45 protein-coding genes and 2 tRNA genes (1 of these 47 only partly in view) are annotated in these 57,671 nt (G+C 72.7%); 38 read left to right on the top strand and 9 right to left on the bottom strand.

The features are described 5' to 3' along the window. The 12 genes from mrdA to obgE form a co-directional block, all read left to right on the top strand. Positions 1–557, top strand: partial view of a penicillin-binding protein 2 gene (gene mrdA, locus AB0I49_RS28520; protein ID WP_363229979.1) — the 3' end only. Its footprint begins 1,549 nt before the window's first position; the window shows 557 of its 2,106 coding nt (coding positions 1,550–2,106); the start codon falls outside the window, past its left edge; its stop codon occupies positions 555–557. Further along, positions 554–1,753 carry a rod shape-determining protein RodA gene (gene rodA, locus AB0I49_RS28515; protein WP_363229978.1) on the top strand — a complete coding sequence of 400 codons (1,200 nt, stop codon included), beginning with the start codon at positions 554–556 and terminating at the stop codon, positions 1,751–1,753. Before mrdA ends, rodA begins: the two co-directional genes overlap by 4 nt. A gap of 60 nt (positions 1,754–1,813) precedes the next feature. After that, the gene (locus AB0I49_RS28510; protein WP_363229977.1) at positions 1,814–3,493 is read left to right on the top strand and encodes a CYTH and CHAD domain-containing protein; all 1,680 of its coding nucleotides are present in this window, start codon (positions 1,814–1,816) and stop codon (positions 3,491–3,493) included. A gap of 105 nt (positions 3,494–3,598) precedes the next feature. Beyond that, positions 3,599–5,527, top strand: coding sequence for a TIGR03960 family B12-binding radical SAM protein (locus tag AB0I49_RS28505; RefSeq protein ID WP_363229976.1), 1,929 nt, complete (start codon positions 3,599–3,601; stop codon positions 5,525–5,527). A 254-nt stretch (positions 5,528–5,781) separates the two neighbouring features. Beyond that, entirely contained in the window at positions 5,782–6,030 is a 249-nt protein-coding gene (locus AB0I49_RS28500; protein ID WP_363229975.1) for a type II toxin-antitoxin system VapB family antitoxin, read from the top strand. A 41-nt stretch (positions 6,031–6,071) separates the two neighbouring features. After that, positions 6,072–6,431 (top strand): PIN domain nuclease, encoded by a 360-nt coding sequence (locus AB0I49_RS28495; RefSeq protein WP_363229974.1) that lies wholly within the window; start codon positions 6,072–6,074, stop codon positions 6,429–6,431. 41 nt (positions 6,432–6,472) lie between these two features. Continuing rightward, complete coding sequence (locus tag AB0I49_RS28490) at positions 6,473–7,006, top strand: GNAT family N-acetyltransferase (RefSeq protein WP_363229973.1); 534 nt, start codon at positions 6,473–6,475, stop codon at positions 7,004–7,006. A 282-nt stretch (positions 7,007–7,288) separates the two neighbouring features. Beyond that, positions 7,289–8,092: a TIGR03936 family radical SAM-associated protein gene (locus AB0I49_RS28485; protein ID WP_363229972.1), complete on the top strand. Its 804-nt coding sequence runs from the start codon at positions 7,289–7,291 to the stop codon at positions 8,090–8,092. A gap of 219 nt (positions 8,093–8,311) precedes the next feature. Beyond that, positions 8,312–12,211, top strand: coding sequence for an Rne/Rng family ribonuclease (locus AB0I49_RS28480; RefSeq protein WP_363229971.1), 3,900 nt, complete (start codon positions 8,312–8,314; stop codon positions 12,209–12,211). A gap of 387 nt (positions 12,212–12,598) precedes the next feature. Continuing rightward, a complete protein-coding gene (gene rplU, locus AB0I49_RS28475) occupies positions 12,599–12,919 on the top strand; it encodes a 50S ribosomal protein L21 (RefSeq protein ID WP_030876900.1) in 321 nt (106 codons plus the stop codon). Between the two features lie 14 nt (positions 12,920–12,933). After that, positions 12,934–13,191 (top strand): 50S ribosomal protein L27, encoded by a 258-nt coding sequence (gene rpmA / locus AB0I49_RS28470; RefSeq protein ID WP_030876897.1) that lies wholly within the window; start codon positions 12,934–12,936, stop codon positions 13,189–13,191. 126 nt (positions 13,192–13,317) lie between these two features. Then, positions 13,318–14,754 (top strand): GTPase ObgE, encoded by a 1,437-nt coding sequence (obgE, locus tag AB0I49_RS28465; RefSeq protein ID WP_363229970.1) that lies wholly within the window; start codon positions 13,318–13,320, stop codon positions 14,752–14,754. Positions 14,755–14,879: 125 nt separating this feature from the next. On the opposite strand, the gene AB0I49_RS28460 is transcribed toward obgE, so the two are convergent. Beyond that, complete coding sequence (locus tag AB0I49_RS28460; RefSeq protein WP_363229969.1) at positions 14,880–16,964, bottom strand: hypothetical protein; 2,085 nt, start codon at positions 16,962–16,964, stop codon at positions 14,880–14,882. Between the two features lie 374 nt (positions 16,965–17,338). On the opposite strand from AB0I49_RS28460, the gene proB reads away from it, so the two are divergent. The 5 genes from proB to AB0I49_RS28435 all read left to right on the top strand — a co-directional run bounded on the left by proB (position 17,339) and on the right by AB0I49_RS28435 (position 22,672). After that, on the top strand, positions 17,339–18,445 hold the full coding sequence (gene proB, locus AB0I49_RS28455) for a glutamate 5-kinase (protein ID WP_363229995.1): 1,107 nt from the start codon (positions 17,339–17,341) through the stop codon (positions 18,443–18,445). Positions 18,446–18,713: 268 nt separating this feature from the next. Continuing rightward, positions 18,714–19,199 (top strand): hypothetical protein, encoded by a 486-nt coding sequence (locus AB0I49_RS28450; protein WP_363229968.1) that lies wholly within the window; start codon positions 18,714–18,716, stop codon positions 19,197–19,199. Positions 19,200–19,394: 195 nt separating this feature from the next. Further along, positions 19,395–20,693 carry a glutamate-5-semialdehyde dehydrogenase gene (locus AB0I49_RS28445; protein ID WP_363229967.1) on the top strand — a complete coding sequence of 433 codons (1,299 nt, stop codon included), beginning with the start codon at positions 19,395–19,397 and terminating at the stop codon, positions 20,691–20,693. 137 nt (positions 20,694–20,830) lie between these two features. Continuing rightward, positions 20,831–21,433: a hypothetical protein gene (locus AB0I49_RS28440; RefSeq protein ID WP_363229966.1), complete on the top strand. Its 603-nt coding sequence runs from the start codon at positions 20,831–20,833 to the stop codon at positions 21,431–21,433. A gap of 141 nt (positions 21,434–21,574) precedes the next feature. Then, entirely contained in the window at positions 21,575–22,672 is a 1,098-nt protein-coding gene (locus AB0I49_RS28435) for a hypothetical protein (protein ID WP_363229965.1), read from the top strand. A 99-nt stretch (positions 22,673–22,771) separates the two neighbouring features. Here AB0I49_RS28435 and AB0I49_RS28430 read toward each other — a convergent pair whose 3' ends face one another. Beyond that, positions 22,772–23,905, bottom strand: a complete 1,134-nt coding sequence (locus tag AB0I49_RS28430) for a M48 family metallopeptidase (protein WP_363229964.1) — start codon at positions 23,903–23,905, stop codon at positions 22,772–22,774. Positions 23,906–24,005: 100 nt separating this feature from the next. Here AB0I49_RS28430 and AB0I49_RS28425 point away from each other — a divergent pair, with 100 nt between their 5' ends. The 11 genes from AB0I49_RS28425 (at position 24,006) to AB0I49_RS28375 (ending at position 32,275) form a co-directional block, all read left to right on the top strand. Then, the gene (locus AB0I49_RS28425; RefSeq protein ID WP_363229998.1) at positions 24,006–24,173 is read left to right on the top strand and encodes a hypothetical protein; all 168 of its coding nucleotides are present in this window, start codon (positions 24,006–24,008) and stop codon (positions 24,171–24,173) included. Positions 24,174–24,374: 201 nt separating this feature from the next. After that, positions 24,375–24,539, top strand: coding sequence for a hypothetical protein (locus tag AB0I49_RS28420; RefSeq protein WP_363131773.1), 165 nt, complete (start codon positions 24,375–24,377; stop codon positions 24,537–24,539). 44 nt (positions 24,540–24,583) lie between these two features. Then, positions 24,584–25,195 carry a nicotinate-nucleotide adenylyltransferase gene (gene nadD / locus AB0I49_RS28415; protein ID WP_363229963.1) on the top strand — a complete coding sequence of 204 codons (612 nt, stop codon included), beginning with the start codon at positions 24,584–24,586 and terminating at the stop codon, positions 25,193–25,195. Between the two features lie 40 nt (positions 25,196–25,235). Next, positions 25,236–27,101 (top strand): LCP family protein, encoded by a 1,866-nt coding sequence (locus AB0I49_RS28410; protein WP_363229961.1) that lies wholly within the window; start codon positions 25,236–25,238, stop codon positions 27,099–27,101. 145 nt (positions 27,102–27,246) lie between these two features. Beyond that, complete coding sequence (gene rsfS / locus AB0I49_RS28405; RefSeq protein ID WP_363229960.1) at positions 27,247–27,687, top strand: ribosome silencing factor; 441 nt, start codon at positions 27,247–27,249, stop codon at positions 27,685–27,687. Continuing rightward, positions 27,684–28,337: a histidine phosphatase family protein gene (locus tag AB0I49_RS28400; protein WP_363229994.1), complete on the top strand. Its 654-nt coding sequence runs from the start codon at positions 27,684–27,686 to the stop codon at positions 28,335–28,337. The genes rsfS and AB0I49_RS28400 overlap by 4 nt, the downstream gene beginning before the upstream one ends. A 98-nt stretch (positions 28,338–28,435) precedes the next feature. Continuing rightward, positions 28,436–28,508, top strand: a tRNA-Ala gene (locus tag AB0I49_RS28395). Positions 28,509–28,791: 283 nt separating this feature from the next. After that, a complete protein-coding gene (locus tag AB0I49_RS28390; protein WP_363229959.1) occupies positions 28,792–29,514 on the top strand; it encodes an MFS transporter in 723 nt (240 codons plus the stop codon). A 252-nt stretch (positions 29,515–29,766) separates the two neighbouring features. Next, complete coding sequence (locus tag AB0I49_RS28385; protein WP_030876850.1) at positions 29,767–30,000, top strand: hypothetical protein; 234 nt, start codon at positions 29,767–29,769, stop codon at positions 29,998–30,000. Between the two features lie 222 nt (positions 30,001–30,222). Further along, on the top strand, positions 30,223–32,064 hold the full coding sequence (phsA, locus tag AB0I49_RS28380; protein WP_363229958.1) for an O-aminophenol oxidase PhsA: 1,842 nt from the start codon (positions 30,223–30,225) through the stop codon (positions 32,062–32,064). 138 nt (positions 32,065–32,202) lie between these two features. Next, positions 32,203–32,275: transfer RNA gene (locus AB0I49_RS28375), tRNA-Ala, on the top strand. A 139-nt stretch (positions 32,276–32,414) separates the two neighbouring features. Here AB0I49_RS28375 and AB0I49_RS28370 read toward each other — a convergent pair. From AB0I49_RS28370 to AB0I49_RS28360, 3 genes are all read right to left on the bottom strand, one after another. After that, positions 32,415–34,478 carry an NB-ARC domain-containing protein gene (locus tag AB0I49_RS28370; protein WP_363229957.1) on the bottom strand — a complete coding sequence of 688 codons (2,064 nt, stop codon included), beginning with the start codon at positions 34,476–34,478 and terminating at the stop codon, positions 32,415–32,417. Between the two features lie 150 nt (positions 34,479–34,628). Next, complete coding sequence (locus AB0I49_RS28365; protein ID WP_363229956.1) at positions 34,629–36,170, bottom strand: NADH-ubiquinone oxidoreductase-F iron-sulfur binding region domain-containing protein; 1,542 nt, start codon at positions 36,168–36,170, stop codon at positions 34,629–34,631. Continuing rightward, positions 36,167–37,027 carry a hypothetical protein gene (locus AB0I49_RS28360; RefSeq protein ID WP_363229955.1) on the bottom strand — a complete coding sequence of 287 codons (861 nt, stop codon included), beginning with the start codon at positions 37,025–37,027 and terminating at the stop codon, positions 36,167–36,169. The genes AB0I49_RS28365 and AB0I49_RS28360 overlap by 4 nt, the downstream gene beginning before the upstream one ends. A 407-nt stretch (positions 37,028–37,434) precedes the next feature. On the opposite strand from AB0I49_RS28360, the gene AB0I49_RS28355 reads away from it, so the two are divergent. From AB0I49_RS28355 to AB0I49_RS28330, 6 genes are all read left to right on the top strand, one after another. After that, a complete protein-coding gene (locus tag AB0I49_RS28355) occupies positions 37,435–39,399 on the top strand; it encodes a S53 family peptidase (RefSeq protein WP_363229954.1) in 1,965 nt (654 codons plus the stop codon). Positions 39,400–39,747: 348 nt separating this feature from the next. Beyond that, on the top strand, positions 39,748–42,615 hold the full coding sequence (leuS, locus tag AB0I49_RS28350) for a leucine--tRNA ligase (RefSeq protein WP_363229953.1): 2,868 nt from the start codon (positions 39,748–39,750) through the stop codon (positions 42,613–42,615). Positions 42,616–42,910: 295 nt separating this feature from the next. Beyond that, on the top strand, positions 42,911–43,741 hold the full coding sequence (locus tag AB0I49_RS28345; RefSeq protein ID WP_363229952.1) for a hypothetical protein: 831 nt from the start codon (positions 42,911–42,913) through the stop codon (positions 43,739–43,741). 87 nt (positions 43,742–43,828) lie between these two features. Further along, the gene (locus AB0I49_RS28340) at positions 43,829–44,674 is read left to right on the top strand and encodes a DegV family protein (protein WP_363229951.1); all 846 of its coding nucleotides are present in this window, start codon (positions 43,829–43,831) and stop codon (positions 44,672–44,674) included. A gap of 577 nt (positions 44,675–45,251) precedes the next feature. Further along, entirely contained in the window at positions 45,252–46,118 is an 867-nt protein-coding gene (locus tag AB0I49_RS28335) for a ComEA family DNA-binding protein (protein ID WP_363229993.1), read from the top strand. Continuing rightward, a complete protein-coding gene (locus AB0I49_RS28330; protein ID WP_363229950.1) occupies positions 46,115–48,841 on the top strand; it encodes a ComEC/Rec2 family competence protein in 2,727 nt (908 codons plus the stop codon). The genes AB0I49_RS28335 and AB0I49_RS28330 overlap by 4 nt, the downstream gene beginning before the upstream one ends. On the opposite strand, the gene AB0I49_RS28325 is transcribed toward AB0I49_RS28330, so the two are convergent. Both AB0I49_RS28325 and AB0I49_RS28320 read right to left on the bottom strand, forming a co-directional pair. After that, positions 48,744–50,234, bottom strand: a complete 1,491-nt coding sequence (locus AB0I49_RS28325) for a substrate-binding domain-containing protein (protein ID WP_363229949.1) — start codon at positions 50,232–50,234, stop codon at positions 48,744–48,746. The two genes, AB0I49_RS28330 and AB0I49_RS28325, sit on opposite strands and share 98 nt — an antisense overlap. Before the next feature lie 249 nt (positions 50,235–50,483). Next, on the bottom strand, positions 50,484–51,212 hold the full coding sequence (locus AB0I49_RS28320) for an FCD domain-containing protein (protein ID WP_363229948.1): 729 nt from the start codon (positions 51,210–51,212) through the stop codon (positions 50,484–50,486). 187 nt (positions 51,213–51,399) lie between these two features. Between AB0I49_RS28320 and AB0I49_RS28315 the strand changes: the two genes are divergently transcribed. Then, positions 51,400–52,329: a VOC family protein gene (locus AB0I49_RS28315; RefSeq protein WP_363229947.1), complete on the top strand. Its 930-nt coding sequence runs from the start codon at positions 51,400–51,402 to the stop codon at positions 52,327–52,329. Between the two features lie 90 nt (positions 52,330–52,419). Here the strand turns inward: AB0I49_RS28315 and AB0I49_RS28310 are convergent, their stop codons facing one another. After that, a complete protein-coding gene (locus tag AB0I49_RS28310) occupies positions 52,420–52,668 on the bottom strand; it encodes a hypothetical protein (RefSeq protein ID WP_363229946.1) in 249 nt (82 codons plus the stop codon). 57 nt (positions 52,669–52,725) lie between these two features. On the opposite strand from AB0I49_RS28310, the gene holA reads away from it, so the two are divergent. Continuing rightward, complete coding sequence (gene holA / locus AB0I49_RS28305; protein ID WP_363229945.1) at positions 52,726–53,715, top strand: DNA polymerase III subunit delta; 990 nt, start codon at positions 52,726–52,728, stop codon at positions 53,713–53,715. A gap of 495 nt (positions 53,716–54,210) precedes the next feature. Here holA and rpsT read toward each other — a convergent pair whose 3' ends face one another. After that, positions 54,211–54,477, bottom strand: coding sequence for a 30S ribosomal protein S20 (rpsT, locus tag AB0I49_RS28300; protein ID WP_363229944.1), 267 nt, complete (start codon positions 54,475–54,477; stop codon positions 54,211–54,213). Between the two features lie 206 nt (positions 54,478–54,683). Between rpsT and lepA the strand changes: the two genes are divergently transcribed. Next, positions 54,684–56,555 (top strand): translation elongation factor 4, encoded by a 1,872-nt coding sequence (lepA, locus tag AB0I49_RS28295; RefSeq protein ID WP_363229943.1) that lies wholly within the window; start codon positions 54,684–54,686, stop codon positions 56,553–56,555. A gap of 194 nt (positions 56,556–56,749) precedes the next feature. Further along, positions 56,750–57,040 carry a hypothetical protein gene (locus AB0I49_RS28290; RefSeq protein WP_363229942.1) on the top strand — a complete coding sequence of 97 codons (291 nt, stop codon included), beginning with the start codon at positions 56,750–56,752 and terminating at the stop codon, positions 57,038–57,040. Positions 57,041–57,671: the final 631 nt, after the last annotated feature.

Raw genomic sequence — 57,671 nt, 5'->3', positions numbered from 1 at the left:
TCGGCCAGGGCGACACCCTCGTCACCCCCATCCAGATGGCCACCATCTACTCGGCCATCAGCAACGGCGGCACCCTCTACAACCCCACCGTCGGCAAGGCCGTCGTCAGCCCCGACGGCAAGCACGTCGAGGAGATCGCGCCCAAGTCCCACGGCAAGCTGCCCTTCAAGGGCAAGACCCGCGACCAGCTCGACTCCGCGCTCGCGGGCGTCGCGACCCGCGGCAGCGCCGCCTGGCGGTTCCAGGGCTGGCCGCAGAAGCAGATCCCGATGCACGCCAAGACCGGTACCGCGGAGGTCTACGGCAAGCAGACCACCTCCTGGTTCACGACGTACACCAAGGACTACACGGTCGTCATGACCATCTCCCAGGGCGGCACCGGCTCCGGCGCCTCCGGGCCCGCCGTGCGCAAGATCTACGACGCCCTCTACGGAGTCGACGACAAGGGCCACGTCGACGAGAAGAAGGCGCTCCTGCCGCGCCCCGAGGCCAAGCTCCCCACGATCGAGAGCGACGGCTCCATCGAGGCCCAGCCCATCGGGAGGCGGAAGCAGTGACCACCACTCACGGCTTCTCCATCAGCCGCTACGCGCCCGAGCGCTCCGCCTGGCGCAAGCTCCTCGCCCGCGACTCCATCGTGCGCCGCCTCGACTGGCTCATGCTGCTGGCCGCCCTCGCGCTGTCCGCGCTGAGCACCCTGCTCGTCTACTCCGCCACCCGCGGCCGCACCGAGCTCAACCACGGCGACCCGTACTACTTCCTGCTCCGCAACGCCCTCAACATCGGCATAGGGATCGCCCTCGCCGTCGGCACCATCTGGCTCGGCCACCGCACCCTGCGCGGCGCCGTCCCCATCCTGTACGGCGTCTCGGTGATCCTCACCGCCGCCGTCCTCACCCCGCTGGGCGCCACCATCAACGGCGCGCGCTCCTGGATCCAGCTCCCCGCGGGCTTCTCCATCCAGCCCTCCGAGTTCATCAAGATCACGATCACCCTCGGCATGGCCATGCTGCTGGCCGCCAAGGTCGACGCGGGCGACCGCCCCTACCCCGACCACCGCACGGTCCTCCAGGCCCTCGGCCTCGCCGCGCTGCCGATCCTGATCATCCTGCTGATGCCGGACCTCGGCTCGGTCATGGTCCTCGTCGTGATCGTCCTCGCCGTGCTGCTCGCCTCCGGCGCCTCCAACCGCTGGATCGCCGGGCTGATCGGCGCGGGCGTCGCGGGCTGCGTCCTGATCTGGCAGCTCGGCGTCCTCGACGAGTACCAGATCAACCGCTTCGCGGCCTTCGCCAACCCCGCCCTCGACCCGGCCGGCGTCGGCTATAACACCAACCAGGCCCGTATCGCCATCGGCTCCGGCCGCCTCACCGGCTCCGGCCTCTTCCACGGCTCCCAGACCACCGGCCAGTTCGTCCCCGAGCAGCAGACCGACTTCATCTACTCCGTCGCGGGTGAGGAACTCGGCTTCATAGGAGCGGGCCTGATCATCGTGCTGCTCGGCGTCGTCCTGTGGCGCGCCTGCCGCATCGCCCGCGACACCACCGAGCTGTACGGCACCGTCGTCGCCGCCGGGATCATCGCCTGGTTCGCCTTCCAGGCGTTCGAGAACATCGGCATGACGCTCGGCATCATGCCCGTCACCGGCCTGCCGCTGCCCTTCGTCTCCTACGGCGGATCGTCGATGTTCGCCGCCTGGATCGCCATAGGGCTACTCCAATCGATCAAGGTGCAGCGGCCGCTCTCGGCCTGAGTCCGCCGCGCCCCGCGCGGGGGCTGCCCAGGGGCCCGGCCCGCGACTAGATTCCGGGCCATGGCGGACACCGTGCGCGAGTACGAGCGGAAGTACGAAGCGGCCGGTACGGCCCGGCTGCCCTCGCTGACCGGCGTGAGCCGGGTCAAGACCGTGGCGGACGACGGCGTCGTCGAACTCGACGCCGTCTACTACGACACCGCCGACCGCCGCCTGGCCGCCGCCGGCATCACCCTGCGGCGGCGCACCGGCGGCGGCGACGCGGGCTGGCACCTCAAGCTGCCGGTCTCCCCGGGCGTGCGCGACGAGGTCCGCGCCCCGCTCGCCGACGCCGTGCCGGGCGCGCTCGCCGCGCTCGTACGGTCGCGGGTACGGACCGCGGCGCTCGTACCGCTGCTGCGGTTGCGCACCCGCCGCGGCGTGCACCGGCTGCTGGACGGCGACGGCCGGCAGCTCGCGGAGGTCGCCGTCGACTCCGTCCTGGCGCGGCGGCTGGACGCCGGGAGCGGGGAGCGGACCGCGCGGTGGTCCGAGGTCGAGGTGGAGCTGGCCGAACGGGGCGGCGAGGCGCTCCTCGACGCCGTGGAGAAGAAGCTCACCAAGGCGGGGCTGCGGCCCGCGGCGGACGATTCGAAGCTGGCGCGGGGGCTGCGGGAGACGGAACCGGAGGGTGCGAAGGGCGGGAAGGCGGGCCTTATGCCCTCCTCGTCCCTCCCGGAGAAGCAGCCGGACCCGCCGCTGGACCCGTCCCCGCCCCCGGCCGCGCGCGCCGCCGTCGACCACGTGCTGGCGTACGTACGGCGGCAGGTGGACGCCGTCGTCCGGCTCGACCCGGCCGTACGCCGCGACCAGCCCGACTCCGTGCACCAGATGCGGGTGGCGACCCGGCGGGCCCGCAGCGCGCTGCGCTCGTACGGGAAGGTCCTCGACCGCGCGGCCACCGACCCCATCGGCGTCGAACTGCGCTGGCTGGCGGGCGAACTGGGCATCGACCGGGACCGTGAGGTGCTCACCGAACGGCTGACGGCCGCCCTCGGCAGGCTGCCGGGCGAACTGCGCACGGGCCCGGTCAGCGCCCGGCTGCGCACCTGGTCCCGCGCCCGCCGCCACGGTTCGCGGCGCCGGCTGCTCGCCGTGCTCGACGGCGAGCGCTATCTGACGCTCCTGGACACCCTCGCCGCGCTCGTCTCGGACCCGCCGCTGCGCCCGAAGCGCCCCGAGAACGCGCTGGCGGCGGCCGTGCTGCGGGACTACGAGCGGCTGGGCGGACAGATCTCCGAGGCCCTGGAGGCGCCGCCGGGCCCCCGGCGCGACACCGCCATGCACGAGGCCCGCAAGTCGGCGAAGCGCGCGCGGTACGCGGCGGAGGCGGCCGCGCCCGCGCTCGGCGAACCGGCCGAGCGCGTCGCCGCGCACGCCAAGGCGCTCCAGAGCCTGCTGGGCGAGCACCAGGACAGCGTCATGGCGCGCGAGGCCCTGCGGGAACTGGCGGCGCACGCGCAGGACGCGGGGGAGAGCGCGTTCACGTACGGGGTGCTGTACGGGCGGGAGGAGCGGGCGGCGGCGGACTGCGAGGAGGGGCTGATGCGCAACGGGACGCGGCTGATGCCGGACCGGATCGCGGCCCTCAAGGGCGAGCCGCCGCCGCCCGCGCCGCGCGTGCGCCGGTGGCTGACGAAGGAGGAGGCGGAGGCCATGGCGTCGGGTGCGAACGAGCCGAGGGCGGACTTCGCGCGGTGAACGGACGTACGCGCCCGTCCCGCCCTGGCCGAACGCCGTGCGACGGGGCGCTCCGGGGGCGTTACGCTAGAGAGTCGCCCCCCAGTCAGCTCAGGAAAGTTCTCGATGTCTGTCGATTCGGTCTTCCCACAGCTCGAAGCTCTGCTCCCGCATGTGCAGAAGCCCATTCAGTACGTCGGCGGTGAGCTGAACTCCACCGTCAAGGACTGGGACGCCTGCGCTGTCCGCTGGGCGCTCATGTACCCCGACGCGTACGAGGTCGGGCTGCCCAACCAGGGCGTCATGATCCTCTACGAGGTGCTCAACGAGCGCCCGGACGTCCTGGCCGAGCGCACGTACAGCGTCTGGCCGGACCTTGAGGAGCTGATGCGCGAGCACAAGGTCCCGCAGTTCACGGTGGACGCGCACCGCCCTGTCGGCGCCTTCGACGTGTTCGGGCTGTCGTTCTCCACGGAACTCGGCTACACCAACATGCTCACGGCCCTGGACCTCGCGGGCATCCCGATGGAGTCCAAGGACCGTACGGTCGACCACCCCATCGTGCTGGCCGGCGGCCACGCCGCGTTCAATCCCGAGCCGATCGCGGACTTCATCGACTGCGCGGTCGTCGGCGACGGCGAGCAGGCGGTCCTGGAGATCACGGACATCATCCGGGACTGGAAGGCCGAGGGCCGCCCCGGCGGACGGGACGAGGTGCTGCTGCGCCTCGCGCGGACCGGCAGCGTGTACGTACCGCGCTTCTACGACGTCGAGTACCTGGCCGACGGTCGGATCGCGCGCGTCGTGCCGAACCGTTCGGGCGTGCCGTGGCGGGTGTCCAAGCACACCGTCATGGACCTCGACGAGTGGCCGTACCCGAAGCAGCCGCTGGTGCCGCTCGCGGAGACCGTGCACGAGCGCATGTCCGTGGAGATCTTCCGCGGCTGCACCCGGGGCTGCCGTTTCTGCCAGGCGGGCATGATCACGCGCCCGGTGCGGGAGCGGTCGATCACCGGCATCGGCGACATGGTGGACAAGGGGCTCAAGGCGACGGGCTTCGAGGAGGTCGGCCTGCTGTCGCTGTCCTCCGCGGACCACTCGGAGATCGGCGACATCGCCAAGGGGCTCGCGGACCGGTACACGGACGACAAGGTCGGCCTGTCGCTGCCGTCCACCCGCGTCGACGCCTTCAACATCGACCTCGCCAACGAGCTGACGCGCAACGGCCGCCGCTCCGGGCTGACGTTCGCGCCCGAGGGCGGCTCCGAGCGCATCCGCAAGGTCATCAACAAGATGGTCTCGGAAGAGGACCTGATTCGGACCGTCTCGACGGCGTACGGCAACGGCTGGCGCCAGGTGAAGCTGTACTTCATGTGCGGCCTGCCCACGGAGACGGACGACGACGTCCTCCAGATCGGCGACATGGCCGTCAACGTGATCGCCGAGGGCCGAAAGGTCTCGGGGCAGAACGACATCCGCTGCACGGTCTCCATCGGCGGCTTCGTGCCCAAGCCGCACACGCCGTTCCAGTGGGCCCCGCAGCTCTCCGCCGAGGAGACGGACGCCCGCCTCCAGAAGCTCCGCGACAAGATCCGCGGCGACAAGAAGTACGGCCGCTCCATCGGCTTCCGCTACCACGACGGCAAGCCCGGCATCGTCGAGGGCCTCCTCTCCCGCGGCGACCGCCGCATCGGCTCCGTCATCCGCGCGGTCTACGAGAGCGGCGGCCGGTTCGACGGCTGGCGCGAGCACTTCAGCTACGACCGCTGGATGATCGCCGCCGAGAAGACGCTCCCCGAATTCGGCGTGGACGTCGCCTGGTACACCACCCGCGAGCGCACCTACGAGGAGGTCCTCCCCTGGGACCACCTCGACTCGGGCCTCGACAAGGACTGGCTCTGGGAGGACTGGCAGGACGCCCTCGACGAGACGGAGGTCGAGGACTGCCGGTGGACTCCGTGCTTCGACTGCGGCGTGTGCCCCCAGATGGACACCGAGATCCAGATCGGCCCGACGGGCAAGAAGCTGCTGCCGCTGACGGTCGTCAACAAGTAGCGCGGACAGGCAGCCCGGACAAACAGCTCAGGCGAGACGGTGCTCCCAGCGGAGCGCCGGGCTGCCGTCGATCCAGTAGGTGTGGGACCGGGCGGTGACGCGGAGCCGCACGGCGGAGACGCCGGGGCTTCCCGCTCGCACAGCAATTCGTATTGCTGGCTGGGTGGGGGAAATGTTTCTGCATTGATGCCGGCTCGGTATCCTGAATGCGTATTCGCGGCCAATTGCGGCATCTCTTTGAGAGGGCGGCTCTTATGTCCAAGACCATGATCGATATTGACGACGAGGCTCTGGCGTTGGCGGCCGAGGTGCTGGGGACGAAGACGAAGAAGGACACCGTCAACGCGGCGCTCGCGGAAATAGGGGCACGGCTTCGGCGACAGCGGGCGTGGGCCGATCTGGTCGCCCTGGACGAAGAAGGCGCTTTCGACAAGGCGCGCGAACCTGGGTTCAAGGAGGAGGTCAGGGGGGCGTGGGGGACTGCGGAGCGGATTGCTTCCTGATCGACACCTCGGCCGCCGGGCGTATCCACAGGGCGGGCCCTATGGAGAAGTGGGCGCCCGTCCTGCGTCAGGGGCGCATCGGCATGTGTGCGCCGACGGAAGCGGAACTGCTCTTTTCGGCTCGATCCACCGATCAGTACGAGCGGATGCACGAGGGTTTCGGGGCTCTCTACGCGTGGCGGGGAGTTCCGGACGATGCTTGGGCCCGGGTGCACGAGTTGCAGAGCGGATTGGCTCGTGCGGGATGTCATCGCTCCGCCGGAATCGTCGACCTCCTCGTCGCCGTGACGGCCCTGCACCACCGCCTCACGCTGCTGCACTACGACCGTGACTTCGAGACCGTCGCCAAGCACACGGGGCTCAGGACCCAGTGGCTCGCGGAGCCCGGGACCGTCGGCTGATCTTTACGGGCGGCTTGCGGAGGCCCGTGCAGAATGGCCCGATGCCGCAGCTCATCGCTCCTACCGCCCGCGTCCACGCCTCCTTCCTCGCCGCCATGGACGAGTTCCGTGCCGAGGGGCACGGGAGTGCGGCGCGGAAGTCGACCATGGCTCGGGAGATTCGGGAGTACCACGGGCGGTGGGACGATCCCGCGGTGTTCGCCGGGTATATACGGATGTTGGCGGACGGTATGGCGGGCGAGTCCCAGGGGCGGGGGGCCGTGACCACGCTCTGGTATGTGGACGGGGACGAATACCTCGGGCGACTCTCCGTACGGCATCGGCTCACGCCCGCGCTGCTCGAACTCGGCGGGCACATCGGTTATGGCGTACGGCCCTCCGCGCGGCGCCGCGGGCACGCCACCGGGATGCTGCGGGCCTCGCTGCCCGTCGTCCATTCGCTCGGCATCGATCCGGTGCTCGTCACCTGTGACGTCGGCAACACCGCCTCCCGCCGGGTGATCGAGGCGTGCGGCGGCGAGCTGGAGGACGAGCGCGGGGGCAAGCTGCGGTACTGGATCGCCACGGCCGGGTGACCCGGCGCGGGCCCGGAGCGGGCTCGGAGCAGGCCGGGGCTGTATCACCTGGCAGGGGCCGCCGGGGAGCGGCGCGGCGTGGGGCACGTACCCTGGGAACAACGTCCGGGCGCGACTGTTGTCCCCGCCCACGCGGGGGCGATCCGGACAGGACGGCGCTCGAACGTGCGCCATCCGGGACGGTCCCCGCCGACGCTGGGACGGCGTCCAGTAGCGCCCCCGCACCAAGGAGAAGTAACACTGGGCAAGCGACAGCCCGAAGGCCCGCCGCCCGCACCCGCGGTGCAGCGCATCCGCCTGCGCTACACCAAGCGCGGCCGCCTCCGGTTCACCAGCCACCGTGACTTCCAGCGCGCCTTCGAGCGGGCGCTGCGCCGCGCCGAGGTGCCCATGGCGTACTCGGCGGGATTCACCCCGCACCCCAAGGTGTCGTACGCGAACGCCGCTCCCACCGGTACGGGCAGCGAGGCCGAGTACCTGGAGATCCAGCTCACCGCCGCGCGCGACCCCGAGAAGCTGCGCGCACTGCTGGACGAGTCGATGCCCGCCGGGCTCGACATCACCGACGCGGTGGAGGCGCACACCTCGTCGTTCGCCGACCGGTTGCAGGCGTCCGTATGGGAGCTGCGGCTCGACGGCGTACGGGCCGAGGACGCCGAACGGGCCGTCGCGGCCTTTCTGGCGGCGGAGACCGTGGAGGTCGAGCGCCGTACGAAAAACGGGTTGCGGACCTTCGACGCGCGTGCCGCCGTCGTCCGCCTCGAAGCACTCGCGGCCCCGGTCGATAGGCCCGACCTCACTGCCTGTGCGATACTGCGGCTGGTTGTTCGGCATTTGACACCTGCCGTTCGACCCGACGACGTCCTGTCCGGTCTCCGCGCCACGGCCGACCTGGCGCCGCCGGTCCCCGCTGCGGTGACCAGGCTGGCGCAGGGGCTGCTCGATGAGGAGTCCGGCACGGTGACCGACCCGCTCGCGCCCGACCGCGACGCTGCCACGGCCGCCCCACCCACGGCCGCCGGGCTGAGTGCCGCGAAGGCGACGGCCGGGGACTCCCCGCCGAAGGCCGGGGAAGGTTCCGCGTAGGACGGCCGTCGACGCGCCGCCGATCCACCAGGGAGCCACCCCGGTCCGGCAGGCGCACTGACCAGGAGACTTTCGCCGGTGCCGACAACTCGGACCCGGCGAGCGAGACGACAGCTCCCGTGCGGCGCCCGCGCCCCGGAGGCGGAACCGCGGACATCACGCGGGCCGCAGACCGGACACAGACGCGGCGCCCGGGAGCGTGACGGGAGAACCGCCCGCATGTTCGAGCCGATCGAACCCAATGAAGCGGCGCGCTACAGCGCCGCCGGGGACAACACAGACGACACCCCCAGCGACACCCTGCCGCCGCGCCGCCGGCGCCGCGCGGCATCCCGGCCGGCGGGTCCGCCGGTCGCAGCCACCGGCGACGCCGTCGCGGCGGCCGTCACCACCACCACTTCCACCACTCTCGATGCCGCCGAGGACGCCCCGGCCGCCGAGCCGGTCGCCGAGGCGCCGGCCGACACCGCCCCCGCGCGTCCGCGCCGCCGCGCCACCCGCAAGGCGACCGCCCCGGCGGGAGCGCCCCGTACGGGTACGGATGACGAGGCGGCGGCCGTCGCCGACGCCGTCGTGCCCAGCGCCCCGGTCGCGGAGACGCCGGCCGAGGTGAGTGGAGACGCCAAGCCCGCCCGTACGCGGCGGCGTGCCACCCGCAAGGCGGTCGCCCCCGAGGGCGCGCCCCAGACGGACGCCGCTCAGACGGACGACGCCGCTCAGACGGACGCGGCCCAGTCGGGTGAGGCTGCCGCCGAGCCGGTCGCCGAGGAGTCCAAGCCCGCTCGTACGCGCCGCCGCGCCACCCGCAAGGCCGCCGCCCCGGTCGCCGAGCCCGTGGCCGAAGAGCCCGCCGTCGCCGAGGAGCCCGTGGCGGACGACGAGGCCGAGGACGAGGAAGCCGTCGCCGAGGAGGCCGCGGCCCCCGAGCCCGTCGCCCCCGAGGAGCCGAAGAAGCCCGCTCGTACGCGCCGCCGCGCGGCCCGCTCCGAGAGCGCGCCGGAAGCCCGTGAGCAGGGTGCTGAGAGCGCCGCGCCCGCCGCCGAGGAGACGCCCGCCGCGCCCGCCGAGGACACCTCGCGCGCCCGCAGCCGCCGCCGCGCCGTCCGTCCGCCGTCCGCCGTCTTCCAGGCGCCGGTGTTCACCGAGCCGATGTTCCAGACGCCGGAGAGCGCCGCGGCCGCGGCCGCCGCCTCCGTGGAGGCGGAGCAGGACGAGCCCGAGACGGCGGACGAGGCCCCCGCCGAGCAGCGGCAGTCCGGCGGCCGTCGCCGTCGCCGCCGTCGCGGTGAGGCCGCCGAGAACGAGCAGGACGCCGCCCCCGCGCCCGCCGCCCCCGCCGAGGAGAGCGCCGCCCCGGCAGCGGAGAGCGCCGACGCCGACGCGGAGCAGGCCGACGACTCCGAGGACGCCGCGCACGGCGACGACGAGTCGGGCGACCGCCCCTCGCGCCGCCGTCGCCGCGGCGGCCGCCGCCGTCGCCGTGGCGAGGCCGCGGACTCCGACGACGAGCAGGAGCAGGAGAGCGAGCAGTCCGACGCCGAGCCGGAGTCCGGGCGGGACGCCGAGTCCGCCGAGGACGAGGCCGACGACGACGAGCAGAACGGTTCGGGCTCCGCGAGCAGCCGGCGCCGCCGCCGTCGTCGGCGCCGCAGCGGTGACGGCCAGGACGCCGAGGGGGGCGGCGACGACCCGGAGCGTACGGTCGTCAAGGTCCGCGAGCCCCGCAAGAAGGACGCCGAGCGCGAGCCCGGCACCGGCTTCGACGAGGTCCAGTCCATCAAGGGCTCGACCCGTATGGAGGCCAAGAAGCAGCGCCGCCGTGAAGGGCGCGAGCAGGGCCGCCGCCGGGTGCCGATCATCACGGAGGCCGAGTTCCTGGCCCGCCGCGAGGCCGTCGAGCGCGTGATGGTGGTGCGCCAGAGCGGTGAGCGCACCCAGATCGGCGTGCTGGAGGACAACGTCCTCGTCGAGCACTTCGTCAACAAGGAGCAGGCCACCAGCTACGTCGGCAACGTCTACCTGGGCAAGGTCCAGAACGTGCTGCCGTCCATGGAGGCCGCCTTCGTCGACATCGGCAAGGGCCGCAACGCCGTCCTGTACGCCGGTGAGGTCAACTTTGAGGCGCTCGGGATGGCCAACGGCCCCCGGCGCATCGAGACCGCCCTGAAGTCCGGCCAGTCCGTGCTGGTCCAGGTCACCAAGGACCCGATCGGCCACAAGGGCGCCCGGCTCACCAGCCAGGTCTCGCTGCCGGGCCGCTACCTCGTGTACGTGCCCGAGGGCTCGATGACCGGCATCAGCCGCAAGCTCCCGGACACCGAGCGGTCGCGGCTCAAGCAGATCCTCAAGAAGATCGTCCCCGAGGACGCGGGCGTCATCGTCCGCACCGCCGCCGAGGGCGCGAGCGAGGACGAGCTGCGCCGGGACGTGGAGCGCCTCCAGGCGCAGTGGGAGGAGATCCAGAAGAAAGCGAAGGGCGGCGGCTCCAACGCCCCGACCCTGCTCTACGGCGAGCCGGACATGACCGTCCGCGTCGTCCGCGACATCTTCAACGAGGACTTCTCCAAGGTCATCGTGAGCGGCGCCGACGCCTGGGAGACGATCCACGGATACGTCGCGCACGTCGCCCCCGACCTCACCGACCGGCTGCAGAAGTGGACGTCGGACGTCGACGTCTTCGCCACGTACCGGATCGACGAGCAGCTGATGAAGGCGCTGGACCGCAAGGTCTGGCTGCCGAGCGGCGGTTCGCTCGTCATCGACCGGACCGAGGCGATGATTGTCGTCGACGTCAACACCGGGAAGTTCACCGGCCAGGGTGGCAACCTGGAGGAGACGGTCACCAGGAACAACCTGGAGGCGGCCGAGGAGATCGTGCGCCAGCTGCGGCTGCGCGACCTCGGCGGCATCATCGTGATCGACTTCATCGACATGGTGCTGGAGTCCAACCGCGACCTCGTGCTGCGGCGGCTGCTGGAGTGCCTGGGCCGGGACCGCACCAAGCACCAGGTGGCCGAGGTCACCTCGCTGGGCCTGGTCCAGATGACCCGCAAGCGGGTCGGGCAGGGCCTGCTGGAGTCGTTCTCCGAGCCGTGCGTGCACTGCAACGGCCGCGGCGTGATCGTCCACATGGACCAGCCGACCGCCGCCGGCGGCGGCGGGGGCGGCAAGCGCGGCAAGAAGAAGGGCAAGTCCGCGGGCGGCGGCCAGCAGCATGACCATGACCACGAGCACGGCCACGAGCAGCCGCTCGCGGACGAGCCGGCGGCCGTGGCCGACGAGGAGTCCCAGCCCGAGCTGGAGCCCGTGGCGGTGACCGAGGCCGAGCTGCGGCCCGCGGTCGAGGCGGACGACGAGTGGTTCGGCAGCCCTGCCGAGGCGCAGGCGGCCGCCGAGTCGCGCGGACGCGGCGGCCGGGGACGCCGCCGGGCGACCCGCAAGGCGACCGCTCCGGCGGGCTCGCCGAAGGCCGAGACCGAGGCCGGGACCGGCGCCGGTGCCGACGCCGAGACCGCGGCGGCGGCCACGGTGGTCGTGCCGGCCGAGCCGGAGCCGGTCGCCGAGGCCGAGCCGGTGGCCGAGGCCCCGGCCGTCGAGCCCGAGGCGGTCGTCGAGACGGCTCCCGAGCCCGTCGCCGAGCCGAAGCCGGTACGTACGCGCCGCCGCGCGACCCGCAAGGTGACCGCCCCGGCGGGCTCCCCGACGGGCGCCGAGGACGCCGCCGTGGTCGTCGTCAGCGCGCCCGCGGAGCAGCCGAAGGCCGAGCCGCAGGCGGAGCAGTCGAAGCAGCCGGAGCAGTCGGAGCCGGAGGCCCCGGCGGCTGAGCCCGCGGTCGCCGAGACGCCGGCCGAGGAGTCGCCCGCCGACTCCGAAGAGGCGGCCCCGGCCAAGAAGGCGGTCCGTAAGAAGGCCGCTACGGCGAAGAAGACGACCACGGCCAAGAAGGCGCCCGCCAAGAAGACGGCCGCCAAGAAGACCGCGGCGAAGAAGACGACGACGGCCAAGAAGACGGCCGCCAAGAAGACGACGGCGAAGAAGACCACGGCCAAGAAGACGACGAAGAAGGCCGCGGCGGCGGAGCAGCCGCAGTCCTCCGTGTCGGCTTCCGCCGAGGACTGAGCCGCAGGCACGGTCGTCAGCGCCGGGAACCGATCGTCTCGGTGACCCGCGCAAGGGGCCGGTACGCATCCGTGCGTACCGGCCCCGGCCCGTACCGGGGGCGCGCGGGCGAGCCCGTACGAGCCCGGACCGTACGCCCGTACGGGCAGGGGTGCGGGCAGTCCGTACCGGCCGCCGCCCGTACCCGCGCGGGACCGGTTTGACCCCGTGGTCAAGGGCCCCGTACCCTGGACCGTCGGCGTGTGCAACGCGCCAAACCCCTGAGCACATCCCTTCCGGCCCCGCCGGTAGAGGCCGCTCGTCCATTCGGATCCCACGGACCGTTCGCGGACCGTGTGAGCGGCTGGCATCAGAGGTCCCGTTTACTAGCGAGAGAGTGAGATCCGCGTGTACGCAATCGTGCGTAGCGGCGGCCGCCAGCACAAGGTTGCTGTTGGTGACGTCCTTGAGGTCGACAAGATTTCCACCGGCAAGGTTGGCGACGCGGTCGAGCTCTCGACGCTGCTCGTCGTCGACGGCGACGCGGTCACCAGCGACCCGTGGGTGCTGGCCGGCGTCAAGGTCCAGGCCGAGATCGTGGACCACCACAAGGGTGCCAAGATCGACATCCTGAAGTACAAGAACAAGACCGGCTACCGCAAGCGGATCGGTCACCGCCAGCAGTACACGGCGATCAAGATCACCGGCATCGACGCGGCTGCTAAGTAAGGGACTGAGGAGACATGGCACACAAGAAGGGCGCATCGTCCACTCGGAACGGTCGCGACTCCAACGCCCAGCGGCTCGGCGTCAAGCGCTTCGGCGGCCAGGCCGTCAACGCCGGCGAGATCCTGGTCCGCCAGCGCGGCACCCACTTCCACCCGGGCTCGGGCGTCGGTCGCGGCGGCGACGACACCCTGTTCGCGCTGGCCGCCGGTGCGGTGCAGTTCGGCACCCACCGTGGTCGCAAGGTCGTGAACATCGTCCCGATCGCTGAGTAATCAGCTTTCGGCACGACCCAGCACCTTTTCCGAGGGCGGACCAGGCTTTCCCGGCGACGGGAAGCGGGTCCGCCCTCGGCGTGTTAGTACAGAGAACAATCCCGTCCTTATCTGGAGGCAACCGTCATGACCACCTTCGTGGACCGCGTCGAGCTGCATGTCGCCGCGGGTAACGGGGGCCACGGCTGCGCCTCCGTGCACCGTGAGAAGTTCAAGCCGCTCGGCGGCCCGGACGGCGGCAACGGCGGACGGGGCGGCGATGTGATCCTGGTCGTCGACCAGTCGGTCACCACCCTCCTGGACTACCACCACAGCCCGCACCGCAAGGCCACCAACGGCAAGCCCGGCGAGGGCGGCAACCGCTCCGGCAAGGACGGCGGCGACCTGGTCCTGCCGGTGCCGGACGGCACCGTCGTGCTCGACAAGAAGGGCGAGGTCCTCGCCGACCTGGTCGGCGAGGGCACCACCTTCGTCGCCGCGCAGGGCGGCCGCGGCGGCCTCGGCAACGCCGCGCTGGCCTCGGCCCGCCGCAAGGCCCCCGGCTTCGCGCTGCTCGGCGAGCCGGGCAGCGCCGGCGACGTGGTCCTGGAGCTCAAGACCGTCGCGGACGTCGCGCTCGTCGGCTTCCCCAGCGCCGGGAAGTCCTCGCTGATCTCGGTGCTCTCGGCCGCCAAGCCGAAGATCGCCGACTACCCCTTCACCACCCTGGTGCCCAACCTCGGCGTGGTGACGGCCGGTTCGACCGTCTACACCATCGCCGACGTGCCCGGCCTCATCCCCGGCGCCAGCCAGGGCAAGGGCCTCGGCCTGGAGTTCCTGCGGCACGTCGAGCGCTGCTCGGTGCTCGTGCACGTACTGGACACGGCGACGCTGGAGTCCGAGCGCGACCCGCTCTCCGACCTCGACCAGATCGAGGCGGAGCTGGCGGAGTACGGCGGGCTGGAGGACCGGCCGCGGCTCGTCGTCCTCAACAAGGTCGACATCCCCGACGGCAAGGACCTCGCCGACATCATCCGGCCCGAGCTGGAGGCCCGCGGCTACCAGATCTTCGAGGTGTCGGCCGTGTCCCGGCTGGGCCTGAAGGAGCTGTCCTTCGCGCTCGCGGGCATCGTGGCCGAGGCGCGCGCCGCCAAGCCCAAGGAGGAGGCGACCCGCATCGTCATCCGCCCGAAGGCCGTGGACGACGCGGGCTTCACGGTCGTGGCGGACGAGGACGGCATCTACCGGGTGCGCGGCGAGAAGCCCGAGCGCTGGGTGCGCCAGACCGACTTCAACAACGACGAGGCCGTCGGCTACCTCGCCGACCGGCTCAACCGCCTCGGCGTCGAGGACGCCCTCCTGGAGGCGGGCGCCCGCGCGGGCGACGGCGTCGCGATCGGCAGCGACGAGGACTCGGTCGTCTTCGACTGGGAGCCGACCATGGCCGCCGGCGCGGAGATGCTCGGCCGCCGCGGCGAGGACCACCGCATGGAGGCCCCGCGGCCGGCCGCGCAGCGCCGCCGGGACCGCGCCGACGCGCGGGACGAGGCGGAGCAGGAGTTCGACGAGTTCAAGCCCTTCTGAGCCCCTCCGAGCGCCTCTGAGACCTCTGGGCCCTTTGGCGCGGGCGTACGGGCATGTAGGAGACGGACATAAGCGAAGGCCCCGGGAGGATCGTCCTCCCGGGGCCTTCCGCGGTTACGGGCCGCTCACACCGACGCGCGCGTCTCCGGCGCGTCGTCCGTGGCCGGGCCCAGCTCGTCCGCCGCCGGGTCCATGTCGCGGGGCGAGGGGACGTCTCCGGCGGCGCGGGCCGCCATCCGGGCGCGGCGCTCGTCGGCCTTGCCGCACAGGGCGAGCGCGGCGGCGTTGAAGCGGGTCAGCGAGGGCGGGTCGGAGGGGCCCAGCAGCTCCACCTTCAGCTCGGCGCGGGCCGTGGCGAGGCGGTCCTTGCCCGGGTCGCGCACGGCCTCCAGGAGCGCCGGTACGCCCTCGGCCTGCGGGGTGAGGATGGTGGCCGCGCTGACGGTCGGGAAGCCCGCGACGAACTCGTCCTCCGGCATGCCGCTGGTGTTGGCCACCGCGTACGGCTTCTCGCTGCTCAGGTAGTCCGAGACGACGCTGGACACGTCGCTGATGAGCAGGTCGGACTGGTTGAAGCAGGTGTAGAGGGCGGGCCGCGCGTCGGTGATGACCTGGTGCTCCCAGGCCGGCAGCGAGGCCCAGTAGGCGGCCTCCCAGGCGGCGGTGGCCGCCTCCACGGTCGCGGCGCGGCCGGGTTCGGGGGTGCCCTGGAGCATCATGCGCTCCACTTCGTCGGCGCTCTCCCGGAAGGTGCTGGTGGTCAGCCGGTCCAGCTCGGCGGTGCGGCGGGCCAGTTCGGCGGCGGCCTCGGGGCCGGGGCGGGCGCCGGAGCGCTTGGCGGCGGCCTCGCGGACCATCGCCATGATGCGCTCGTTGGCGCGGCCGGCCCGCGGGTCGACGGAGCCGGTCATCGGGTGCGGCTTGTAGAGCAGGCGGACCTTGGGGTCGGCGAGGAGCTCCCGGACGATGTTCTCGCCCGCGAGGATCACCGAGGTGTTGCCGGGGTTGCCGTCCCAGCCCTCCCAGGTCGGCGCGTACAGCACGGTGGTGAACTCGCCCTCGGGCGCGCCCGCGTACGGCTGGATGGGGGCCAGCTGCGGGCGGCCGACCTCGACGACGTCCTTGTCCTCGACGCCGATGTCGGCGAGCTGGTAGCGCTCGCGGGCGGCGGGGCCGGCGACCCAGACCTCGTCGTATGCCTTCGAGTACGGGTTGCAGCTGGAGAGCTTGTCGCTCTCGCCGTGGTTGGTGAACGCGTGCTTGATCGAGGGCATGCGCAGCACCTGCGAGGTCTTACCGGAGTTGGCCGGGTGCAGCATCATCTTGATCGACGATTCCTCCAGGGCCATCAGGTGGACGACCTTGGGGATGCAGATGATGGGCACGTCGGTGGCCTCGATCTTCTGCACCATGAACCGCTCGCGGAGCACGATGACCGGGTTGCCGTCCAGCTCGGCGAGGGTGGAGAGCCACATGTTCGCCTGGTACGCGGAGGAGGTGCCGCCGGAGAAGTACATGCCGACGGTGGGCTGGTACGCGGCCAGCCACTTGTCCAGCCAGGCCAGCGCCTGCTGTTCGACGGCGATGCGCTTCTTGGGCAGCAGCCAGGTGGCGAGGTAGGCCGTGCCGCCGATGGCGAGGACCAGGGCGACGCCGAGGCCGATCTCGCCCCACAGGGCGTTGCCGGTGGCGGCGGTGGTGAGCAGGCCGACGCTGGCCGGCGCGGTGAAGCGCAGCAGCCGGCGGCCCTGCTGACGGGCCAGCAGGCGCGGCGGGGCGGCGGACAGGTGGAGTCCGGACGCGTCGATGTTGCGGGTCAGGAACGGCAGCGTGCGGGCCCGGCGGACCGCCACCGCGGCGGCCTGGCACGCGAAGTGCGCGCAGTAGAAGAGCAGCAGGCCGATGAAGAGCGGCGCGTGCTCGTGCGTGGGGTCGATGTTGTGGACGCGCAGCAGCCCGACCATGATCAGCATGTCGCGCAGCAGCTGCCGGACCGTCACATCGAGGCGGATCCGGCTCAGCAGCGAGAGCAGGCCGGGATCGCGGTGCTGCAGGACGAGGTCGAGCGCGAGCCCCGCTGCCGAGGCGGCGACGAAGAGCGGCACATTGGGCAGCAGCGCGCCGATGAGCTGGGCGGCGAAGAACACGAGCATCGCGAGCAGCGCCGCGAGCGCTGCGGCTCGGCGGGAGGCTGTTCCGGCAGAAGGCACTGGGCGGGCTCCTGGCAGCAAGGACTGGAGGGTTGAGGATGACCGGTTGTGGGAAGGGTCGACCACTGACCGTATGTCGAGCGTTGGCCCGGTAGCAATCTGCCGTGATGTGAATCACCCTAAAAAGGACTATTCACCTGCGCTCTGAGGGATATCCTCCGCCCTCCCGCCTCCGCCCCCGTGCCTCCTCCCTCGCGCCACGCCCTTCGTGACCGCCGGCCCCGTCCGGAGACCGAAACGCCCCGGCGCGTCCGCCGCCGCCTGCCGTAGATTTACGCATCGGACAAGACGAGCCGGACAAGACAAGCCGGACAAGCAGGCACGGCATCGGCGAGCACAGGGGTTGTACGCGCGTGACACAGGCGAGACAGGACGTGACGGACGCCCGCAGGGTCGTGGTCAAGGTGGGCTCCTCCTCGCTCACCACCGCGGCGGGCGGGCTCGACGCCGACCGGGTCGACGCGCTCGTCGACGCCCTCGCCAAGGTCCGCGGGCCGCGGCCCAGGGAGATAGTCCTGGTCTCCTCCGGTGCCATCGCCGCCGGCCTCGCGCCGCTCGGCCTCGACCGGCGCCCCCGCGACCTCGCCCGCCAGCAGGCCGCCGCCAGCGTCGGCCAGGGCCTGCTCATCGCCCGCTACACGGCCTCCTTCGCGCGCTACGGCCGCCGCGTCGGCCAGGTGCTGCTGACCTCCGACGACACCAGCCGCCGGGCCCACTACCGCAACGCCTGCCGGACCCTGGACCAGCTGCTGGCCATGGGGACCGTGCCGATCGTCAACGAGAACGACACCGTCGCGACGGACGAGATCCGCTTCGGCGACAACGACCGCCTCGCCGCGCTCGTCGCCCACCTCGTCCGGGCCGACCTGCTGATCCTCCTCTCCGACGTCGACGGCCTCTACGACGGCGACCCCAGCACCCCCGGCACCGCCCGGATCGCGGAGGTCGCCGGCCCCGCGGACCTCGAGGGCGTCGCCATCGGCAGCGCGGGCAAGGCCGGGGTGGGCACCGGCGGCATGGTCACCAAGGTCGAGGCCGCCCGGATCGCCGCCGCCGCGGGCATCCCGGTCGTCCTGACCTCCGCCGGCCAGGCCGCCGACGCGCTGGCCGGGCGGCCCACCGGCACGTACTTCCACCGCACCGGACGGCGCTCCGCCGACCGCCTGCTGTGGCTCGCGCACGCCTCCGCGCCGCGCGGCGCGCTCACGCTGGACGACGGCGCCGTACGGGCCGTGCTGGAGCGGCACGGCTCGCTGCTGCCCGCCGGGATCGAGGCGGTCGAGGGGGAGTTCTCGGCGGGGGACCCGGTCGAGCTGCGGGACGGCGCCGGGCGCGCGGTGGCGCGCGGCCTCGTCAATTTCGACGCCAAGGAGATCCCTCAGCTGATCGGCCGCTCCACCAGGGACCTGGCGCGCGAGCTCGGACCGGCGTACGAGCGCGAGGTCGTGCACCGCGACGATCTGGTCGTGCTGAGCCGCTGAGCGCCTGGGCAGCTGAGCGCCTCAGCGGGATGTGAGCCGCCTATCGGCGCCGGGCGCGCGGGGGAGAAGTCCGGCCCTCCACCAGTCTTTGTACGGACACCTTCGGCAAAACCGCCACGCGGCCGCCCCCGGACTGGTCAACTTTGAAGAACGGGGCCGCCCAGGGCAGCGGCCCGTCCGCAAGGGACATGCTGCGAGCAGCAGCGGGAAACAGCACGGAACGGCTCCGCCGCACGCGCGCGGAGCAGCGATCAACAGGAGGCCGCCGGTGAGACGAGGGCGCTCGGGCGCGCTGCCCCGAGGGACGGCGGAGCGCGCACTGACCAGCGTCGGGACAGGCGAGGAGATACAGGCGCCGGGTGGGGGCGGCGCCACGGAGACCAGGTCCGAACCGCAGCCCCGGGGCGCCGAGGAATCGCGGCTGTGGCACGTCACGCTCAGCGTCTCGGGCGCCGAGGCGCCCCTGAAGGAGGTTCGGCGGGCGCTCGAACAGCTCGCGCACGACCACCCCTTTCTGCTGACCAGCCGCTATGCCAACGACCACGCCGAGATCCGCTACTGGGAAGAGGCCAGGGACCTCCACGACGCGGCGGCGGTCGCGCTCCGGCTCTGGGGTGAACACCGCTCGACGGCCCGGCTCCCGCCGTGGGAGATCGTCGGCCTGGAGGTCATCGACCGCGAGACCTACCACCAGCGCATCGCGGAGGGCTACGGACCGCCGCCCGCCTCCCCGGTGGGCGTGCACCCCTTCTGAGGGCGGGCGTGCGCCCCTTCCGAGGGGAGCGGGGGCCCGGCGCGGGTCGTACGGGCCGCGCCGGGCCCCCGCCGCGTACGCTCCCCGGCCGGCCGGCCGCCCCGCGCTCGCGGCCGTGGCGCGATCGCCGTCTCGCGGAGCGGGATATGCGCCATAAGGGGTGGGGCCGGGCCGCGCGCTCAGTAGGCTGCCGTCATGAGCAGTGTCTTCCCCTCGCCCCTGGCCGACCCGATGCCGCAGTCCCCGGTGCTGCGCGCCGCCTACCGCGCCCGCGCCGCGGCCGCCGACCTCGCGCCACTGCCGCGGTCGGTCAAGGACGAGGCGCTGCTGGCCATGGCCGACGCCCTGGAGGTCCGTACGAAGGACGTCGTCGCGGCCAACGCGGAGGACGTCGAGCGCGCGCGGGCCGCCGGCACCGCCGAGTCCGTCGTCGACCGGCTGACCCTGACCCCCGAGCGGGTCCGCGCCATCGCCAAGGACGTACGGGACGTGGTGGCCCTGCCCGACCCGGTCGGCGAGGTGGTGCGCGGCTCCACGCTGCCGGGCGGCATCGACCTGCGCCAGGTCCGGGTCCCGCTCGGCGTCGTCGGGATCATCTACGAGGCCCGCCCGAACGTGACCGTGGACGCCGCGGCCCTCTGCCTCAAGTCCGGCAACGCGGTGCTGCTGCGCGGCTCGTCCTCCGCGTCCGCCTCCAACGCCGCCCTCGTGAAGGTCCTGCGCGACGCCGTCGGCGGCTCCGGGCTGCCCGCGGACGCCGTGCAGCTGGTGCCGGGGGAGAGCCGGGAGTCCGTACGGGAGCTGATGCGCGCCCGCGGCATGGTGGACGTGCTGATCCCGCGCGGCGGGGCCTCGCTGATCCGCACGGTCGTCGAGGAGTCCACGGTCCCGGTCATCGAGACCGGCACTGGCAACTGCCATGTGTACGTGGACGCCGAGGCCGACCTCGACATGGCCGTCGACATCCTCGTCAACTCCAAGGCGCAGCGCCCGAGCGTCTGCAACGCCGCCGAGACGCTGCTCGTGCACCAGGACATCGCCGCCGCGTTCCTGCCGCGCGCGCTGGCCGCGCTGGCCGAGGCCGGCGTCACCGTGCACGGCGACGAGCGGGTGCTGGAGCTGGCCGAGGGGTCCCCGGCGACGGTGGTCGAGGCGACCTTCGAGGACTGGGAGACCGAGTACCTCTCGTACGACATCGCCGCCGCCGTCGTGGAGTCGCTGGACGCGGCCGTCCACCACATCCGGCTCTGGTCCTCCGGCCACACCGAGGCGATCGTCACCTCCTCGCAGTCCGCCGCCCGCCGCTTCACCCGGCTCGTGGACTCGGCGGCGGTCGCGGTCAACGCCTCCACCCGCTTCACGGACGGCGGCCAGTTCGGCTTCGGCGCGGAGATCGGCATCTCGACGCAGAAGCTGCACGCGCGCGGGCCGATGGGGCTGCCGGAACTGACGTCGACGAAGTACATCGTGACCGGGGACGGGCACACGCGCTGAGGTTCGAGGGGCCGGAGGGCCGGGGGTTCGCGGTCGTACGCGCGGCCTCGGGCCCCCGGCTCCGGACCCGCTTCCCCGCGTCTGCCAATCGCCGTACTCCCTGCCCAAATCGGCGTCCGCGGGGCTACGCTGGAGACGTGCCGGACGACGCGGGGGGCAGGCCGTTCCCGGACGGCGAAGAGCCCGAAAGCCAGGAACACGGCCATGGGGACGCGGTAGACCCGTTCGCCTCCGTGGTACTCGACGAGGATTTCGTACGGTCCGCCACGATCCACGAGCCGACCGCGGCCGAGCGGATGCTCGCGGCGGCCCAGTCCCGGCGCGCTCTTTCCGCGCCCGCCGACGAGGACGCGTACGACGAGGCGCACGACGACGGACGCGGCGGATTCCGACCCGGCGCGGGCCATGGCGCGGGCGCCCGCGATCTCGACCCGGACGACGCCTACGGCCCGTACGGACGCTACGGCAGCCTCCGCCGCCCCTACCGCGGCCACGCCCGCTGGCACCGGCCGGTGGCCTGGGCGCTCGCCGTGCTGATGGGCATCGGCGTGGTCGCCCTCGCCTTCACCGCCGTCTTCCGCGGCGCCTCCTCCAGCAGCCGGCAGGGCCCGGTGGCCCCGCCTGCCACCAGCGGGGTGGACAGCCCCGCCGGCCCCGCCAAGGAGTACTCGGACCCGCTGCCGTCGGTCTCCGCGGAATCCGAACCGCCGGTGGCCTCGGCCGCCCCGCGCCACCCCTGAGCGGCGTACGCGCGGCCCGCGCCGTTCCCGAATGGGGTGCGTCCGGCCTGCTCCGACGCGTCCGCGCCCGCCTCGGTTTTCGTCCGAACTTGTCGCGTACCAGGGCGTTTACCTGAGCGTCCGCAGACCTACTCTTGAAGTATGGCCGGGCCTGGAGAGCCACCTGAGGGGACTCCCGAAGGTGTCCCCGGAAGCAGCGACGACGAGTACGGTTCCGTCGCCTTCGACGAGTCGTTCGTACGTGCTGCCCGGCTCCAGGAGTTCTCCGCCCGGGAGCGGATGCGCGACCACGCCCAGGCGGTGCGCAACCGCTCGCACTGGGCCCGCATCGGGGCCCCGCGCCAAGTGCTCGTCCTGGTGCTGCTGATCGCCCTCGCCTTCGGAACGGCCGTCTATATGGGCGTACGCCACCCCTACAAGGAGACGCCGCCGCCCGCCGCCGACCCGCTGCGCACCACGCTCATCCCGCTCGCGCCCACCGGCACGGTCGTCGGCTCCTCCGCGCGCGACCTCTTCGACCACAGCCCCGCCGCGCAGTTCGGCGAGGGCTCGGAGGGCGTGACGCTGCCCGCCGCCCGCAAGACCCAGCACTTCTCCGAGAGCCAGGTGCTGGCCGCGCTCGCCGCGGCCAAGGAGTACGTCGTCAAGTCCTCCCTCGACCCCGGCGTGCTCACCGGCGGCGACACCCGGACCACGCGCGTACTGCTCGACCCGTCGCAGCTCGCCCAGTACGACCAGAGCCTCGCCCACCCGCAGGACGACGGGCGGCACGCGGCCACCGGCTGGCTGGTCCGCTTCGACCCGTCGAAGGTCGCCCTCGCGAACGCGCCCGTACGGGTCCGGGGCACGCTCTCCGTGACGGAGTCGGCGGGCGCGCTGGAGGTCACCGCCGACCACACCTTCGTCTACCCGCTGCGCCCGGCGCGGGCCGGGCACGGGCCGTCGGCCGGGGCGGACGAGGTCTCGCTCTTCACCGTCCGGCGCGAGATGCGCTTCCGCTTCGACCGGGACGACCTGCGCGACCACCACATCGAGGTGGCGCAGGCCAATGTGCAGGCCGGGCCCGAGTCCTGCGCGGCGGACGCGGCCGGGTATCTGCGGCCGCTGCTGGCGGGGGAGCGGGCGAAGGACGAGGGCCCGGCCGGTACGGATCCGTACGCGACCGGGCGGGCCACGGCGTCGCTGTGCGGCGTGCTGGCGGCCAGTGCCCTGCCGACCCCGTCGGGCCGCCGCCGATAGCCGCCTCGGCCGCCCCTCCGGGCCACTGCCGGCGGCCTGGGCGTACGCCTCTCCTGAGCTGTGGCCAGCGGCCTGGCGGGCGGACTCCCCGGGCCGTCGTCAGCCCGCTGCGGGCCCCTTCGGGGCGTCGTCGCCGCCCGGCGGGTCCTCGGAGCCGTTCCCGGGCGCGTCCCCGGTGTTCCGCCCCGCCGACGCCGGGCCCCGGCCGGTGAAGGTGTCCCGGAGCCTGCCGCCCAGGTCGCCCGCGCCGCCCGCGATGTCCCGTACGAGCCCCATCAGCGGGTCCTTGCTGGACCGCACCGATTCGGCGTAGTGCGTCGCGGACTCCTTGAAGGAGTCGGTCACCGAGGTGTCCTTGTCCTCGTCGCGGCGCGGGTAGTGGCCGTCCATGATCCGCTGGTAGTCGCGGCTCTCGGCCCACCGCTTGAGCTCGGCGGCCCGTACGGTCGTGAACGGGTGGCTGCGCGGCAGCACGTTCATGATCTTGAGCACGGAGTCCCGCATATCGCCGCCCGACTCGTACTCCTCGGCCTGCGCGAGAAACGCGTCCACGTTCATCTCGTGCAGATGGTTGCCGCCCGCGATCTTCATCAGTCCGCGCATCGACGCCCGCAGATCCTGCCCGACCAGCAGTCCGGCCCGGTCCGCCGACAGCTCCGACTTGCGGAACCACTCGCGCAGCGCCGTGACGATCGCCATGATCGCGATATTGCCCAGCGGTATCCAGGCGACCTTGAGTGCGAAGTTGGTGAGAAACAGCAGGATGGTGCGGTAGACGGAGTGCCCGGACAGCGCGTGGCCCACCTCGTGGCCCACCACCGCCCGCATCTCCTCCTCGTCGAGCAGCTCGACGAGCCCGGTGGTGACCACGATGATCGGCTCGTCCAGGCCGATGCACATGGCGTTGGGCTGCGGGTCCTGGGTGACGTACATCGGCGGGACCTTCTCCAGGTCCAGGATGTAGCAGGCGTCCCGCAGCATGGTGTTGAGGTGCTGGAACTGCTGGTCGCCGACGCGCACCGAGTCGGAGAGGAACAGCAGCCGCAGGCTGCGCTCCGGGAGCAGTCCGCTCAGCGCCTTGAAGACGGTGTCGAAACCGCTCAGCTTGCGCAGCGCTACCAGCGCCGACCGGTCCGCCGGATGTTCGTACGCGCGCGAGGAGATTCCGGGGAACCGCTTCCGTTCCCGGCTGGGCGCCTGCTCGTGTCCCCCGCCGCTGTCACTGTCGCTCATGGTGACCCCCTTCACTGGGCTGATCAGGCCGATCCGAACCCGTCCCCCGCTATTCGGACCCCAGCCTAGATGTTGACAACGGGCTGGCTACCGTGGAGCCATGCCCGACATGAATGCCCTGACCGGCTGCCCCGGCTTCACGGAACTGCTCGCCGTCTCCAGAGACGGGGGGCCCGGCATGCTGATGCCCACGGTCGTCCTCGTCTCGGTCGTCGGCATCGCCCTCCTCACCTGGTTCCTGCTGCGCGGGTACGGCAACAAGGACTGACCGGCCCGGCGAGGCCAGGCCCGGCGGGGCCTGCCCCCGACGGCTCCTGTGCGCTGCGTACTGGCCCGACGCCTGTGCGCGCCTTGTGCACGCGCCTGACTAGGACGGACGCGCGGAGTCGCCGTGAGGTTGCCAGTCGCTGCCGCATACGATGTGTCAGAAGTCTCTGCCCGATCCCATCCCGGATAGGTCCTGCCGAAGATGACCGCATTCAGCACCGCCCACACCGCCCTGGTCACGCTCGCCGCCGAGGGCGAGCACGTGGACACCCACGAGAGCATCAGCCCCTTCATGACGGGCGGCGCGGCCCTCGTCATCCTGCTGCTCCTGCTGTGGGGCGTCACCCGTTTCAACCGCGACCGCTGAACCGACGTCCCGGTGCGCGGCCGGGCCCAGTAGGGTCTGCACGCATGGGAGAGCAGACAGAGCCCGCGAAGCGGCGACTCGGCGTGATGGGCGGGACCTTCGACCCGATCCACCACGGCCACTTGGTCGCCGCGAGCGAGGTGGCCTCGCAGTTCCACCTGGACGAGGTGGTCTTCGTGCCGACCGGGCAGCCGTGGCAGAAGAGCCACAAGAAGGTGTCCCAGGCCGAGGACCGCTATCTGATGACGGTCATCGCCACCGCGTCCAACCCGCAGTTCTCGGTCAGCCGCATCGACATCGACCGCGGCGGCCCCACCTACACCACCGATACGCTGCGGGACCTGCGCGCCGAGCACGGTGACGCGGACCTCTTCTTCATCACCGGGGCCGACGCGCTCTCGCAGATCCTCACCTGGCGGGACACCGAGGAGCTGTTCTCGCTGGCCCACTTCATCGGCGTGACGCGGCCCGGCCACGTACTGGCCAACCCGGGGCTCCCGGAGGACGGCGTCTCCCTCGTCGAGGTGCCCGCGCTGGCGATCTCCTCGTCCGGCTGCCGGACGCGCGTCGCACAGGGCGACCCGGTCTGGTATCTGGTGCCGGACGGTGTGGTCCGCTACATCGACAAGCGCAAGCTGTACCGGCAAGACGGCTGAATCCGGCAGACACCGGCAGACACCGGTTGAAGGGGCTCTGGTGAACGACCGACAGGACCCGTACGCACAGGAACCACATGTGTACGGCTACGACGCCTATGGGCAGCCGGTGTACCAGCCGAACGACCCGCAGCGGGTGTACGACCAGTACGGGCAGCCGCTCCAGCAGCAGGGGCAGCACGGCCAGCAGGGGCAGCAGCACGGGCAGTCGAGCCAGCACGGCCAGTACGGGCAGCACGGCCAGCACGGCCAGTACGGGCAGTCGATTCCGCAGCAGCAGCCGTACCAGGACCAGCAGCAGTACGACCCGTACGGCGCCGGGGCGCAGCAGGGGTACGGCTACGACCCGTACGCGCAGCAGTCCTACGAGCCGCAGCAGCTGTACCCGCAGCACCAGCAGTCCGCCCAGCAGCCCCATGACCAGCAGCACCAGCCGCAGTATCAGCAGTCCGCGCAGGGACAGTCGCAACAGCTCCACCAGCCTCAGCAGGCTCAGCAGCAGGTCCAGCAGCAGGAGTGGATCCCGCAGCAGGCCGCGGCCCCGCACGACGAGAAGCGTGCCGGAGCCCCGGCCGAGGGCGTCTCGGAGCGGGCCGGGACGTCCGACCGCGCGGACACGGCGGATGCGGCGGACAAGGCAGCCGGCGGCGAGGAGTACCGGACCGAGCAGTTCTCGTTCATCGAGGAGCCGGACGAGGACTCCGAGGACGTCATCGACTGGCTCAAGTTCAGCGAGAGCCGCACCGAGCGCCGCGACGAGCGCAAGCGCCAGGGCCGCAACCGCGTCGTCGTGCTCATAGTCGTCCTCGCGCTCGTCGTGGCCGGCGGCGTCGGCTACCTCTGGTACGCGGGGATGCTGCCCGGCACGGGCGGCGACTCCAAGGGCGCGGCGGCCTCCGGGGGCGCGCAGAAGCGCGACGTGATCGTCGTGCATCTGCGGGAGACCAAGGGCGGCGGCAGCTCCACCGCCCTGCTGGTCGACAACGAGACCACCCACCGGGGCACCACGGTCCTGCTGCCGAACACGCTCGCCGTCACCACGGACGGCGGCGGCGCCACCACGCTCGGCAAGTCGGTGCAGGACGGCGGCACCGGGGGCACCCGCGACGCCCTGAACACGCTGCTCGGCGCGGACATCAAGGGCAGCTGGCGGCTGGACACGCCGTATCTGGAGAACCTCGTCGAGCTGGTCGGCGGCATCACGCTCGACGCGGACGCCACCATTCCAGGCGCGAAGAAGGACGACAGCCCACGGGTCAAGCAGGGCAAGGACCAGGGGCTGAACGGCCAGGCGGCCGTCGCGTACGCCACCTACCGCGCCCCCGGAGAGGCGCAGGCCAAGCAGCTCGCGCGATTCGGCCAGGTCATGCAGGCGGTCCTGAAGAAGGTCTCCACGGACACCGGCTCGGCCGTGAACACGGTCGAGTCGCTCGCCCAGATCCCCGACCCCTCGCTCTCCGAGAAGCAGCTCGGGGCCTCCCTGTCGCACCTCGCCGCGCTGGTCAAGAAGGGCTCGTACGACACCGAGCTGCTGCCCGTGCAGGGCGACGGAACGCTCAGCCAGAAGGCCACCGACTCGGTGGTCAAGGACGTGCTCGGCGGCACGGTGAAGAAGACCGCCTCGGACGCGCCGCCGCGGGTGAGCGTGAAGAACGCCACGGGGAAGAAGACCGCCGCCGGCGCGGCCCAGATCTCCCTCGTCAACGGCGGCTACACCGTCGTCGACGGCGGCACGCAGAGCGGCGGGCAGGGCGCGTCGAAGGTGACGTACTCCGACGAGAAGCGGGCGGCGCAGGCCAAGGAGATCGCCAAGACGCTCGGCCTGCCGGCCGGGGCCGTGGCCAAGGGCGACGGCGCGCCGAACGCGGACGTCACGGTGGTCCTCGGGAGCGACTACAAGGGGTGACGGCGGCCCCGCGGCGCGCCGCGCTCCCCGGCCCGCGGCGGCTCGCGACCGCACGGGCCGGGGCGCGGACGCGCGCGGCGGCGGGGTGGTCGGCGGAGCGTGAGACCCTTGACGGGTACCTGATTCCCGATCGAAAGCTTGGCCAGTGACCGCCACGGACCGCTCCATCGAGCTCATCAAGGCCGCCGCACAGGCGGCCGCCGACAAGCTCGCGCACGACATCATCGCGTACGACGTCAGCGACGTACTGTCGATCACCGATGCCTTCCTGCTGGCCTCGGCGCCCAACGACCGCCAGGTCAAGTCGATCGTCGACGAGATCGAGGAGCGGCTGAACAAGGAGCTCGGCGCCAAGCCGGTGCGCCGCGAGGGCGACCGCGAGGCCCGCTGGGTGCTCCTCGACTACGTCGACATCGTCGTGCACGTACAGCACAGCGAGGAGCGCGTCTTCTACGCCCTCGAGCGGCTGTGGAAGGACTGCCCCCAGCTCGAACTGCCCGCCGACGCCGTCGCGACCGCCGGCAAGGCCGAGGAGCACGCCAAGACGCTCGCGGCGGAGGGCGACCTGGACGGTGAGCTGAGCTGAACGGCACCAAGGGCGGCCGGGGCCGCCGTATCGTCCTGTGGCGGCACGGCCAGACCCTGTGGAACCTGGAGCGCCGCTTCCAGGGCACCACGGACATCGAGCTGACCGAGACCGGCGTCGAGCAGGCCCGCCGGTCCGCCCGGCTGCTGGCCGCGCTGGGCCCGGACGCGATCGTCGCCTCCGACCTTCGGCGGGCCGCCGCGACGGCGGCGGAGCTGACCGCCGTCACCGGCCTGGAGGTCACCCACGACGCGCGGCTGCGGGAGACCTACGCCGGCGAGTGGCAGGGGCTCACGCACGAGGAGATCCTCGCCCGCTTCGGCGAGCAGTACACCGCGTGGAAGCGCGGCGAGGCGGTGCGGCGCGGCGGCGGCGAGCTGGAGACCGAGGTGGCCGAGCGGGCCGCGCCGGTCGTGCTCGACCACGCCGAGAAGCTGCCGGACGGCGGCACTCTCGTCGTCGTCAGCCACGGCGGCACCATCCGCACCACCATCGGCCGTCTCCTCGGCCTGGACCCGTACACCTGGGAGTCGCTCGGCGGCCTCTCGAACTGCTGCTGGTCCGTCCTGGGCGAGGGCGCGCGCGGCTGGCGGCTCCAGGAGCACAACGCCGGGACGCTCCCCGAGCCGGTGCTCGGCGACGACGACTGAGCGGCCGCCGGGCCCGGATTTCACATCCGGGCAGGTCGCAGGCTAAAGTTCATCTTGTTCGCGGAACGGCGGGGAAACCCCCGGGGCCGCAGGACAGCGGGGCTATAGCTCAGTTGGTAGAGCGCCTGCATGGCATGCAGGAGGTCAGGAGTTCAATTCTCCTTAGCTCCACAGTTCGGAAGATCCCGTCCTTCTCGTCGAGGGGCGGGATCTTCTGCTGTCTCTGCTGTCCCCTCGGAGCAGGGGGCGAGGGCGGCCCTCACTCTCGCCCGGCGGCTGCGCAGGAAGGCGGCCGGCTCGGGCCTCGGGCACATGACCGATACCTGCGCTCCCATTCCGAGGGCCAGTAAAGACGGCGGCACTGACAACCGACGCCGAGCACCGACACCGAGGAGCCGGTGCTCGGCAGCCGCCGTCCCGCCGGCCGGCTCGCCCCGGGCGGCTGCTGGCCATCGTGCTCACCGGCCAGTTCATGGCGCTGCTGGACGCGTTCATCGTGAATGTCGCGGCCCCCGACATCCGCTCCGACCTGCACGCCTCGGGCTCCGGGCTGCAATTGGTGATCGCGGGCTTCACCATCGCGTACGCGGTGCTGCTGATCACCGGCGCGCGGTGCGGCGACCGGTTCGGACACGGGCGGGCGTTCATGGCGGGGCTCGTGGTCTTCACGGCGGCCTCACTCGCCTGCGGGCTGGCGGGCAGTACGGGGCAGTTGATCGGGTTCCGCTTCGTCCAGGGCGCGGGCGCCGCGGTGATGTTGCCGCAGGTCCTCAGCCTGATCCAGCGTACGTACACGGGCAGTTCGCGGACGCGGGCCCTCGGCGCGTACGCGGCGGTCTCGCTCGCCGGGGTCGGGCTGATGTTGCGCGGCGGCGGCAGCGGTGGGCCGGGGCTCTATGCGGCGCCGGCCGGGGTCGGTCTCGGGGTGGGGGGAGCGTACGGTCCGACGCTTACGCGGGCGCTGGCCGCGGTGCGGCGGGAGGATGCGGCCGATGCCAGTGGGGTGCTGGTGACGACCGCTCAGCTCGGGCTGCTGGCAGGGGTGGCAGTTTTCGGCGCGGTCTTCCTCGGCGGGGCGGGGGCGGGGTCGCCGGCGCGTTCGTCCGCGCACGCGCTGTGGGCGACCGCTCTCGCGCTGGCCGGCACGGCGGCGGCCGCGGCGGGACGGGCCTGCTGAGACGGCGGCGCTGACCTCGTAGCCGGCGCATGGCAGAATCGGACAGCCGGTAGGTGGACAGGGGCGAAGGTGAGGGAAGGTGACATGTCGGCGCGCATGCTTGAGGAGGACGGTGCAAGCGGTGTCCTTCTCGCGTCGACTTCCTTCGGTCGCCCGTTCCGCCGGCGGTTCGGCCCAGGGGCCCAAGTGGCCGGTGACCGCGGCGGAGTGTTCTATGGGTGCGCCGGCCCCCGCCACGCCTGGAGCTGACTGATGGGTGCACACAGCCGGAAGTGCGACTGGTGCGGCAGCGGGACGCCGATCGTCCGCGACATGGAGCCGCTCAACTCCTCCTACCAGTACTGGTGCGTGGAGTGCGCGCGGGCGCTGATCATAAAGGGCGACCCGATCGAGACGTACCGGGAGCTGGAGGGCGAGCCGATCTACGGTCGGCTGCTCGACGAGCACTGCGCGCTGAAGCGTTTCTACTCCTTCGCGACGGCCTGACGCCGCCTCATGAGGGGTGCTCGCCCCTCGGTTTCGCGGTGGCACGGCTCCGCTTCCGTGACGGTCCGGCCCTGCTTCGTAACGGTCCGCCCCGGTGCCGGGTCTTGGTCCGGAACCTCCCCGGAAGCCGGAACTCCCCCTGAAACTACGCGCGTTAACGGGTCAAGAGCTGCCGCCGGAAAATGATCGGCGGCGCGGGGGAAGCGACACGGGGGTCGCAGCATGACCGATACGGAGATTCAACCTGTCCGGAACCCGGCGGAGGCCGGGGACGCCGCGGAGACCGCGAAGCAGGCGGCCGCGGCGGAACTCACACCGTTCATCGACGCCTTGCCCATACCGCCGGCGCTGCGGCCGGGCCGGCAGGAGGCGCTGGACGGCATCGACATCGACCTGACGGCGACCTGGGTGCGGCTGCACTCGCAGCTGCCGCCGACCAAGGTATGGGCCTATGGGGGGCACTTCCCCGGGCCGACCATCGAGGTTCCCCGGGGGCGCCGGCTGCGCGTCCGGTGGAACAACCGGCTCACGGGGAGCTACCCGGTGACGGCGGTGGAGGCCGTGCCGAAGCCGGGCGCGCCCTCGCCGAGCGACGTGCCGGGCCGCAGCGGCGCGGAGCCGCTCGCCGATGTTGCGGCGCTGCCGCCGTGGACGGTCACCCATCTGCACGGCGCGGTGACCGGCGGCGGCAACGACGGCTGGGCGGAGAACGCGGTGTCGCCCGGAGACAGCCAGCTCACCGAGTACCCCAACGACCACCGGGCGGCGACCTGGTGGTATCACGACCACGCCATGGACATCACCCGCTGGAACGTTTTTTCGGGGCTGTCCGGGCTCTATCTGGTGCGCGACGACGAGGAGCGGGCGCTGCGGCTCCCGGCGGGGGAGCACGAGATCCCCCTGATCATCCAGGACCGCAACCTCGACCAGGATGAGGACGGCAGGCTGACCGGGCGGTTGCTGCACAAGACCGTCGTCGTCGGGAAGGACGCCGCCGACAAGAACGTGACGGTGCCGTTCGCGGGCCCGTACACGCTGGTCAACGGCGTCATCTGGCCGCACCTGGACGTGGCGGCGCGCTGGTACCGCTTCCGGCTGCTGAACGCGGCCAACGCGCGGACCTTCCAGCTCCGGCTGGTCGACGACGCGACGGGGGAGCAGGTGCGCGGCGCGGCGTGGCAGATCGGTTCGGACGGCGGGCTGCTGCCCCGGCCCGTACCGGTCGACGGGCCGCTGTCCGTGGCGCCGGCCGAGCGGATCGACCTGCTGGTCGACTTCGGGCGGGTGCGGGGGCGCCGCGTGCGGCTGGAGAACGCCGCGCCGGGCGTTCCGTACCCGCAGATCATGCAGGTGCGGGTGGGCGCGGAGCCGGTGCGCGACACGTTCGTGCTGCCGCAGGTGGTCTCGACGTCGTTCCGGCGCATCACGCACGAGACCGCGCCGAAGCACGGGCACCGGATGGTGGCGCTCACCCCGCCGGGCACGGCGGGCCAGGCGCACCCGGAGATCTGGGAGCTGCACGAGGTCGATCCGGGCCACGCCAAGATCCCCAGCGAGGGCGTGGTGCAGGTCAAGGGCGCGGACGGCAAGCTGCGCACGTACCAGCGGGGCGCCCGCACCTTCGACGACGCCCTCGGCTTCATGGTCGAGCACGACGCCTGGGAGCAGTGGAGCTTCCTCAACCTGGGCGGCGCGGGGACCCATCCGATGCACATCCACTTGATCGATTTCCAGGTGCTCAGCCGGGACGTCTATCCGCAGGGGCCGGGGAGCCCGTTCGATACCCAACTGGGCGGGACCCGCAGCCCGCTGGAGTACGGGGGGAATGTGCCGATATCGCCGGGTGACTCGGGTTGGAAGGACGTCATCCAGGTGCCGCCGGGGCAGATGGTGAATGTGATCGGCCGCTTCCATGGCGCGCAGGGCCGGTTCATGTACCACTGCCATCTGCTGGAGCACGAGGACATGGGGATGATGCGGCCGCTGGTGGTCATGCCCGCCGAGGTGATGAAGTTCCACCACGGCGACACCGGCCACGGGCACGGCGGTCATGAAGGGCACTGAGTGACGAGCGGGCGCGGGGTACGGCCGTACCCCGCGCCCGTGCGCTTCAAGCACGATCTCGCAATCGATTTGGCAAGGGGCGGGGGCACCCGTGTAATGTAGGCGACGCCGCCGGGGAAACCGGGCGGACCACAGCACGGGGCTATAGCTCAGTTGGTAGAGCGCCTGCATGGCATGCAGGAGGTCAGGAGTTCAATTCTCCTTAGCTCCACAGTCACGAAGATCCCGCCCGATCCATTCGATCGGGCGGGATCTTCGCGTTGCCAGGGGCGGCGGGCCCCTCCCGGGCGGGAGCCCCCACCCGGCCAGGGTCACTCGGTCAGGGCCACTCGGCCAGGAGTCGCCTCCGCTCAGCGTGCCTCGTGCGCTGCGAGCGCGGCCAGCAGCAGCGCCTCGGCGGACTGTGACTGCGCCTGCCGCAGCCGTTCGTCGTAGGCCGCGCCGCCCAGCAGCTCCCGGGTCCGGGTCCGGGTCTGTTCACACAGCGGGAGCACCTCGGGTGTGCCGCGCCGGAGCAGGCCCACGGCGCGCCAGAACTGGTTGCCCGCCCCGATCGCGACGACCGCGCACTCGGGGTCGCCCTGCGCGGACCAGCTGGCGGCCAGCAGGTCGAGGCCCATCGCGATGCCGAACTGATCGCCGATCCGCCGCTTCGATTCGAGCATGTCACGGGCGTGCCGGCCCGCCTCGCCAGGACGCTCCTCGAACAAGGCGATCAGCGAGAGCTGGTAATCCACATAGGAGCGGGTCCAGTACTCCCGCAGCCGCACGCAGAGCTCACGCAGCGCCTCCGCCTCGCACCGGGCCTCCTTGAGGCGGCCGGCGCCGGTGAGCGCGAAGACGCGGACGAGCCGGCACAGCACGATGCCGAACGCGGGACCGCCCGCCTGTTCGCCCTCGTCCGGTTCGCCGCCGTCGCGCTGCGCCGGCGCTCCGCCGCGCGTCGCCTCGTCGGCGCTGTTCAGCGCCTGCACGGGCAGGCCGTCCAGCAGCGCGGCCAGCCCCTGGAGGTAGACGGCCTGCCGTGCGACGTCATCGTCCCCGGCCCCGAGGTCCTCCGCCAGGCTCTCGTCCGCGAACCCGCGCCCCTGATCGTGCTCTCCCCGCAGGATCCGGGTCAGCCCCAGGGCCCACAGCCCGCGCGCCCGGCGGGTCCCGGGTTCGGGGATCTCCCGCAGCGCGATCTCCCCGTAGTGGGCGACCTCGTGCAAGTGGCCGGAACAGACCCAGAAGAAGGCGATGTCCGCCACCAGGCCGAGCGCCGCCGCGTCCCTCTCGTCCAGCAGGAACCGCAGCGCGGCGCACATGTCGTGGTAGAGGTCGCGGATACGGGCGTACCAGTACTGCTGCCCGGGGCCCAGCCACTCCTCGTTCGCCCTGTGGGCCGTCTCCGTCATCACCGTGGCGTGCCGGGCGGAGACGGGCCGCACTTCGCCGAGTTCCCGCAGCCACATGCGTCCGTAGGCGCGCACGGAGTCCAGCATGCGGTACCGGCCGTGGTCCACGGTGACCACGGACTTGCGTACGAGTCCGGTGAGCGCGTCGCGCAGGGCCTCCGCCGTCAGCGGGCCTCCGAGACACACCATCTGGGCCAGTTCGGCGTCGAACGTCTCGGGGAACACCGAGAGCCGTGCCCACAGCAGGCGCTCCGCCGGACGGCACAGTTCATGGCTCCACCCCACCGCCGTACGCAGGGCCCTGTGCCACGGGGGGCGCATCTCCGGCCGGTCCGTGGCGTCCAGCGCCTGCTCGGCCAGTTCCCAGGTCTGCTCCAGCGTCCAGTGGCGCAGCAGGCCGACGGTCAGCTCCAGCGCCAGCGGCACGCCCTCCAGGTGGGCGCACAGGCGCTCGGCCAGCAGACGGTCCGTCGTCCCGTCCCGCAAGGGGTGTCCGAGGGCGGCCGCCCGCTGCTCGAAGAAGGTGACCGCGGCCGTTCCGGGAGGCAGCGGTCCCAGTTCGAGAAGCGTTTCCTTCGCTGTGCCCAAGGGCTCCCGGCTGGTGGCGAGCACGGTCAGCCGGGGGCAGGCGGCCAGCAGCTCGGCGACCATCGAACGGCAGGCGTCCACGAGGTGCTCACAGGAGTCCAGGACGAGCAGCACGCGGCGGTCGCCGATCCAGTCGCACACCGCGTCCACCGGCATCCTCGGCGTGTGGTCCGAGAGGTCCAGCGCGTCCGCCACGACGGCGGTCAGCAGCTCGCTGCCCTGCAACGGCCAGAGATCGGCCCAGCACACCGCGCTGAACCCCGTCCAGTCGCCGGACCGGGCGCTCCGGAGCGCCAACCGGGATTTCCCCATTCCGGCTCCGCCCGTGAGCGTCACCAGGCCCGGCTTCCCGAGAGCCTCGGCCAGTTCTCGCAGCTCGAAGGTCCGGCCGACGAAGGACGTGTTCTCGTTCGGAAGGGTATTCAGCACGAGGACGAGTCTGCTCGCGAGCCCCCGTGCTGTCCCCGCCTCCCGGGAATCCGGTGGGGTTTCGGCACGGCGCATCACCCCTTCGAGGGGCCTCGGAGCTTCCGGCCGGCGGCGCCGGCCGGGCGGGCACTCGCGTCGACAGACCGCAGCTCACTCCCGCCTCTCCAACCGCAGCGCCAGTGCCGGGCAGCGGCGTACGGCCCGTAACGCGCGTCCTCTTGAAGAGGCCGGGACATCCCCGGCGGCGAGCGTCGGAAAGCCGTCCGCGCCGAGGCGTACGAGATCCGGGAGGAGCCCCGCGCACAGGCCGTGTCCCTCGCACAGGGTCCAGTCGACGGCCAGGCGCTCGCCGGTCGGGGCGCTCGGCGCCTCGGGGCCGTCGGGGAACGGCAGCGGCAGTACCCCCGCGGTGCCGCGGCCGCAGCCGTCGCCCAGGACATGCGCCGCCAGGTCGTCCGTGAAGGCCGTCAGGGCCGACAGCACGAAGCGGGCCGCCCCGTCCGGGTGGCCGCACGCGCCCCGGCCGCGCACGGACGGCGCCGCCCGCCGTACCGCCTCCAGCGCGTCCCGTCCGCCGCCGCCCACCACGTCCGCGAGGGCTCCGGCCAGGGCGGGCAGCCCGAGGCGGCACGGACCGCACTGGCCGGCCGACTCCGCGGCGAGCCACAGGGCGGCCCGTACGGTCTCGCCGAGCGGGCACGTGGCGGCGGGGAGCGGGAGGACCGCGCCCGCGCCGAGCGTTCCGCCCTGGGCGCGCAGGCCCTCGTACGAGAGGGCGGCGCCGTACGCCGTCGCCTGGTCCAGCCAGGCGCCGTGGTAGCCGCCTATCAGCACTCCCGGGGGCGCGGGCTCGGCTCCGCACGACTCCAGGACGTACGGCAGGGGCACCCCGCTCGGGGCCTCGACGACGAGCGGCCGGCCGACCGCGCCGGCCACGGTGAGCAGCAGCGTGCCCGGTTCGGCGAGGGTGCCGGTGGTGGCGTAGCGGGCCGTGCCTAGGCGGGCGGCGAGGGCGAGTTGGGCGAAGGTCTCGGTGTTGGACAGGAGCGTCGGCACGCCGCCGAGCCCCTCCTCCGAGGCGTGGACGCGCCGCCCCGGCGGCAGTGGGGGGCCGCCGTCCGCCCCGCGCAGCAGCGCGGACGCCTCGCCGGAGACCAGCCGTTCGGGCAGCCGGACGACCCGCGCGCGGAGCGTCCGCCCGCGCCGGTCGGCGAGCCCCTGTTCGGCCAGCGCGGCTCGTACGGACTCCTCGGTGGCCTCCCGCGTCACGCCGACCACCAGGGTGCGCGCGCCGAGGGCGCCGGCCGCCAGGAGCGCGCCGTCCAGCACCAAGTGCGGGGCCCGGCGCAGCAGTACGGCGTCCTTGCGGCACGCCGGTTCGCCCTCGCAGCCGTTGACCACCACGGCGGGCCGCACCCCGCGCCGCCGGGCGGCCTCTCCTACGGCCCGCATCTTCCGCGCGAACGGGAAGCCCGCCCCGCCCCGCCCCCTCAATCCGATCGTATCGGCGACCTCTGTCACTTGGTCCTCGGTGAGCGACGGCATCGAGCCGTGGACCACCAGATGCGCCCGCCGCTCCAGCCGCTCCGCCTCGCCGAACCCGGCCGTCAGCCGCGGCACTCCGAGGGCGAGCACCTCGGGCACCTCGGGCAGCGGCCCGGACGCCGCGTGCTCCCCGGGGGGCGCGCTCACGACCCGTCACCCGTAGCGGCGTCGCGCGAGGGGCGGCCGAGGGCGACGGGGAGCGGTCCGGGGCCGGCGGAGCGCGGCCGGGGGACCAGGGGCGTGTCGGCCGCCTGTTCCCGTGACAGCTGCGTCGTACGCACGGGGTGTCTGGTGTGCCCTGTGTGACCTGTGTGCGCCGGGCGCGCGGAACCGCCTTCGCGCCGCCTCGCGCGCCGGGTCCGTACGAGCCGCAGGACCAGCGCGCCCGCCACCGCGGCCAGGCACAGCCCGTAGCAGACGCTCACCCAGGTCGACGGCGGGCGGCCGGACTTGAGGCCGTGCACGATCGCCGCGCACCACGCCGGGTACGCGCACGCGTGCAGCGCCCGCCAGCGCCCGGCGGCCCGGCCGCGCCCCGCGAAGACGCTCCGGAGGACGCCCGTGGCCGCCGCGAGGACCATCAGATGGCCGGCCAGCGCTCCCAGCCCGATGAGCCCGCCCGCGCCCCGCACCCCCATGGAGAACGGCAGCAGGGCGGCGAGCAGCCCCGCATGGGCGTCCGCGACCTTGAGGGTGATGTGCAGCAGCAGGAAGCCGAGGGCGCAGACCGCCGTCGCGCGGTGCACGGCCTGCGCGAGCAGCCGCCCGCGCGGGGTGAGCAGCGCGCGGCCGGACGCGATGAGGCCCCAGACGACCGTGGCCGTGAGGGAGAGCAGCGTCAGCACGCCGCCGGTGTAGTCGAGGAACCGGCGCGGTCCGCCCCCCGCCGCGAACGGCAGTACCAGCGCGAGGGCGAGCAGTGCGAGGGTCCCGGCGGCGAGGGCCTGACGGGGCGGCCTGGGCAGTCTCAGGGCCCCGGCGCGGCTCCTGCGGTGGATGCGCATGCCCGCAAGCTAGGCACCGGCGAGCGGCGTTTCGGCGGCCTTCCGGCAACCGCGACGGCCGGCGGTGGGTCGCTGCTAACGTCGGTCCGTTCACCGGTCCGGTCATCCATTCCAGTCATCCGGTCCGTCCACCGGTCCTCACCCGGCCTGTCCATCGGCCCTCTCTCGGCCCCGTCCACCGGTCCTCACCCGGTCCGGTCATCCGGCCTTCATCAAGAGCACCCATTCCCCCCGGCGGCAGCCGCTTGTGAACGCCGTATCGCATGTCTGATCATGACCGTTCCTTGGGCTCTTCTTGGTGAACGCATGCCCCCTGTATGAACGCTTGACCGAAAGAGTGGCGGTTTACGTGGGTGCTACATCCAGCGCCTCCGTCATATGCGATGGATCGGACCGCAGGGGGTTCCATGAGATCAAGCCGCTCCAGAGTGCGCGCCGGACTGGCCGCGGCGGCGACGCTGCCGCTGGTCGCCGGCGCTCTCGCGCTCGGCGTGCCCACCGCAAACGCCGACTCCGGCCCGCACGACCGGCACGCGCTCCAGGGCACCAAGCCCCTGTGGGCCACGCCCAAGGCCGACCGCGGCGACACACCCAAGTCGAACAAGGTCGCCGTGCGCGTCTACCTCGCCGGACGGGACGCCCCGGGCCTGGCCGCGTACGCCCGCTCCGTGTCGGACCCGAACTCGCCCTCGTACGGCAAGTACTTGAGCGCGAAGCAGGCGAAGGCGCGCTTCGGCGCCACCAAGGAGCAGATAGCCAAGGTCGGCGACTGGCTGACCTCCTCCGGCCTCAAGGTGACCGGCGTCAACGGCCACTACCTCTCCGTGAGCGGCGACACGGCCGCCGCCGAGAAGGCGTTCGGCACCCGGCTGCACAACTACGCGAAGGACGGGAAGACCTACCACGCCCCGTCCAGCGACGCCACCGTGCCCGCGGCGCTGAACGGCGCCGTCCTCACCGTCGTCGGCCTCAACAACGCCCCCCGGCTGGCCAAGCACGACGCGACGCTGCCGCCCCCGAGCGCCGTCTACCGCAACTCCGGCCCGTTCTCCACGTACTACGGCTCGAAGGTCAACAAGAACCTGCCGTCGGCCTACGGGACGCACCAGCCGTACGCGATCAAGGGCTACACCGGCAAGCAGCTGCGCGCCGCCTACGGGGCCAAGAACTTCACCGGCAAGGACGTGACCGTCGCGATCACCGACGCGTACGCCTCGCCGACCATCGCCGCGGACGCCCAGCGGTACGCCCAGCGCAACGGCGACAAGAGCTACCGCAAGGGCCAGCTCACCCAGGTGCTGCCCGACGACTACACGCACACCGGCGAGAACGAGTGCGGCGCGGCCGGCTGGTACGGCGAGGAGACCCTCGACGTCGAGGCCGTGCACGCCGTCGCCCCCGCGGCCGACATCGTCTACGTCGGCGCCGCGTCCTGCCAGGACGACGACTTCATCGACACCCTGAACAAGGTCGTCGACAACCGCCTCGCCGACATCGTCTCCAACTCCTGGGGCGACATCGAGGCCAACGAGACCCCGGACACGGCCGCGGCCTACGACCGGATCTTCCAGCTGGGCGCCGTCGAGGGCATCGGCTTCTACTTCTCCTCCGGCGACAACGGCGACAACGCCGCCAAGACCGGCACGAAGCAGGTCGACACCCCCGCGAACTCCCCGTGGGTCACCTCCGTCGGCGGCACCTCGCTCGCCGTCGGCAAGGGGAACAAGTACCAGTGGGAGACCGGCTGGGGCACCCACAAGGCCGACCTCTCGAAGAGCGGCGACAGCTGGACCTCGATGCCCGGCGCGTACACCGGCGGGGCGGGCGGCGGCACCAGCAAGCTCTACGAGCAGCCCTTCTACCAGCGCGGCGTGGTCCCGGACTCGCTCTCCAAGGCGAACGGCTCCAAGCCGATGCGCGTCGAGCCCGACATCTCCGCGGTCGCCGACCCGCAGACCGGCTTCCTGGTCGGCCAGACCCAGACCTTCCCGGACGGCTCGCAGCAGTACGCCGAGTACCGCATCGGCGGCACCTCGCTGGCCGCGCCGGTGATCGCGGGCGTCCAGGCGCTCGTCCAGCAGGCGCGGCACGGCGTGCCGGTCGGCTTCGCCAACCCGGGCATCTACGACCGGTACGGCACCGCCGCCTACCACGACGTCACCGACCACCCGCTGGGCCAGGGCCGCGGCCTCGGCGTCGTGCGCGTCGACTACGCCAACGGCTTCGACGCCAAGGACGGGCTGCTCACCTCGCTGCGCAGCCTGGGCGGCGACAGCTCCCTCTCCGCGACCGTCGGCTACGACAACGTCACCGGCGTCGGCTCCCCGGCGAGCGACTACGTGACCTCGTACCGGCCGGGGAAGCGCCACTGAGCCTCCCCGTACCGGCAGGGCGCCCGGCGGCCGCTCAGCGGCCGCCGGGACGCCCGTACGGCGGCGGCGGGGCCCGCGCCCGGGTGGACCTCGGTGCGGGCCTTTCGGCGGCTGCGGTAACCTGACCCCATGCGTGCCGTACGCCTTCTGCTTAGCCGGCCGCGCTGATCAGCACCGACCGGTGGATCCCACCAGGTCGGACTCGGCGCGGCGTCCCCTCCTGTGCGAGGGGATTTTGCATTTCAGGTGCGGTTACCGGATGCGGGCAGTCCCCGATGCGGGCAGTCCCGGATGCAGGCAGTGCCGGATACGGGCAGACAGGCAGAGACGATCGATGGAGCTAGGACGATGAGCGAGACCAATTCCGCCGCCGAGGTGGCCGCGCCGCACCGTTACACGGCCGCGCTGGCCGCTGACATCGAGGCACGCTGGCAGGACTTCTGGGACGCGAACGGGACGTACGAGGCGGCCAACCCCAGCGGCGACCTGGCGGGGGCGCCGGAGACCGTGGCGCTGCCCAAGAAGTTCATCATGGACATGTTCCCCTACCCGTCGGGCGCGGGGCTGCACGTCGGCCACCCGCTGGGCTTCATCGCCACCGACGTGCACGCCCGCTACCACCGCATGACCGGCCACAACGTCCTGCACACCCTGGGCTTCGACGCCTTCGGGCTGCCCGCCGAGCAGTACGCGGTCCAGACCGGCACCCACCCGCGGGCCTCCACGGAGGCCAACATCGTCAACATGCGGCGCCAGCTGCGCCGGCTGGGCCTGGGCCACGACAAGCGCCGCTCGATCGAGACGATCGACCCCGAGTACTACAAGTGGACGCAGTGGATCTTCCTGCGGATCTTCAACTCCTGGTACGACGACGAGGCCCGGCGCGCCCGCCCCATCGACGAACTGGTCGAGCAGTTCGCCAGTGGTGAGCGGTCCACCCCGGACGGCCGCCCCTGGAGCGACCTGACCGCCGCGGAGCGCGCCGACGTCCTGAGCGGCCACCGCCTGGCGTACGCCTCCGACGCGCCCGTCAACTGGTGCCCCGGCCTGGGCACCGTCCTGGCCAACGAAGAGGTCACCGCCGACGGCCGCTCCGAGCGCGGCAACTACCCCGTCTTCAAGGCCAAGCTGCGCCAGTGGAACATGCGCATCACCGCCTACGCCGACCGGCTGCTGGACGACCTGGACGGGCTGGACTGGCCCGAGGCCATCAAGCTGCAGCAGCGCAACTGGATCGGGCGCAGCGAGGGCGCGCGGGTGGTCTTCCCCGTAGGGGAAGAGAAGATCACGGTCTTCACCACCCGGCAGGACACGCTGTTCGGCGCGACCTACATGGTGCTGGCCCCCGAGCACGAGCTGGTCGAGAAGATCACCCCGGCCGCCTGGCCGGAGGGCACCCACGAGGTCTGGACCGGCGGCCATGCCACCCCCGCCGAGGCCGTCGCCGCGTACCGCAAGCAGGCCGCCTCGAAGTCCGACGTCGAGCGGCAGGCCGACGCCAAGGAGAAGACCGGCGTCTTCACCGGCGCGTACGCGACCAACCCGGTCAGCGGCGAGCGGGCCCCCGTCTTCATCGCCGACTACGTGCTGATGGGCTACGGCACCGGCGCGATCATGGCCGTCCCCGCGCACGACAGCCGCGACTTCGCCTTCGCCCGCGCCTTCGAGCTGCCGATGCGCTGCGTCGTCGAGCCCGCCGACGACCGCGGCACGGACCCGGACACCTGGGACGACGCCTTCGACTCGTACGACGCGAAGCTGGTCAACTCCGCGAGCGAGGAGATCTCGCTGAACGGCCTGGGCGTCGCCGACGCCAAGGCGGCGATCACCGAGTGGCTGGCGGCGCGCGGCATCGGCGAGGGCACCGTCAACTTCCGGCTGCGCGACTGGCTGTTCAGCCGCCAGCGCTACTGGGGCGAGCCCTTCCCGATCGTCTACGACGAGGACGGCGTCGCCCACCCGCTGCCCGAGTCGATGCTGCCGCTGCAGCTGCCCGAGGTCGACGACTACTCGCCCCGGACCTTCGACCCCGACGACGCGGACACCTCCCCGGAGACCCCGCTGTCCCGCAACGAGGACTGGGTGAACGTCACCCTGGACCTGGGCGACGGCAACGGCCCCCGGCGGTACCGCCGCGAGACCAACACCATGCCCAACTGGGCCGGTTCCTGCTGGTACGAACTGCGCTACCTGGACCCGCACAACAGCGAGCAGCCGGTCGCCCCGGACATCGAGCGCTACTGGATGGGCCCGCGCGAGGGCCAGCCGCACGGCGGCGTCGACCTGTACGTGGGCGGCGCGGAGCACGCCGTGCTGCACCTGCTGTACGCGCGCTTCTGGTCCAAGGTGCTGTTCGACCTGGGGCACATCTCGTCGGCCGAGCCGTTCCACAAGCTCTACAACCAGGGCATGATCCAGGCGTACGTCTACCGGGACAGCCGTGGGATCGCCGTGCCGGCCGCCGAGGTGGAGGAGCGCGACGGCGCGTACTACTACCAGGGCGAGAAGGTCAGCCGGCTGCTGGGCAAGATGGGCAAGTCCCTGAAGAACGCCGTCACGCCGGACGAGATCTGCGCCGAGTACGGCGCCGACACGCTGCGCCTGTACGAGATGGCGATGGGCCCCCTGGACGTCTCGCGCCCCTGGGACACGCGGGCCGTCGTCGGCCAGTACCGGCTGCTGCAGCGGCTGTGGCGCAACGTCGTGGACGAGGCGACCGGCGAGGTCACGGTCGTCGACGCCGAGCCCGACGAGGACACGCTGCGCGCCCTGCACAAGGCCATCGACGGCGTTCGGCAGGACCTGTCCGGGCTGCGCTTCAACACCGCCATCGCCAAGATCACCGAGCTGAACAACCACGTCACCAAGGTGCGCGAGGTGCCCCGGTCCGTCGCCGAGCCCCTGGTGCTGCTGATCGCGCCGCTGGCCCCGCACATCGCCGAGGAGCTGTGGCGCAAGCTGGGCCACCAGGACTCCGTGGTCCACCACGACTTCCCGGTCGCCGACCCCGCGTACGTCGTGGACGAGACCGTCACCTGCGTCGTACAGCTCAAGGGCAAGGTCAAGGCGCGCCTGGAGGTCTCGCCGTCGATCTCCGACGAGGAGCTGGAGAAGCTGGCGCTGGCCGACGAGGCCGTGATCGCGGCGCTGGGCGGCGCGGGCATCCGGAAGGTGATCGTCCGGGCGCCGAAGCTGGTGAACATCGTTCCGGCGTAGTTCCGGCGAGGCTCCGGCGTCGCTCCGGTGTAGTTCCGGCGTAGGCGCACGCCCCCTCCGGTATGTCCGCCGAAGGGGGCGTTCGCGGGGTTTTCGCCGGAGTTCGGGGTTCTTCCCTAAGGGCAGGTTGGGGGTCCATTCGGAACCCGCGGCCTGCCCGCGCCGTTTACGGTGGAGGTAGGCGAAAGACCACCGGCGGACGCCGGACCGACGGACGCGGGCGGGCCGTGGAGAGCTCGCGGCAGGACCGCCGGCGACCGTCGGAAACACTCTGCCGAGCCGCTGAGGAGCGCCCATGGAGGCCGTGGCCGTGATCGTTGCGCTGTTCTTCGCGGCATTCGTGGCGCTGGGGGTGATCGCCGCCGTCAAGGCCGTACGGGCCGTGAAGCGCGGCGTGGACCGCACGGTCCACCAGACCCGGCGGACCGTCGAGGACACCCGGCTGAAGGCCAAGCAGTACACCCAGTCCGGCCCTGTCGGCGAGCTCGCCGAGCTGCGGCTGTCGCTGCGCGGCGCGATGCGGGCGACACAGGACGCGCTGCGCCTCGCCTCCGCCGAGGACGCCTCGCTGTCCGAGGCGATGGGCCTCTTCGAGCGGCTCAGCGAGCACGGGCACCAGCTCGACGACGAGCTGCGGCGGCTGGAGGGCGAGCCGGACAAGGCCCGCGTCGCGGCCCGGCTGCCGGAGTTGCGGGAGCGTACGGACCGGGTGCGGCACTCCGCGAACTCGCTGCGGTGGGCGGCGCAGGACCGCGCCCGGCAGTTCGTCGACGACGACTTCGCGGCGCTCAACGACCAGATCGATCTGGAGGCGGGGGCGCTGCGGCACTGGGTGCCCGCCGCGGACGGGGCGAACGGCGCGGACGGGGCGAACGGCGCGGACCGCCCGGACGGGATGCCTGGCGCCGCGGGGCAGGAGGGCAGCGCGGCGGGCACGGCGCGGTCCGGTTCCGACGGCAAGGTGCGCCCGGGTTCCGACGGCACGGCGCGGCCCGGTTCCGACGGTGCCGCGGGGCAGGGCGAGGTCCCGGGCGACAAGCCGTCCGCGATCTCCGGAGGCAACCGGAGTTGGCAGCGCCCGGCCTACCCCTGGCAGAAGAGCAGCCGCCCCGAGAACAGCCTCTGACCTCATGGGCACCGCGCGTAAGGTGGGATGATCACCCGGCGGGGTCCGCACTGCCGCCTGGAGGGCCTGACGGGTAACCTCCGGGGCATGTCCCCCCATGTCGCGATCATCACCGATTCCACGGCCTACCTGCCGCAGCAGGCGATGGAGCGGCACCGCATCACGAGCGTGCCGCTGACGGTCGTACTCGGCGACGAGGCGCTCGAAGAGGGCACCGAGATCTCGGCCCGCTCCGTCGCCGCGGCACTCCAGAAACGCAAGCCGGTGACGACCTCCCGGCCCAGCCCCGCGGTCTTCGCCGCCGCCTACCGCGCGGCGGCCGAGGCGGGGGCGGCGGGCATCGTGTCGCTGCACCTGTCGTCCGAGTTCTCCGGCACGTACGACGCGGCGGTGCTCGCGGCGCGGGAGGCGCCCGTTCCGGTGCGGGTCGTGGACACCGGCATGGTCGCGATGGCGCTGGGCTTCTGCGCCCTGACGGCCGCCGAGACGGCGGACGCCGGCGGGTCCCTGGACGAGGCCGTCGCGGCGGCGGAGAAGCGCGCCGAGGGCACCGCCGCGTACTTCTACGTCGACACCCTCGACTACCTGCGGCGGGGCGGCCGGATCGGCGCGGCCCAGGCGCTGCTGGGCTCGGCCCTCGCGGTCAAGCCGCTGCTGCAGCTCGACGGCGGCCGGATCGAGTTGATGGAGAAGGTGCGTACGGCTTCGAAGGCCATCGCCCGGCTGGAGGAGATCGTGGTCGAGCGCGCCGGCACGAGCCGCGTCGACGTCGCCGTCCACCATCTGGCAGCCGCGGAACGGGCCGACGCACTCGCCGACCGGTTGCGGGGCCGCCTGCCCGACCTGGCGGAACTGCACGTCAGCGAGGTGGGCGCGGTGATCGGGGCGCACACGGGACCGGGCTTGCTGGGGGCTGTGGTCTCCCCTCGGTGACCATCTGTGACGCTCGTGATGCCCGTGCTACCCGTGAGGGTGGCCGAGTTATCCACAACTGGCGAGTTATCCACGGAATTTGAGGGCTCTCGGCGAGATCGGCCGATCTTCCCTACCGTCGGTTGGCATGACGCCACGATCACACACAGCGACGACGGGTCCGGGGCGCGGCCCGGACCCGCGCACCCGCCACCGCTACGGCCATCACCACCACCGACGCCGTGCTGGGCACCGCGCGTCCGGCACGGCTCCGACTGCCGCCCGCGAGCGAGCGGCCGGACTCTTCGCGGGTGCGGCGTCGGGGCGGGCCGTGCCGGGGCGGGCCGCCGTGCCGGGTGCGGGGAGTGCGCCGGTGCTGGTGCCGGTGCTCACGTCGGGCGTGAGGAGCGGGCCCGCGGCGGCGGGTGCCGGGGGGCATGACGGGCATGACCGTACGTTCGGCGGTGGTCGTGAGAGCGGCGGGCACGACCGAACGGTCAGTGCTGGCCGTGAGCGTCGCGGGGCCGGAGCCGGGGGATTGGCGGTGTCCGCCGGGGCGGGGGACCGGCAGGGTGGCCCGGGCCGGGCCGATCGGGATATCGGGGGTGACGGGGTCGGTCGGGGTGGTGGGGGCGGCCGGGAAGACGAGGGCGGCGAGGGCAGCGGGGGCGGTCCGGCTGAGGTGTCGCGGACGGAGCCGGTCAGCGACGTGAGCCGGGGTTCAGCGGAGGTGGTCGGGGACACCGGTGGCGCCGTCGGTGACGGGGGCGGGGGCGGCGACGGGGCTCGGGACCGGCGGCGGCGCGGCCGTATGACCGCCCTCGGAGTGGGGGAGCGGGTGCGCTCATGGGCGCTGCTTCGTTGCGGCATCGAACCCAAGACGCTGGCAGCCGTGGCGGCGGTGCTGCTGGCCGTGTCCGTCTTCGCGGTTCACCACTTCTGGACGGGACGCCCGCAGACGGTACGGGCGCCCGCGGCCGAACCCGCGAGGCCGCGCCCCGCTCCGGCCCCGCCGCCCATGGCGGGCCGAGACGCCCGACGGGTCGTGGTCGACATCGTGGGCAAGGTGCGCACGCCGGGTGTCCGTCGGCTGCCGGCCGGTTCGCGGGTCGCCGATGCGCTCAGGGCGGCGGGAGGCGTCCGGGAGGGGGCGGACACCAGCGGCTTGAACCGGGCCAGGGTCCTCACGGACGGCGAACAGATCGCGGTGGGGAAGCCTCCGGCCGCCGCTGCGGCGCAGGGCGCCGCGCCGGGCGGGGCCTCCGGTCCGGCCGGGCCGGTCAGCCTCAACTCCGCCACGGCGGCGCAGTTGGACACCCTTCCCGGAGTCGGCCCGGTGCTGGCCCAGCACATCCTCGACTACCGCTCCCAGCACGGCGGCTTCACTTCCATCGACGACCTCCGCCACGTCAACGGCATCGGCGCCCGCCGTTTCGCCGACCTCCGCCCGCTGGTCCAGCCATGACCGGCCCCCGCCTCGCGGTCCACGCCACCGCGCGCTCCCCGCACGGCGCCGCCGACCCCCGCCAGGAGGGCCCGCCCGACCTGCGCCTCGTCCTCCCCGCCCTCGCGACGTGGGCGGCCGCGGCACTCGCGCTGACCGCCTCCGGCGCCGCGGTAGCGGTGGCCTGCGGCGGCGCCGCCCTGGTGGCCGTTGCGCTGCTGGCGGCCGAGCGCCTGGGCGCGAGGACGACAACGCGCTGTGCTGAGCCGTCGCCGTCGCCGTCGCCGTCGCTGCCGGCTTCGGCTCGGGTGGCTGGGCCGTCTCCGCCGGCGCGGCCGGACCCGATGGCTCCGGCGGGCGCGGGGAGCCCGGCGCGCGGGGCTCCAACTCGGCCTGGGCGAGCGCCCAGCGTCAAAGTGGCGCTCGCGATGGTGCTGCTCTGCGCTGCCGCCGGCGCGGGGGCGGCCGCGCTGGACGCCGCGGATGTTCGGCGGGGGCCGTTGCCGGGAGTGGCTCGGGAGTATGGAGAGGGGGTTGTGGACGTGACGGTCACCGGGGACCCGCGCGTCATCCGGCCGCGGGTGAGTGGGGCGGCGATGGCCGCGCCGGGCGTCGTGTTCGAGGGGGAGGCGGGGCGGGTGACGACGGTGGGCGGGGGCACGATGGCGACGAGGACGCCGGTGCTCGTCATCGTGCAGCAGAACCGCGCCGAGGCCCGGCCGCCCGCCGAGTGGCTGAGCCTGCTGCCGTCCACGCGGCTGCGCGTGCGGGGGCGACTGGCGCCGCCGTCGCACGGAGGCGAGCGGATCGCCGCCGTGGTGCGCGTCAGGGGCGGCGGGCCGCCGCGGGTGACCGGCCCGCCGACGGTCGCGCAGCGCGTGGCGGGTCGGCTGCGGGCGGGGTTGCGCGAGGCGACGGACGGGCTCGGGCCGGATGCCCGCGCCCTGTTGCCGGGGCTGGTGGTGGGCGACACCGCCCGCGTGTTCCCCGAGCTCGACGCGGCGTTCCGGGCCACGGATCTGACGCATCTGCTCGCGGTGTCCGGCAGCAACCTGACGATCATCCTCGTGCTGCTGATCGGCCCCGCGCACCTGGCCGTGCGCGCGGAGCGGCGCGGCCTGGCGGCGCGGCTCGGGGTGCCGCTGCGGGCCACGGCGTGGTTGGGCGGCGGGCTGACGCTCGCGTTCGTCGTCGTGTGCCGCCCGGACCCCAGCGTGCTCCGGGCCGCGGCCTGCGGCCTCGTCACGCTGCTCGCCATCGGCACCGGACGCCGCCGTACGCTCCTGCCCGCGCTGGCCGGGGCCGTGCTGCTGCTGGTGTTCTACGACCCGTGGCTCGCGCGCAGTTACGGGTTCGCGCTGTCCGTGCTGGCCACCGCGGCCCTCCTGCTCATCGCTCCGCGCTGGAGCGCGGCCCTGCGGCGGCGCGGGGTGCCGCCTCGGGCGGCCGAGGCGCTCGCGGCGGCCGCCGCCGCGCAGGCGGTCTGCGCCCCGGTCGTCGTGGTGCTGGCCGCGCGCGTCAGCCTCGTCGCGATCCCCTGCAACCTCCTCGCGGAACTGGCGGTCGGCCCGGCCACGGTCCTCGGGTTCGCCGCGCTCGCCGTCGCGCCGATCGCGCTGCCGGCGGCGAAGGGCCTGGCCTGGCTGGCGGGGTGGCCGGCCGGCTGGATCGCGTCGGTGGCCCGTACGGGAGCGGGGCTGCCCGGTGCGGAATTCGGCTGGCCGCAGGGGTGGGGCGGCGGGCTGCTGTTGGCGGTGGTCACGGGGGTCGCCGTGTTCGCGGCGCGCAGGGCGCTGCGGCACCCCGTGCTGTGCGCGGCGTGCGCGCTGCTGCTGCTCGTCGCGGTCGTCCGCCCGGCTCCGCTGACGCGGGCGATCACCGGCTGGCCGCCGCCGGATTGGCGCATGGTGGCGTGTGACGTGGGTCAGGGCGACGCGCTGGTGTTGGCCGCCGGGCCCGGCACGGCCGTGGTGGTGGACACCGGGCCGGAACCGCGAGCCGTCGACCGGTGTCTGAGAGAGCTCGGCGTGGACACCGTGCCGCTCCTCGTCCTCACGCACTTCCACGCCGACCACACCGAAGGGCTGTCCGGCGCGCTGCGCGGCCGCGCCGTCGGCGCGATCGAGACGACGACGCTCGAAGAGCCGCCCGACCAGGTGGCGTCCGTGCGGCGCGAGGCGGCGGCCGGGCGGGTGCCGGTGGTCGCGGCGGTGCCGGGGGAGCGGCGGCGCGTCGGCGGCCTGTCCTGGGAGGTGCTGTGGCCGCCGCCGACGTCCGGGTCCGCGCGGGCGGGGGCCGAGGACGGTCCCAATGACGCGAGCGTCACGCTCCTCGTCCGTACGGCGGGGCTGACCGTACTCCTGCTGGGAGACCTCGAACCGCCCGCGCAGCAGGCCCTGTTGGCGGCGCACCCCGGACTGTCCGCGGTGGACGTCGTCAAGGTCGCCCATCACGGGTCGGCGTATCAGGACCCGGAGCTGATACGCCGCCTGAGGCCGCGCCTCGCCGTGATCTCCTGCGGGGCGCGCAACCTGTACGGGCATCCGTCGGCCCGTACGGTCGCGGCGCTGCGGTCCGGCGGGGCGGCCGTGCTGCGCACCGACACGGACGGGCCGATCGCGGTGGTGGGGGACGGCTCCGGGGTGGTCAGGGCTGGGCGCAGGGGGAGTCCGGCCGGGCTCGCAGGTCGGCGCAGGGGACATGGCCGTAGGTCCGCATGGTGTTTTTGGCCGTGTCGCTGCTGAGGTAGGTGAGGAATTTGGCGGTGAGGGAGCCGTCTTTGGGAGGGCCGTAGGTGTAGAAGTTCTCGACCGCCCAGAAGGGATAGGTGTTTTGACGGACGCGCTCGATATCGGGTTCGCCGCCGTCCAGCAGGAGGCGGTTGACGTTCGGCTGCTTGGTGGCGGCGGACATCTCGCCGTAGCCGATGGCGCCCGGCACCCGGTTGACCTCGGCGACGAGCTGGTCGGTGCTGCTCAGCTCGCAGTTGACGAACCGGGCGGAGGGGATGCGGTCCTTGTTGCGGCAGTCGTCGGAAGAGGCGACGGGCTCCGTGCCGCCGCGCAGCACCTTCTGCTCGAAGACCTTGCGGGTACCGGAGTTGGAGGTGCGGCTGACGAAGCGAATTTCCCGGTCGTTGCCGTTGAGCTGGTTCCAGTTGCGGTACTTGCCCGCGTAGACGTCCCGCAGTTGACGCAACGTCAGGTTGTGGACCCCGGTGTCCTTGTTGACCATGACGCTGAAGATCACGACGCCTGCCGGCTGCCCCCGCAGCTGCTGGAAGCTGCGGGGCGCGGGCCCGTCCGACACGGCGATGCGGGCCGGGGCGCCGGAGCGGGCCTTGCCGAGGCTGTTCAGCTCCTGCAGCGCGGTCAGGCTCGCGCTCTCCGCCACGGTGATCTCGGCCTCGGGGCACTGCCGCTCGTACGCCGTGCTGATCAGCGAGGTCAGCCGGGCGAAGGCGGACGACCCGGTGACCGTGAGCCGTCCCGCCGCGCACTCGCTGCGCGGCGGGTCCTCCGAGCCGCTGAGCTGGAGCCCGCCGAGCAGCCCGACCAGGATGATGAAGACCGAGCCCAGCGCGAGGCTGACCGGCTGCGGACCGCGCCGCTGCGCGTTCCGCACGATCCGGCCGCCGCTGAGGAAGCCCTCCAGCGTGACGCGCTCCCCGGACCCGGTCCCGGAGAGCAGGACGAGGAGCTTGAAGTGGTTGCGCTTGTTGAGCGGCACGCGGGGCAGGGTGAGGCGGCTGCCGTCGGGGCGCAGGCCGCCGTTGCGGGTCAGCATGGCCGCGAGGTTCGGCGGGTTGGCGTCCGGGACCTCCACCCCGACGACGGTGCGGCCCGCGAAGTCGACGGTCAGCGGCTCCTGGTAGTCCTGGCGGACGATGTCCTTGCTGCCGTCGTTCTCGATACGCAGCAGCGCCAGCGTCGCGCCCGTGATCTCCCGGTCCGCCCGCAGCAGCCGCAACTGGACGATGTTGTGCGCGGCTTGCGGGTTCATGCCGATCGCCGTGTCCATCTGCACCCGGTAGCCGATCCGTTTGCGCCCCGGCAGGAACCGGTCCACGGCCCAGATCAGCGCGGTCGCCAGCAGACCGGCGGCGGCGAGGATCGTCTCGGTGCTGGGCAGCGTCACGGGGGACCTCGCACGGGCGATCGGTCGAGCGTCGAGCGTTCGTATGCGAGCAACGTACGAACGCGCCACGCGCCCCGGGCGCGTTTCCGCTTCCCGTCACCGGAGGTTCATCCCCCGTCCGTCGGACTCCGCCGAAGCGCGCCGCGGTCCGCCGCAGCCCGCTGTACCCACCCGCCGCACCGACCGCACCTGCCGCACTCGCCGCAGCCGCCTCACTCGCGACGACGGCGGTCCATCGCGGCCGTCACGTCACGAGCCCTCCGCGTGCGGGGTGTTGTACAGCGGGCCCGTGGGGCTGGTGTGGTGTTCGCGGATCAGCCGGAGCGACGCCTCGCGGTCCCGGCGTTCGAGCGCGTCCACGATGTCGCGGTGCAGTTCGTGGCGCTGGGCGATGTACTCGCCGAGGGGCTGTTCGCCGCCCGGCAGGACGCCCAGGGTGTGGGACTCGATGAGGTCGAGCAGGTTGTTGTAGAGCGAGCGGAGCAGGGCGTTGGGGCTGATGGCCGCGATCTGCGCGTGGAGCCGCCAGTTCGCGCGGACGAAGGCGACGGCGTCGGCGGCCTCCACAGCCCGCTCCATGACGTCGAGGTGTCCGCGCAACTGGGCGAAGTCGGCCGGGGAAGCGTGCCAGAGGGCGTCCTCGATCAGCAGCGGATCGAGCGCGTCCCTGATGCGGACGGCCTCGGCGACATCCGTCTCCTGCGCGTCGAGGGCGAGGACGGAGTTGCCCAGCCTGACCATCGGCGACGGCTCCGAGGAGAAGATCCCGCCGCCCGGCCCCGGGCGTACGGTCACGAGGCCGCGCGCCTGGAGGAGCCGCAGGGACTCGTTGAACGTCCCCACGGAGACGGCGCACCGGCTGCGCAGCTCCTCCTTGGTGCCGAGCCGGGTGCCGGGCTCGGCGCCTTCGGCCAGTTCGGCGATGCGGCTCGCGGCCTGTTCGGCCCGGCCGGGTGCGGTGGGGCGGGCGGTGTTCACGGCGCTCCTCGACATAGCCGAATCTATTCATTATGGATATTACAACTACCCCCTCTTGACGCCATGAACAGCAGCGGCGCAGGATCTCTATAATCATCATGCTCAATTAATGCGGAATGAGTACGGAACGAGTGCGTACGAGAGCGCCCCCTGGGCCTCTGCGGATTGCGGACGAAGGAGCCCCGCCATGGCACTGCACCGTCTGATCTCCATCACCATGGGCGTCCCCGATGTCGCCGGGACGGCGGCGTACTACGCCGACCTCGGCCTCTCCCCGGACGGCGACGGCTGGTTCGCCACCCGCGACGGGGGCCGCCAACTGCGCATCGTGCACGCCCCGACGCGCCGCCTCGTGGAAGCGCGCATCGGTGTCGACGACCCCGACGATCTCGCCGCCGCGGCGCACCGGCTCGCCCGCCTCGGGGCGCCCGCCGAGACCGCCGGCACCTCCCTGACCGCGTACGACAGGGCCACCGGGTTACGCGCGGTCCTCGACGTCGCCCCGCGAGCGGCACAGCCGGCGCCGGTCCCGGCCACGCCGTACAACGGGCCCGGACGTATCGAGCGCGTGGGCTCGCGCGCGCCGGGCACCCGGCGCTCCGCGCCGGTCCGCCCGCGCAAGCTCGGCCACGCCGTCGTCGGCACCACCGACTTCGACGCCACGGCCGCCTTCTTCCGCGACGGCCTCGGGCTCAAGGCCAGCGACTACATCAAGGACTCCGGAGCGTTCCTGCGCTGCTCCACCGACCACCACAACATCCTCGTCCTCAAGGCGCCCGTCACCTTCCTGCACCACACGTCCTGGCAGGTGGACGACGTCGACGACATCGGCCGCGGCGCGATGGCCATGCTGGAGGACCACCCGGAGCGGCACGTTTGGGGCCTGGGCCGGCACCACGCCGGGTCCAACTTCTTCTGGTACCTCAAGGACCCGGCCGGCAACTTCGCCGAGTACTACTCCGACATGGACTGCGTCGTCGACGACCAGCTGTGGAAACCCGAGGTCTTCGAAGGCGCCAAGGGGCTGTTCAGCTGGGGCCCGCCGCCGCCCGCGTCCTTCCTGCACCCTGAGGACCTCGCCGCCCTCATGACCCGGAGCCACAGCGCGGCGGGATGACCGGAGCGATGCCACTGGCCCCCGTCCGGGGGGACAGTTGTCCCAGGAGGAGGCAGCGCCGCCCCCGCCTCCGGAGCCGGGGCCCACGGCTCAGTGGCCGGATTCCCGCCAGCCCTCGTACTCGGCGGCGAACTCGTCCAGCGCCGTCGCGTCGAGCCGCCCCGCCGGGTCCTCGACCACCACCAGCCACTGCGCGTCCTCGGCGTCGTCCTCGCCCGCCAGCGCGTCGCGGACGAGCTGCGGCTCCTCGCGCACGCCGAAGCGGTCCCCGAGGGACTCCGCCACCTCCTCCGCGGCATCCCGGTCGGGCAGCACCAGCACATGTCGTACATCGCTCACCCCTGCATTCTCCGGCACGCGCGGCACTGTCAGTGCCGCATGGGATGCTGGACCGCGATGGCCAGGAAACCTTCCCCCGACGACCTGCTCGCCCCCGTCACGCTCGCGGTGGGCCAGGAGGACCTGCTCCTCGACCGAGCCGTGCAGCAGGTGGTGGCGGCCGCCCGCGCCGCCGACGCCGACACCGACGTGCGCGACCTCACCTCCGACGCGCTCCAGCCCGGCACGCTCGCCGAACTGACCAGCCCGTCCCTCTTCGCCGAGCGCAAAGTGGTGGTCGTCCGCAACGCCCAGGACCTCTCCGCGGACACGATCAAGGACGTGAAGGGCTATTTCTCGGCGCCGGCCGAGGAGATCACGCTCGTCCTGCTGCACGCCGGCGGCGCCAAGGGCAAGGGCCTGCTGGACGCGGCCCGCAAGGCGGGTGCCCGTGAGGTCGCCTGCCCCAAGATGACCAAGCCCGCCGACCGGCTCGCGTTCGTACGCTCCGAATTCCGCGCCACCGGCCGCTCCGCGACCCCCGAGGCGTGCCAGGCCCTCGTGGACGCCATCGGCAGCGACCTGCGCGAGCTGGCCAGCGCCTGCTCCCAGCTCGTCGCGGACGTCGAGGGCACCATCGACGAGGCCGTGGTGGCCCGCTATTACACGGGCCGCGCCGAGGCGTCCAGCTTCACCGTCGCCGACCGGGCCGTGGAGGGCCGGGCCGCCGAGGCGCTGGAGGCGCTGCGCTGGTCGATGTCCACGGGGGTCGCGCCCGTACTGATCACCAGCGCCCTGGCCCAGGGCGTACGGGCGATCGGGAAGCTGGCCTCCGCCCCGCGCGGCGCCCGCCCCGGCGACCTGGCCCGCGAGCTGGGCATGCCGCCCTGGAAGATCGACCGGGTGCGCCAGCAGATGCGCGGCTGGTCCGCGGACGGCGTCGCCGTCGCGCTGCGCGCCGTCGCCGAGGCCGACGCGGGCGTCAAGGGCGGCGGCGACGATCCGGAGTACGCCCTGGAGAAGGCCGTCGTCGCCGTGGCCCGCGCCGCCCGAGCCAAGGGCCGGTGACCGGCCCCGGATCGCACCCGCGACATATCGCACGGCGACGGACCACATGCCAGGCCCCCGCGCCCGGAGCCAGTGGCCGTACCCGGAGGCCGTGCCTCCGCTGCATAGAGCAGCCCGACCCCGCGCCCTACAGCCGACGCGCGGCGTGCTGAGCGGGCGGGCGCGTACAACCTGAGGCGTGGTGCCAGCGCGTACGCCCTCGCGCGGGGCGCGCGGACCAGCGAGCAGTACGCACCATCCGGCGGCGTGTGCGCCGAAGGCGTCGCCGCGCACACGTCGAAGGCCCCGAGCCGCCCTGGGGAAGAACGGGCTCGGGGCCTTCGGATTCACGCTGTGTGCGCCGCACCCGCGTGGCGAACGCAGGCTCGTGTGCGGCGCGGTGCCCCAGTCAATGGCTGGAGCTTCCGGACCGGAGCGGTAGAGAGGGTCCGCTGAGTCCTGTCCGGCGGGTCCGGGGCCGCGCCCCGGGGTCAAGCTGTGGAACTACAGGAGGCTTCAGCCCTGGAGGGAGGCGACCCGCTTGGCCATCGCCGACTTCTTGTTGGCGGCGGCGTTCTTGTGGATCACGCCACTGCTGGCGGCCTTGTCGAGCTTCTTGCCGGCGAGGGCGGCGGCAGCGGTGGCCTTCTCCAGGTCACCGGCGGCAACGGCCTCACGGGTCTGACGGATCGCGGTCTTGAGCGAGGACTTGACGGCCTTGTTGCGCAGGCGCGCCTTCTCGTTCGTCTTGTTCCGCTTGATCTGGGACTTGATGTTCGCCACGAAAGAGCCTTCTCAGGTTCGTCGGATTTCGATGAGTGCCTCGCCGCAGAGGGCACGAGGCACGGTGGACCAGGCTACCAGCAGGCTCTCCGGCCTCCCAAACCGGACCGCGGCCGCCGCTCATGGGACGATGGTGGGGTATGCCCGAGCCCCGCCTAGCCGCGCCCAGCCGCGCTAGCCGCGTTCAATCACCGAATGGACCCTGCGTGCCCGCGACCCCTTCGAACGTGCCGGAGCCGAGCCGTACCGACCCGGCTCTCATCCGTAACTTCTGCATCATCGCGCACATCGACCATGGAAAGTCGACGCTCGCCGACCGGATGCTCCAGCTGACCGGAGTGGTCGACCAGCGGCAGATGCGCGCGCAGTACCTCGACCGCATGGACATCGAGCGTGAGCGCGGCATCACGATCAAGTCCCAGGCGGTCCGGCTGCCCTGGGCGCCCACGGAGGGCGCGGAGCAGGGCGTCTCCCACGTCCTCAACATGATCGACACCCCGGGCCACGTCGACTTCACCTACGAGGTCTCCCGCTCGCTCGCCGCGTGCGAGGGCTGCATCCTCCTCGTCGACGCCGCCCAGGGGATCGAGGCGCAGACCCTCGCCAACCTGTATCTGGCGATGGAGCACGACCTCACGATCATCCCGGTCCTCAACAAGATCGACCTGCCCGCCGCCCAGCCCGAGAAGTTCGCCGCCGAGCTGGCCCACCTCATCGGCTGCGACCCGTCCGACGTGCTCAAGGTCTCCGCCAAGACCGGCGAGGGCGTCGACGCGCTGCTCGACAAGGTCGTCGCCGAGGTCCCGGCCCCGGTCGGCGTCGCGAACGCCCCGGCCCGCGCGATGATCTTCGACTCGGTGTACGACTCGTACCGCGGCGTGGTCACGTACGTCAGGGTCGTCGACGGCCAGCTCAACAAGCGCGAGCGGATCCGGATGATGTCCACCGGGGCCGCCCACGAGCTGCTGGAGATCGGCGTCTCCTCGCCCGAGATGAAGGCCGCCGACGGCATCGGCGTCGGCGAGGTCGGCTACATCATCACCGGCGTGAAGGACGTGCGGCAGTCCAAGGTCGGCGACACGATCACCTCCCTCAACAAGGGCGCCGAGAAGCCGCTCGGCGGCTACAAGGACCCGAAGCCGATGGTGTTCTCGGGCCTGTACCCGCTGGACGGCTCGGACTACCCGGAGCTGCGCGAGGCCCTCGACAAGCTCCAGCTCAACGACGCCGCGCTGGTCTACGAGCCGGAGACGTCCGCCGCGCTCGGCTTCGGCTTCCGCGTCGGCTTCCTCGGCCTGCTGCACCTGGATGTGATCCGGGAGCGGCTGGAGCGCGAGTTCGGCCTCGACCTGATCGCCACCGCCCCCAACGTGGTCTACCGCGTGATCATGGAGGACGGGACCGAGCACACGGTCACCAACCCGAGCGAGTTCCCCGAGGGCAAGATCGCCGAGGTGCACGAGCCGGTCGTCCGCGCGACCGTGCTGGCCCCGAGCGAGTTCATCGGCGCGATCATGGAGCTCTGCCAGGCCCGCCGCGGCTCGCTGCTCGGCATGGACTACCTCTCCGAGGACCGCGTCGAGCTGCGCTACACCCTCCCGCTCGCCGAGATCGTCTTCGACTTCTTCGACCAGCTGAAGTCCAAGACCCGCGGCTACGCCTCGCTCGACTACGAGCCCACCGGCGAGCAGCAGGCGCAGCTCGTCAAGGTCGACATCCTGCTGCACGGCGACAAGGTCGACGCGTTCTCCGCGGTCACCCACAAGGACAAGGCGTACGCGTACGGGGTGCGGCTGGTCGCCAAGTTGCGCGAGCTCATCCCGCGGCAGAACTTCGAGGTGCCCATCCAGGCAGCCATCGGCAGCCGCGTCATCGCCCGTGAGACGGTGCGCGCGATCCGCAAGGACGTGCTCGCCAAGTGCTACGGCGGTGACATCTCCCGTAAGCGGAAGCTGCTGGAGAAGCAGAAGGAGGGCAAGAAGCGGATGAAGATGGTCGGCAACGTGGAGGTGCCGCAGGAGGCGTTCATCGCGGTGCTCTCCACGGACTCCGACGGTTCGGACTCCAAGAAGAAGTGACGCCCGGCGGGGACGGCCCCGCCGCCGCACAGGGCGCCCATCCCGGTACGACCGGGGCGGGCGCCCTGTGCGGCATTCGGGTGGTCGTACGGGCGCGTGGCGCAACCAGGGCCCCGCGCGGGTTTCCGATCGGCGCGCGGCCCCGTTACGGATACCGACAGCGACACCCGTCGCTGCGGAAAGGGAATCCGACAGTGAAGTACACGAAGGCCGCCGCGGTCGTTGCCGGTTCGCTGATGGCGCTCGGCGCCGCCGCGCCCGCGTTCGCCGACGGCGGCACCGAGGCGAACGCCGGGCCCGGCCAGGCCACGGCGGGGCCGCTGCAGGACGTCGACGTCAAGGGGCTCGTCGGGGCGGTCGACGAGCTGGGCAGCGCGTTCGACCGCACGCAGGGCACCAAGGGCGCCGAAGGCGCCGCTCGACCGGCCTCCAAGAACCCGACCATGATCGGCGGCCTGCCGATCGCCGCACCGCTGGGCGGCTGACGCCGCCGCGTCCGAGCCGACGGGCCGCGGGCCGACAGCCCGTCCCCCGGCCCGTACGGACGGCCCCTGCCTCCAACCCGTGACCCCGGGCTCGTACGGGCGGGCTCGTACCTCCAACCCGTGACCCCGGCTCGTACGGACGGCCCGTACCCCAACCCGTGACCCCCGGCTCGTACGGGCGGTGGCCGCACCTCGGGCGTGGGCCCCGGCCCGTACGTACGGCCCCTGCCCCCGACCCGCGACCCCGGCCCGTACGTACGGCCCCTGCCCCCGACCCGCGACCCCGGCTCGTACGGACGGCTCGTGCCCCGACCCGCGACCCCGGCCCGTACGGACGGCTCGTGCCCCCGACCCGTGCCCCCCGGCTCGTACGGACGGCCCGTACCCCCGACCCGTGACCCCGACCCGTACGGACGGCCCGTACCCCCAACCCGTAGACGGCCGTGCCGTGCGCCCGTACCCCGTCCGTACCGGCCGCGTGCCCCTGGGCTGGATCGGTGGTCGGTGTCGGCGGGCGTGGGTGTGGCTTGTATCCCATGGTCCGCGGCTGTGGTCCGGGCTTTCGGTCGTACCCCCGCCCCGTAGCCCCGACCGGGGTGGCAGCCCTCGGACCGTTCGGGCGAGGGGGTGC

It is taken from the genome of Streptomyces sp. NPDC050617 (genome assembly GCF_040654795.1).
In the GTDB taxonomy this organism is placed as follows: domain Bacteria; phylum Actinomycetota; class Actinomycetes; order Streptomycetales; family Streptomycetaceae; genus Streptomyces.
This window is presented reverse-complemented; position numbering and strand designations above follow the sequence as displayed.

Coding starts and splice junctions, on each gene's coding strand:
- AB0I49_RS28510 (WP_363229977.1), top strand. CDS start 1,814: ATGGCGGACACCGTGCGCGAGTACGAGCGGAAGTACGAAGCGGCCGGT.
- AB0I49_RS28505 (WP_363229976.1), top strand. CDS start 3,599: ATGTCTGTCGATTCGGTCTTCCCACAGCTCGAAGCTCTGCTCCCGCAT.
- AB0I49_RS28500 (WP_363229975.1), top strand. CDS start 5,782: ATGTCCAAGACCATGATCGATATTGACGACGAGGCTCTGGCGTTGGCG.
- AB0I49_RS28495 (WP_363229974.1), top strand. CDS start 6,072: ATGGAGAAGTGGGCGCCCGTCCTGCGTCAGGGGCGCATCGGCATGTGT.
- AB0I49_RS28490 (WP_363229973.1), top strand. CDS start 6,473: ATGCCGCAGCTCATCGCTCCTACCGCCCGCGTCCACGCCTCCTTCCTC.
- AB0I49_RS28480 (WP_363229971.1), top strand. CDS start 8,312: ATGTTCGAGCCGATCGAACCCAATGAAGCGGCGCGCTACAGCGCCGCC.
- rpmA (WP_030876897.1), top strand. CDS start 12,934: ATGGCACACAAGAAGGGCGCATCGTCCACTCGGAACGGTCGCGACTCC.
- obgE (WP_363229970.1), top strand. CDS start 13,318: ATGACCACCTTCGTGGACCGCGTCGAGCTGCATGTCGCCGCGGGTAAC.
- AB0I49_RS28445 (WP_363229967.1), top strand. CDS start 19,395: ATGAGCAGTGTCTTCCCCTCGCCCCTGGCCGACCCGATGCCGCAGTCC.
- AB0I49_RS28435 (WP_363229965.1), top strand. CDS start 21,575: ATGGCCGGGCCTGGAGAGCCACCTGAGGGGACTCCCGAAGGTGTCCCC.
- AB0I49_RS28430 (WP_363229964.1), bottom strand. CDS start 23,905: ATGAGCGACAGTGACAGCGGCGGGGGACACGAGCAGGCGCCCAGCCGG.
- AB0I49_RS28425 (WP_363229998.1), top strand. CDS start 24,006: ATGCCCGACATGAATGCCCTGACCGGCTGCCCCGGCTTCACGGAACTG.
- AB0I49_RS28420 (WP_363131773.1), top strand. CDS start 24,375: ATGACCGCATTCAGCACCGCCCACACCGCCCTGGTCACGCTCGCCGCC.
- nadD (WP_363229963.1), top strand. CDS start 24,584: ATGGGAGAGCAGACAGAGCCCGCGAAGCGGCGACTCGGCGTGATGGGC.
- AB0I49_RS28385 (WP_030876850.1), top strand. CDS start 29,767: ATGGGTGCACACAGCCGGAAGTGCGACTGGTGCGGCAGCGGGACGCCG.
- phsA (WP_363229958.1), top strand. CDS start 30,223: ATGACCGATACGGAGATTCAACCTGTCCGGAACCCGGCGGAGGCCGGG.
- AB0I49_RS28360 (WP_363229955.1), bottom strand. CDS start 37,027: ATGCGCATCCACCGCAGGAGCCGCGCCGGGGCCCTGAGACTGCCCAGG.
- AB0I49_RS28355 (WP_363229954.1), top strand. CDS start 37,435: ATGAGATCAAGCCGCTCCAGAGTGCGCGCCGGACTGGCCGCGGCGGCG.
- leuS (WP_363229953.1), top strand. CDS start 39,748: ATGAGCGAGACCAATTCCGCCGCCGAGGTGGCCGCGCCGCACCGTTAC.
- AB0I49_RS28345 (WP_363229952.1), top strand. CDS start 42,911: ATGGAGGCCGTGGCCGTGATCGTTGCGCTGTTCTTCGCGGCATTCGTG.
- AB0I49_RS28340 (WP_363229951.1), top strand. CDS start 43,829: ATGTCCCCCCATGTCGCGATCATCACCGATTCCACGGCCTACCTGCCG.
- AB0I49_RS28330 (WP_363229950.1), top strand. CDS start 46,115: ATGACCGGCCCCCGCCTCGCGGTCCACGCCACCGCGCGCTCCCCGCAC.
- AB0I49_RS28315 (WP_363229947.1), top strand. CDS start 51,400: ATGGCACTGCACCGTCTGATCTCCATCACCATGGGCGTCCCCGATGTC.
- holA (WP_363229945.1), top strand. CDS start 52,726: ATGGCCAGGAAACCTTCCCCCGACGACCTGCTCGCCCCCGTCACGCTC.